General features: G+C 59.3%; 58 protein-coding genes and 3 pseudogenes (1 of these 61 only partly in view). 32 read left to right on the top strand and 29 right to left on the bottom strand.

Annotated elements, in window-relative coordinates:
• Window positions 1-591, top strand: partial view of a long-chain-fatty-acid--CoA ligase FadD2 gene (gene fadD2, locus BW33_RS13905; protein WP_047599579.1) — the final stretch only. Its footprint begins 1098 nt before the window's first position; only the last 591 of its 1689 coding nucleotides appear in the window; its start codon lies off the left edge, out of view; the stop codon is at window positions 589-591.
• Between the two features lie 350 nt (window positions 592-941).
• Window positions 942-2639 (top strand): long-chain-fatty-acid--CoA ligase FadD1, encoded by a 1698-nt coding sequence (fadD1, locus tag BW33_RS13910; protein ID WP_047599581.1) that lies wholly within the window; start codon window positions 942-944, stop codon window positions 2637-2639.
• A 171-nt stretch (window positions 2640-2810) separates the two neighbouring features.
• On the opposite strand, the gene BW33_RS13915 is transcribed toward fadD1, so the two are convergent.
• Window positions 2811-3188, bottom strand: a complete 378-nt coding sequence (locus BW33_RS13915) for a hypothetical protein (protein ID WP_007969330.1) — start codon at window positions 3186-3188, stop codon at window positions 2811-2813.
• 196 nt (window positions 3189-3384) lie between these two features.
• Between BW33_RS13915 and BW33_RS13920 the strand changes: the two genes are divergently transcribed.
• From BW33_RS13920 to def, 3 genes are all read left to right on the top strand, one after another.
• Window positions 3385-3576 (top strand): CsbD family protein, encoded by a 192-nt coding sequence (locus tag BW33_RS13920; RefSeq protein WP_027612573.1) that lies wholly within the window; start codon window positions 3385-3387, stop codon window positions 3574-3576.
• Between the two features lie 163 nt (window positions 3577-3739).
• Window positions 3740-4696 carry a YihY/virulence factor BrkB family protein gene (locus BW33_RS13925; RefSeq protein WP_047599583.1) on the top strand — a complete coding sequence of 319 codons (957 nt, stop codon included), beginning with the start codon at window positions 3740-3742 and terminating at the stop codon, window positions 4694-4696.
• Window positions 4693-5232 carry a peptide deformylase gene (gene def / locus BW33_RS13930; protein WP_047599585.1) on the top strand — a complete coding sequence of 180 codons (540 nt, stop codon included), beginning with the start codon at window positions 4693-4695 and terminating at the stop codon, window positions 5230-5232. The genes BW33_RS13925 and def overlap by 4 nt, the downstream gene beginning before the upstream one ends.
• Window positions 5233-5361: 129 nt before the next feature.
• On the opposite strand, the gene BW33_RS13935 is transcribed toward def, so the two are convergent.
• Window positions 5362-5781: a GNAT family N-acetyltransferase gene (locus tag BW33_RS13935; RefSeq protein WP_047599587.1), complete on the bottom strand. Its 420-nt coding sequence runs from the start codon at window positions 5779-5781 to the stop codon at window positions 5362-5364.
• Window positions 5782-6105: 324 nt separating this feature from the next.
• On the opposite strand from BW33_RS13935, the gene BW33_RS13940 reads away from it, so the two are divergent.
• From BW33_RS13940 to BW33_RS13955, 4 genes are all read left to right on the top strand, one after another.
• A complete protein-coding gene (locus BW33_RS13940) occupies window positions 6106-7047 on the top strand; it encodes a fatty acid desaturase (RefSeq protein WP_047599589.1) in 942 nt (313 codons plus the stop codon).
• A 140-nt stretch (window positions 7048-7187) separates the two neighbouring features.
• Entirely contained in the window at window positions 7188-7979 is a 792-nt protein-coding gene (locus BW33_RS13945) for a phosphate/phosphite/phosphonate ABC transporter substrate-binding protein (RefSeq protein ID WP_047599590.1), read from the top strand.
• A gap of 198 nt (window positions 7980-8177) precedes the next feature.
• Window positions 8178-8705, top strand: coding sequence for a sigma-70 family RNA polymerase sigma factor (locus BW33_RS13950; RefSeq protein ID WP_047599592.1), 528 nt, complete (start codon window positions 8178-8180; stop codon window positions 8703-8705).
• On the top strand, window positions 8702-9715 hold the full coding sequence (locus BW33_RS13955; protein WP_047599594.1) for an ABC transporter substrate-binding protein: 1014 nt from the start codon (window positions 8702-8704) through the stop codon (window positions 9713-9715). The genes BW33_RS13950 and BW33_RS13955 overlap by 4 nt, the downstream gene beginning before the upstream one ends.
• A 125-nt stretch (window positions 9716-9840) precedes the next feature.
• Here the strand turns inward: BW33_RS13955 and gstA are convergent, their stop codons facing one another.
• Complete coding sequence (gene gstA / locus BW33_RS13960; RefSeq protein ID WP_047599596.1) at window positions 9841-10434, bottom strand: glutathione transferase GstA; 594 nt, start codon at window positions 10432-10434, stop codon at window positions 9841-9843.
• Window positions 10435-10533: 99 nt separating this feature from the next.
• Here gstA and BW33_RS13965 point away from each other — a divergent pair, with 99 nt between their 5' ends.
• The 3 genes and pseudogenes from BW33_RS13965 to BW33_RS30475 all read left to right on the top strand — a co-directional run.
• Window positions 10534-11424 carry a LysR family transcriptional regulator gene (locus tag BW33_RS13965; RefSeq protein ID WP_047599598.1) on the top strand — a complete coding sequence of 297 codons (891 nt, stop codon included), beginning with the start codon at window positions 10534-10536 and terminating at the stop codon, window positions 11422-11424.
• 407 nt (window positions 11425-11831) lie between these two features.
• Window positions 11832-12608: pseudogene (locus tag BW33_RS30470) on the top strand (PAS domain-containing protein); the annotation flags it as partial.
• 111 nt (window positions 12609-12719) lie between these two features.
• Window positions 12720-13151 (top strand): annotated as a pseudogene (locus BW33_RS30475) (methyl-accepting chemotaxis protein); the annotation flags it as partial.
• Window positions 13152-13267: 116 nt separating this feature from the next.
• Here BW33_RS30475 and BW33_RS13975 read toward each other — a convergent pair.
• The 3 genes from BW33_RS13975 to BW33_RS13985 form a co-directional block, all read right to left on the bottom strand.
• Window positions 13268-13828 (bottom strand): hypothetical protein, encoded by a 561-nt coding sequence (locus tag BW33_RS13975; RefSeq protein WP_047599734.1) that lies wholly within the window; start codon window positions 13826-13828, stop codon window positions 13268-13270.
• 156 nt (window positions 13829-13984) lie between these two features.
• The gene (locus BW33_RS13980) at window positions 13985-15409 is read right to left on the bottom strand and encodes an MFS transporter (RefSeq protein WP_047599602.1); all 1425 of its coding nucleotides are present in this window, start codon (window positions 15407-15409) and stop codon (window positions 13985-13987) included.
• Window positions 15410-15534: 125 nt separating this feature from the next.
• Window positions 15535-15975: a PACE efflux transporter gene (locus BW33_RS13985; protein WP_034153370.1), complete on the bottom strand. Its 441-nt coding sequence runs from the start codon at window positions 15973-15975 to the stop codon at window positions 15535-15537.
• Between the two features lie 120 nt (window positions 15976-16095).
• Here BW33_RS13985 and BW33_RS13990 point away from each other — a divergent pair, with 120 nt between their 5' ends.
• Window positions 16096-16968, top strand: a complete 873-nt coding sequence (locus tag BW33_RS13990; RefSeq protein ID WP_047599605.1) for a LysR family transcriptional regulator — start codon at window positions 16096-16098, stop codon at window positions 16966-16968.
• Between the two features lie 218 nt (window positions 16969-17186).
• Here BW33_RS13990 and BW33_RS13995 read toward each other — a convergent pair whose 3' ends face one another.
• Complete coding sequence (locus BW33_RS13995) at window positions 17187-18218, bottom strand: LacI family DNA-binding transcriptional regulator (RefSeq protein ID WP_047599607.1); 1032 nt, start codon at window positions 18216-18218, stop codon at window positions 17187-17189.
• Between the two features lie 216 nt (window positions 18219-18434).
• Here BW33_RS13995 and BW33_RS14000 point away from each other — a divergent pair, with 216 nt between their 5' ends.
• Both BW33_RS14000 and BW33_RS14005 read left to right on the top strand, forming a co-directional pair.
• The gene (locus BW33_RS14000) at window positions 18435-18968 is read left to right on the top strand and encodes a gluconokinase (RefSeq protein ID WP_047599609.1); all 534 of its coding nucleotides are present in this window, start codon (window positions 18435-18437) and stop codon (window positions 18966-18968) included.
• 81 nt (window positions 18969-19049) lie between these two features.
• A complete protein-coding gene (locus BW33_RS14005; protein WP_047599611.1) occupies window positions 19050-20405 on the top strand; it encodes a GntP family permease in 1356 nt (451 codons plus the stop codon).
• A 160-nt stretch (window positions 20406-20565) separates the two neighbouring features.
• On the opposite strand, the gene alaC is transcribed toward BW33_RS14005, so the two are convergent.
• Window positions 20566-21783: an alanine transaminase gene (gene alaC / locus BW33_RS14010; protein WP_047599613.1), complete on the bottom strand. Its 1218-nt coding sequence runs from the start codon at window positions 21781-21783 to the stop codon at window positions 20566-20568.
• Window positions 21784-21920: 137 nt separating this feature from the next.
• Here alaC and BW33_RS14015 point away from each other — a divergent pair, with 137 nt between their 5' ends.
• The 3 genes from BW33_RS14015 (at window position 21921) to BW33_RS14025 (ending at window position 23959) form a co-directional block, all read left to right on the top strand.
• A complete protein-coding gene (locus BW33_RS14015; protein WP_047599614.1) occupies window positions 21921-22583 on the top strand; it encodes a LysE family translocator in 663 nt (220 codons plus the stop codon).
• Window positions 22584-22651: 68 nt separating this feature from the next.
• Window positions 22652-23146 (top strand): GyrI-like domain-containing protein, encoded by a 495-nt coding sequence (locus BW33_RS14020; protein WP_027612592.1) that lies wholly within the window; start codon window positions 22652-22654, stop codon window positions 23144-23146.
• Between the two features lie 324 nt (window positions 23147-23470).
• A complete protein-coding gene (locus BW33_RS14025) occupies window positions 23471-23959 on the top strand; it encodes a GNAT family N-acetyltransferase (RefSeq protein ID WP_047599615.1) in 489 nt (162 codons plus the stop codon).
• A gap of 123 nt (window positions 23960-24082) precedes the next feature.
• On the opposite strand, the gene BW33_RS14030 is transcribed toward BW33_RS14025, so the two are convergent.
• Window positions 24083-24688 carry a pyridoxamine 5'-phosphate oxidase family protein gene (locus BW33_RS14030; RefSeq protein ID WP_047599617.1) on the bottom strand — a complete coding sequence of 202 codons (606 nt, stop codon included), beginning with the start codon at window positions 24686-24688 and terminating at the stop codon, window positions 24083-24085.
• Window positions 24689-24706: 18 nt separating this feature from the next.
• On the bottom strand, window positions 24707-25192 hold the full coding sequence (locus tag BW33_RS14035; protein WP_047599618.1) for a GNAT family N-acetyltransferase: 486 nt from the start codon (window positions 25190-25192) through the stop codon (window positions 24707-24709).
• Window positions 25193-25333: 141 nt separating this feature from the next.
• Here BW33_RS14035 and BW33_RS14040 point away from each other — a divergent pair, with 141 nt between their 5' ends.
• From BW33_RS14040 to BW33_RS14050, 3 genes are read left to right on the top strand one after another with little or no spacing between them, the layout of a single operon-like run.
• Window positions 25334-25759, top strand: coding sequence for a YybH family protein (locus BW33_RS14040; RefSeq protein ID WP_047599620.1), 426 nt, complete (start codon window positions 25334-25336; stop codon window positions 25757-25759).
• Between the two features lie 40 nt (window positions 25760-25799).
• Complete coding sequence (locus tag BW33_RS14045) at window positions 25800-26144, top strand: YciI family protein (RefSeq protein WP_047599621.1); 345 nt, start codon at window positions 25800-25802, stop codon at window positions 26142-26144.
• Complete coding sequence (locus BW33_RS14050; protein ID WP_047599623.1) at window positions 26137-27366, top strand: RNA polymerase sigma factor; 1230 nt, start codon at window positions 26137-26139, stop codon at window positions 27364-27366. Before BW33_RS14045 ends, BW33_RS14050 begins: the two co-directional genes overlap by 8 nt.
• 106 nt (window positions 27367-27472) lie before the next feature.
• Here BW33_RS14050 and BW33_RS14055 read toward each other — a convergent pair whose 3' ends face one another.
• A complete protein-coding gene (locus BW33_RS14055; protein WP_047599624.1) occupies window positions 27473-28327 on the bottom strand; it encodes a LysR family transcriptional regulator in 855 nt (284 codons plus the stop codon).
• Window positions 28328-28416: 89 nt separating this feature from the next.
• Here BW33_RS14055 and BW33_RS14060 point away from each other — a divergent pair, with 89 nt between their 5' ends.
• On the top strand, window positions 28417-28854 hold the full coding sequence (locus BW33_RS14060; protein ID WP_047599625.1) for a multidrug/biocide efflux PACE transporter: 438 nt from the start codon (window positions 28417-28419) through the stop codon (window positions 28852-28854).
• 114 nt (window positions 28855-28968) lie between these two features.
• Here the strand turns inward: BW33_RS14060 and BW33_RS14065 are convergent, their stop codons facing one another.
• Window positions 28969-29724, bottom strand: coding sequence for an SDR family NAD(P)-dependent oxidoreductase (locus BW33_RS14065; protein ID WP_047599627.1), 756 nt, complete (start codon window positions 29722-29724; stop codon window positions 28969-28971).
• A gap of 120 nt (window positions 29725-29844) precedes the next feature.
• Here BW33_RS14065 and BW33_RS14070 point away from each other — a divergent pair, with 120 nt between their 5' ends.
• Window positions 29845-30741, top strand: a complete 897-nt coding sequence (locus BW33_RS14070; RefSeq protein WP_047599629.1) for a LysR family transcriptional regulator — start codon at window positions 29845-29847, stop codon at window positions 30739-30741.
• Between the two features lie 111 nt (window positions 30742-30852).
• On the opposite strand, the gene BW33_RS14075 is transcribed toward BW33_RS14070, so the two are convergent.
• Together BW33_RS14075 and BW33_RS14080 are read right to left on the bottom strand one after the other, a co-directional pair.
• Window positions 30853-32469 carry an inorganic phosphate transporter gene (locus BW33_RS14075; protein ID WP_047599631.1) on the bottom strand — a complete coding sequence of 539 codons (1617 nt, stop codon included), beginning with the start codon at window positions 32467-32469 and terminating at the stop codon, window positions 30853-30855.
• A gap of 249 nt (window positions 32470-32718) precedes the next feature.
• On the bottom strand, window positions 32719-33741 hold the full coding sequence (locus BW33_RS14080; RefSeq protein ID WP_047599633.1) for a transporter: 1023 nt from the start codon (window positions 33739-33741) through the stop codon (window positions 32719-32721).
• Between the two features lie 381 nt (window positions 33742-34122).
• Here BW33_RS14080 and BW33_RS14085 point away from each other — a divergent pair, with 381 nt between their 5' ends.
• Entirely contained in the window at window positions 34123-34569 is a 447-nt protein-coding gene (locus tag BW33_RS14085) for a hypothetical protein (RefSeq protein ID WP_047599635.1), read from the top strand.
• A gap of 122 nt (window positions 34570-34691) precedes the next feature.
• Here the strand turns inward: BW33_RS14085 and BW33_RS14090 are convergent, their stop codons facing one another.
• From BW33_RS14090 to BW33_RS14100, 3 genes are all read right to left on the bottom strand, one after another.
• Complete coding sequence (locus BW33_RS14090) at window positions 34692-35867, bottom strand: GAF domain-containing sensor histidine kinase (RefSeq protein WP_047599636.1); 1176 nt, start codon at window positions 35865-35867, stop codon at window positions 34692-34694.
• A 161-nt stretch (window positions 35868-36028) separates the two neighbouring features.
• Entirely contained in the window at window positions 36029-36334 is a 306-nt protein-coding gene (locus tag BW33_RS14095) for a PepSY domain-containing protein (RefSeq protein ID WP_007917758.1), read from the bottom strand.
• Window positions 36335-36472: 138 nt separating this feature from the next.
• Complete coding sequence (locus tag BW33_RS14100) at window positions 36473-37597, bottom strand: glycerophosphodiester phosphodiesterase (RefSeq protein WP_047599638.1); 1125 nt, start codon at window positions 37595-37597, stop codon at window positions 36473-36475.
• A 222-nt stretch (window positions 37598-37819) separates the two neighbouring features.
• On the opposite strand from BW33_RS14100, the gene BW33_RS14105 reads away from it, so the two are divergent.
• Window positions 37820-38146, top strand: a complete 327-nt coding sequence (locus BW33_RS14105) for a DUF2025 family protein (RefSeq protein ID WP_047599644.1) — start codon at window positions 37820-37822, stop codon at window positions 38144-38146.
• Between the two features lie 439 nt (window positions 38147-38585).
• On the opposite strand, the gene BW33_RS14110 is transcribed toward BW33_RS14105, so the two are convergent.
• Complete coding sequence (locus BW33_RS14110) at window positions 38586-38900, bottom strand: antibiotic biosynthesis monooxygenase family protein (RefSeq protein ID WP_027612609.1); 315 nt, start codon at window positions 38898-38900, stop codon at window positions 38586-38588.
• On the bottom strand, window positions 38897-39598 hold the full coding sequence (locus BW33_RS14115; RefSeq protein ID WP_047599646.1) for a CTP synthase C-terminal region-related (seleno)protein: 702 nt from the start codon (window positions 39596-39598) through the stop codon (window positions 38897-38899). The genes BW33_RS14110 and BW33_RS14115 overlap by 4 nt, the downstream gene beginning before the upstream one ends.
• A 140-nt stretch (window positions 39599-39738) precedes the next feature.
• Here BW33_RS14115 and BW33_RS14120 point away from each other — a divergent pair, with 140 nt between their 5' ends.
• Entirely contained in the window at window positions 39739-40680 is a 942-nt protein-coding gene (locus BW33_RS14120) for a LysR family transcriptional regulator (protein ID WP_047599735.1), read from the top strand.
• On the opposite strand, the gene BW33_RS14125 is transcribed toward BW33_RS14120, so the two are convergent.
• From BW33_RS14125 to BW33_RS14140, 5 genes and pseudogenes are all read right to left on the bottom strand, one after another.
• The gene (locus BW33_RS14125) at window positions 40681-41214 is read right to left on the bottom strand and encodes a DUF1003 domain-containing protein (RefSeq protein ID WP_047599648.1); all 534 of its coding nucleotides are present in this window, start codon (window positions 41212-41214) and stop codon (window positions 40681-40683) included. It lies immediately after the preceding gene.
• Between the two features lie 168 nt (window positions 41215-41382).
• Window positions 41383-41877 (bottom strand): methyl-accepting chemotaxis protein, encoded by a 495-nt coding sequence (locus tag BW33_RS30480; RefSeq protein ID WP_371260358.1) that lies wholly within the window; start codon window positions 41875-41877, stop codon window positions 41383-41385.
• A gap of 51 nt (window positions 41878-41928) precedes the next feature.
• Window positions 41929-42789, bottom strand: a pseudogene (locus BW33_RS30485) (PAS domain-containing protein); the annotation flags it as partial.
• 109 nt (window positions 42790-42898) lie between these two features.
• Entirely contained in the window at window positions 42899-43948 is a 1050-nt protein-coding gene (locus tag BW33_RS14135; protein WP_047599736.1) for a diguanylate cyclase, read from the bottom strand.
• A 157-nt stretch (window positions 43949-44105) separates the two neighbouring features.
• A complete protein-coding gene (locus tag BW33_RS14140; protein WP_047599650.1) occupies window positions 44106-44714 on the bottom strand; it encodes a TetR/AcrR family transcriptional regulator in 609 nt (202 codons plus the stop codon).
• Window positions 44715-44930: 216 nt separating this feature from the next.
• On the opposite strand from BW33_RS14140, the gene BW33_RS14145 reads away from it, so the two are divergent.
• Window positions 44931-45986 carry an MBL fold metallo-hydrolase gene (locus tag BW33_RS14145; protein WP_047599653.1) on the top strand — a complete coding sequence of 352 codons (1056 nt, stop codon included), beginning with the start codon at window positions 44931-44933 and terminating at the stop codon, window positions 45984-45986.
• Window positions 45987-46081: 95 nt separating this feature from the next.
• Here the strand turns inward: BW33_RS14145 and BW33_RS29350 are convergent, their stop codons facing one another.
• From BW33_RS29350 to BW33_RS14155, 3 genes are all read right to left on the bottom strand, one after another.
• The gene (locus BW33_RS29350; protein WP_152546122.1) at window positions 46082-46288 is read right to left on the bottom strand and encodes a hypothetical protein; all 207 of its coding nucleotides are present in this window, start codon (window positions 46286-46288) and stop codon (window positions 46082-46084) included.
• A gap of 11 nt (window positions 46289-46299) precedes the next feature.
• Window positions 46300-46614, bottom strand: a complete 315-nt coding sequence (locus BW33_RS14150) for a hypothetical protein (RefSeq protein ID WP_047599654.1) — start codon at window positions 46612-46614, stop codon at window positions 46300-46302.
• 93 nt (window positions 46615-46707) lie between these two features.
• On the bottom strand, window positions 46708-47475 hold the full coding sequence (locus tag BW33_RS14155) for an AraC family transcriptional regulator (protein WP_047599655.1): 768 nt from the start codon (window positions 47473-47475) through the stop codon (window positions 46708-46710).
• A gap of 112 nt (window positions 47476-47587) precedes the next feature.
• Between BW33_RS14155 and BW33_RS14160 the strand changes: the two genes are divergently transcribed.
• The 4 genes from BW33_RS14160 (at window position 47588) to BW33_RS14175 (ending at window position 50790) form a co-directional block, all read left to right on the top strand.
• Window positions 47588-48403 (top strand): sulfite exporter TauE/SafE family protein, encoded by an 816-nt coding sequence (locus BW33_RS14160; protein ID WP_047599656.1) that lies wholly within the window; start codon window positions 47588-47590, stop codon window positions 48401-48403.
• Window positions 48404-48445: 42 nt separating this feature from the next.
• Window positions 48446-48811: a hypothetical protein gene (locus tag BW33_RS14165; RefSeq protein WP_047599657.1), complete on the top strand. Its 366-nt coding sequence runs from the start codon at window positions 48446-48448 to the stop codon at window positions 48809-48811.
• 32 nt (window positions 48812-48843) lie between these two features.
• A complete protein-coding gene (locus tag BW33_RS14170; RefSeq protein ID WP_047599658.1) occupies window positions 48844-49530 on the top strand; it encodes a DUF6933 domain-containing protein in 687 nt (228 codons plus the stop codon).
• Window positions 49531-49644: 114 nt separating this feature from the next.
• Window positions 49645-50790: a hypothetical protein gene (locus BW33_RS14175; protein ID WP_047599659.1), complete on the top strand. Its 1146-nt coding sequence runs from the start codon at window positions 49645-49647 to the stop codon at window positions 50788-50790.
• Window positions 50791-50799: 9 nt separating this feature from the next.
• Here the strand turns inward: BW33_RS14175 and BW33_RS14180 are convergent, their stop codons facing one another.
• On the bottom strand, window positions 50800-51783 hold the full coding sequence (locus BW33_RS14180) for a hypothetical protein (protein WP_047599660.1): 984 nt from the start codon (window positions 51781-51783) through the stop codon (window positions 50800-50802).
• 297 nt (window positions 51784-52080) lie between these two features.
• On the opposite strand from BW33_RS14180, the gene BW33_RS14185 reads away from it, so the two are divergent.
• Complete coding sequence (locus BW33_RS14185; protein WP_047599661.1) at window positions 52081-52887, top strand: HNH endonuclease; 807 nt, start codon at window positions 52081-52083, stop codon at window positions 52885-52887.
• 217 nt (window positions 52888-53104) lie between these two features.
• Here BW33_RS14185 and BW33_RS14190 read toward each other — a convergent pair whose 3' ends face one another.
• A complete protein-coding gene (locus tag BW33_RS14190) occupies window positions 53105-54355 on the bottom strand; it encodes a ribonucleotide-diphosphate reductase subunit beta (RefSeq protein WP_047599662.1) in 1251 nt (416 codons plus the stop codon).
• Window positions 54356-54515: the final 160 nt, after the last annotated feature.

A 54515-nucleotide genomic window follows, 5' to 3' on the forward strand; every position in this document is an offset into this window, starting at 1 on the left:
CTCACCGAAACTTCGCCGGTGGCCTGTACCAACCCGTATGGCGACCAGTCGCGTCTGGGCACGGTCGGGCTGCCGGTGCCGGGTACGCTGCTGAAAGTCATCGATGACGAGGGTGTCGAGCAGCCGATGGGCGAGCGCGGCGAGTTGTGCATCAAGGGCCCGCAGATCATGAAAGGCTACTGGCACAAACCCGAAGCCACCGCTGAAGTGCTGGATGCCGAGGGCTGGTTCAAGTCCGGTGATATCGCGGTGATCGACCCGGACGGCTTCGTGCGCATCGTCGATCGCAAGAAGGACATGATCATCGTCTCCGGTTTCAACGTGTACCCCAACGAGATCGAAGACGTGGTGATGGCCCACCCGAAAGTCGCCAACTGCGCGGTGATCGGCGTGCCGGACGAGCGTTCGGGGGAGGCGGTGAAGCTGTTTGTGGTGGCGCGGGAAACCGGGGTCAGCCTCGAAGAACTCAAGGCGTACTGCAAAGAGAATTTCACCGCTTACAAAGTGCCGAAACACATCGTGCTGCGTGAGTCGTTGCCGATGACACCGGTCGGCAAGATTCTGCGGCGGGAGTTGCGCGATATCGCGTAGAAATACTGGAAGCGAAAAGATCGCAGCCTTCGGCAGCTCCTACATTGGAATTCATTCTCTGTAGGAGCTGCCGGAGGCTGCGATCTTTTGCTTTCAAGGCCCGGAAAACCGGGGCTTTCAGGGTGGTATAGGATTTTTGCTCTAAAATGACTGTTAGAAAGTCTTGAGTCATTAAAGTGACCATGGAGGCCGCTTTTGGCTCTAGTCGGCCCTCGGCAAAGCTGCTACTCTCGGCGCGCTTTGTGACTTCTCGGCCTGTAGAAAAGCCAGATTCACCAATACAAAACACACACCAATAATAATCGCATCAAATGCGGTGAAGAATTCGCGTTGCTGAGGAGTGGGCTTCCATGATCGAAGACTTTTGGAAGGATAAATACCCGGCTGGAATTGCTGCCGACATCAATCCAGACGAGTACCCGAATATTCAGGCAGTGTTGAAGCAATCCTGCCAACGCTTCGCCAACAAGCCGGCTTTCAGCAACCTGGGCAAGACAATCACCTACGGTGAACTGTACGAATTGTCCGGTGCGTTTGCCGCGTATCTGCAACAGCATACCGACTTGCAGCCCGGTGATCGAATCGCCGTGCAACTGCCCAACGTTCTGCAGTATCCGGTCGCCGTCTTCGGTGCAATCCGCGCCGGGCTGATCGTGGTCAACACCAACCCGCTGTACACCGCGCGGGAAATGGAACACCAATTCAACGACTCCGGCGCCAAAGCGCTTGTCTGCCTGGCCAACATGGCGCATCTGGCGGAAGCCGTGGTGCCGAAGACCGGGGTCAAGCACGTCATCGTCACCGAAGTCGCCGACCTGCTGCCGCCGGTCAAGCGCCTGCTGATCAACAGCGTGATCAAGTACGTGAAGAAGATGGTGCCGGCCTATCACCTGCCCAAAGCCGTCAAGTTCAACGACGTGCTGAGCAAGGGCCAGGGCCAGCCGGTGGCCGAAGCCAATCCGCACAGCAGCGATGTCGCGGTGTTGCAATACACCGGTGGCACCACCGGCGTGGCCAAGGGCGCGATGCTCACCCATCGCAACCTCGTCGCCAACATGCTGCAGTGCAAGGCGCTGATGGGCTCCAACCTCAACGAAGGCTGCGAGATCCTGATCACCCCGCTGCCGCTGTACCACATCTATGCGTTCACCTTTCATTGCATGGCGATGATGCTGATCGGCAACCACAACATCCTGATCAGCAACCCGCGCGACCTGCCGGCGATGGTCAAGGAACTGTCGAAGTGGAAGTTCAGCGGTTTCGTTGGCCTCAACACGCTGTTCGTCGCGCTGTGCAACAACGAAGGTTTCCGCAAGCTGGATTTCTCCAACCTGAAAGTCACCCTGTCCGGCGGCATGGCCCTGCAACTGGCCGCGGCCGAGCGTTGGAAAGCGGTGACCGGTTGCTCGATCTGCGAGGGTTACGGCATGACCGAAACCAGCCCGGTGGCCACGGTCAACCCGATCCAGAACATCCAGATCGGCACCATCGGCATTCCGGTGCCGTCGACCCTGTGCAAAATCATCGACGATGCCGGTGTCGAGCAGCCCATGGGCGAAATCGGCGAGCTGTGCGTCAAGGGCCCACAAGTGATGAAGGGCTACTGGCAGCGTCAGGAAGCGACCGACGAGATCCTCGACAGCGAAGGCTGGCTGAAGACCGGTGACATCGCGCTGATCCAGCCCGATGGCTACATGCGCATCGTCGATCGCAAGAAAGACATGATTCTGGTCTCCGGTTTCAACGTCTACCCGAACGAACTGGAAGACGTGCTGGCGACCTTGCCGGGCGTGTTGCAGTGCGCGGCCATCGGTGTGCCGGACGAGAAATCGGGCGAGGCGATCAAGATCTTCATCGTGGTCAAGCCGGGCGTGACCCTGACCAAGGAAACCGTGATGGAGCATATGCGCGCCAACGTTACCGGTTACAAGGTGCCGCGCTCGGTGGAATTCCGCGATGCGCTGCCGACCACCAACGTCGGCAAGATCCTGCGCCGCGAGTTGCGTGACGAAGAGCTGAAGAAGATCAAGGCCAAGTCCGCCGCCTAAAGCAAAAAGCCCCGCAAATGCGGGGCTTTTTGTTGGGTGACGAGATCCTGTGGTGAGGGGATTCATCCCCGATCGGCAGCGTAGCTGCCGCCAGTTGTTTGAGCGCAAGGATCTGGGGGGCGCTTCGCACCCCATCGGGGATAAATCCCCTCGCTACAAGGGCATCGCGGGTTACTGGCGGAACGGCGCGAAATTCACGTTGGTTCCCGCCGGACGCATGTCCTGCAGATACGAATCCTTGTCCGCACTCAATTCCAGGCTCAGCGCCGCCTTGCGCTTGCCTTCGTTGCGAATCACCAGGCCTTCGAGCTTTTCCCGCAGGAACACTGTCGGCACTTTCAGGTGCAGCAGTTCGTCGGTGGCCGGGGTGTGCATCAGCAGGTGAATCCACTCGTATTGCCCGACGGCCAGGCGCGTCACCGGCAGGTCGAACCACCAGATGTTGCGGTTGCGGTTCAATTCGGCGAAGTGGCAGTTGTTGGTGCCGAGCACAGCGCCGCCCAGTTCCTGGTTGCGACGGGCAATGGCCTGCTTTTTATCGAGTTTCATAACATTCCTGCGGGATCTGATCGTTGGCGCACCGCGCCCATAGCTGCGCATTCTCGGGGCTTGTTGGGCAAACATAAAGCCCAACCTGCATTGCACGACGAAATGAAGGGCAAAAATAAATGAAACTCGTGACAAACCCGCCCGGTCAATCATTACGTACTGACTTTTCCCCTTCAATGCACCAAGGAGAAACACCATGAGTAGCACTGGCGATAAAGTAAAAGGCATGGCCAACGAAGCCGTCGGCAACGTCAAGCAAGGCGTCGGCAAAGCAACCGACAACACCAAGCTGCAAGCCGAAGGCAAACTGCAAGAGAAGAAAGGCGAAGCCCAGCAAGCTGTCGGCAAAGCCAAAGACGCCATCAAGAAAGGTGTCGACAAGGCGTAATCCGGCCTTGAACGAAACACACGAACGGCCATCCAAGGATGGCCGTTTTTGTGTCAAAACCCGACAGCCATCCACGAAGGTCGCCAAGTAGGCTACCGTGATGTAAAAAACGGCCCCTGAGTCGCCACGACTTCAACCTGTAATGCGGCGAAAGGAGACGCGAATGATTTTTCCAGACATGAAAGGTCTGCCACTGCACCGGGTGATGGTGCGCACGGTCACTGAATTCGTCGACGACGAGATGTCGACCTATGCCTCGGCACTGGCCTACCAGATGCTGTTCTCGCTGTTCCCGTTCATTCTGTTCCTGATTGCGCTGATCGGTTTCCTGCACCTGCCGGACTTCTTCAGCTGGCTGCGCCTGCAGTCGGAACTGGTGCTGCCGCCACAGGCGCTGGAACAGGTCAACCCGGTGATTGATCAGTTGCAGCAGTCCAAGGGCGGCTTGCTTTCGGTCGGTATCGTCATCGCCCTGTACACCGCGTCTGCCGGTGTGCGGCTGATGATGAGTGCGATGAACGCCGCTTACGACGTGGTCGAGGGCCGGCCGATCTGGAAGCGTTTTCCGCTGTCGGTGTTCTACACCGTCGGCATTGCCGGCATGTTGCTGGTGGCGGCCGCACTGATGGTACTCGGGCCGCAAGTGATGGGCTGGATTGCCGCGCAGGTGGGGCTGGAGGACTTCATCGTCACGGTCTGGACGATTGCGCGCTGGCCGGTGATCGTGTTTCTGATGATGGTCGCCGTGGCATTGATCTATTACGTGATGCCCGACGTCAAACAGGAATTCCGTTTCATCACCCCGGGCTCGGTGCTGGCGGTGGTGGTGTGGATCATCGCCTCATTGGGGTTCGCGTTTTACGTCAAGACGTTCGCCAACTACAACGCGATGTATGGCAGCATCGGGGCGATCATCGTGCTGTTGCTGTATTTCTACATTTCGTCGGCGGTGCTGCTGCTCGGCGCGGAGATGAATGCGGTGATCGAACACATGTCCAGCGAGGGCAAGGACGAGGGCGAGAAAGTCCCCGGTGAACTCGATGAACATCCCAAACAACATGTCTCGGGCCTGGGGCGTGACCACTCGCTCAAGCCGGACACTGACGAAGCCCGACCATGATTCGTGAAATCCTCAAAATGGGCGACGAACGCCTGCTGCGCATCGCTCCGCCGGTGCCACCGGAGATGTTCGACAGCCCCGAACTGTGGCAACTGATCGATGACATGTTCCAGACCATGGAAAGTGTCGGTGGCGTTGGCCTAGCCGCGCCGCAGATCGGCGTCGACCTGCAACTGGTGATCTTCGGTTTCGAGCACAGCGAACGTTACCCGGACGCCGAGGCAGTGCCGCAGACGATCCTGATCAATCCGCTGATTACGCCGTTGAGTCCGCTGACGGAAGAGGGCTTTGAGGGCTGCCTGTCGGTGCCCGGCCTGCGCGGTGCGGTGGACCGGTTTCAGCAGATTCGCTACGAAGGCTTTGATCCCAAGGGCGAGCCGATCGTGCGCGTGGCGTCCGGCTTTCATGCGCGGGTGGTTCAGCACGAGTGTGATCATCTGATCGGCCGCTTGTATCCGTCGCGGATTACCGATTTCAGCAAGTTCGGTTTTACCGAAGTGATGTTCCCGGATCTCGATCCGACAATTGACGATTGATCCTGAGCCTACCTTCACTGTCCAGTGTGGGAGCGAGCCTGCTCGCGAATGCGCTCGATCAGCGATCAATTTGGTGACTGACACACCGTTTTCGCGAGCAGGCTCGCTCCCACAAGGGTATCTGTGATCTTAGATTGAATGCGGTGTCAGCCCCATCGCAATCATCGGCTTGCTCCGCGCATACCGGCTCAACCGTTCGGCCAGCGCGTAGGGCAGGGCAGGGTCGAAGCTGAAACCACGCCGCTCGTAAAACCCGCGCAAATCCGGATGGCAGAACAGCCACACCGGCTCCTGCAGATCCTTCACCGCTGCCGCGATCAACTGCCCGGCAATCCCTTGCTCACGGCAACCCGGATCGACAAACAACCCGGTCAACCAGTACCCGCCCGCCACCGGCCGCAAGCACAGCGCGGCGACGATGTCCTCACGCCGCGCCACCCACAACTGCGCATCGCGCACTGCCTTCATCGACGATTGGTGGCGGCGGTAAAACTTGTTCATCAACGGCCACAAAGGCTCGTCGAGCAGGACGTATCGGGTATCGGGCATGGGATCGGACTGGCGGCGGGCAAAGCGCCGATTATAAAAGAACGCGCGACGCGCGATAGGTGTATACCTGAGCCTACATCCCTGTGAGTGGAGTACGCATCATGTCCAAAGGTATGGATTCAAAGAAAGCCGCGAAGAAAAAACCGGCCAAGACGGCGATTGAAAAGCGTGCAGAGAAGAAAGCCAAGAAGGTCGATATTTTCGGTCATTGATCACGTCCTTCGGGAGCCCGTCCCCCGGGCCCCCGTTTCAGTGCAAAAATAATCTGCAAGATCGCTCGGCTTCGTTGCACAGAAGGGGAAGACTCCCGTTCCGAGCCACGCCATGCCGAATTACTTCGACGCCGACCATCGCCAGCAGATCGAAACCCTGCGCCAGCGCTTCACCGCCCGCACCGAGTGGCCGACGTGGCTGCTGCTGATCGGCGTGTATGGCGGCTGGTTCGCAATCATCCTCAACAGTCAGTGGCTCGGTCGCGGCTTGAGCACAATGCTGCTGATTCCGCTGCTGGTGCTGTGGCTGTCGGTGCAACATGAAATGCTGCATGGGCATCCGACCCGCTCGGTGCTTTTCAATAAAATCCTCGGCTACGCACCTTTTGCGGTGTGGTACCCGTACACGCTCTACCGAGACAGCCATCTGTTGCATCACCGCGATGAACACCTGACCGTGCCCGGCATCGATCCGGAAAGCCGTTATCTGACGGCGGTGCGTTGGCAGGGCAGTTCTTTGTTCGAACGCAGCCTGCACTGGCTGAACAAAACCGTGGTCGGGCGTTTTGCGATTGGTGCGCCGCTGGGACTACTGTCGTTGGCCGCGGAAGAACTGCAACGCCTGAAAAACCGCGAGCCTCAGGCCTGGTTGATGTGGTTGACCCACGGTGCGTTCACCGTGTTGATGCTGTGGTTTATCGCGCGCTTCAGCGTGCTGCCGGTCTGGCATTACCTGCTGCTGATCAGTGTGCCGGCACTGTCGATCGCGATGATCCGCTCCTACTATGAACACCGCCCGCACGCTCAACCGGAGCAGCGCACCGTGCTCAACGAGGCCGGCTGGCCGTGGCGCTGGCTGTTTCTGAACCTGAATTTTCATCTGGTGCATCATGATCTGCCGGGGCTGGCGTGGTACGACTTGCCGGTGGCCTATCGCATGCGCCGCGAGCAATGGCTGGCGCGCAGTGGCGGGTTTCTGGTGCAGGGTTATGGCCAGTTGTGGCGCCAGCACGGTTTGAAGCCGATCGACAGTCCGCAGCATCCTTTCCACTAATCTCAAAAACACCATAAACCCTGTAGGCCTTCGCCTGCTCGCGATAGCAGTGTGTCAATCAACGAAAAGCTTACTGACACACCGCTATCGCGAGCAGGTGAAGGCCTACAGTGGAAATTTGTTGTCCGGGAAGAATGTGTATGACCCAACACCTCACCGAACTGCTGATGTACACCGCCCCCGAGCCCATCCGCGCGGCCAACGAACGCTGGATTTCACGCATCCTCGAACACCTCGGCCACTCCCGCCTGAACGCCGCCAGCCTGTCGCTCCCCGAGCTTTGGTTGTCGCCGGATCTGCTGCTGACCCAGACGTGTGGCTATCCGCTGATGACCTCGCTGCGCGATCAGGTGCGGGTCGTCGGGCGTCCACGTTACGAACTGCCCGACGCCACTGCCGGCAATCACTGCAGCCTGATCCTCAGCCGCGCCGACGATGCGCGCAAAACCCTGGCGGACTTTCGCGGCAGCCGTGGGGTGATCAACAGCGAAGATTCCAACAGCGGCATGAACCTGTTGCGCCAGCGTCTGGCGCCATTGCACCGCAACGGGCAGTTCTTCGCCACGGTCGGCCTCAGTGGGGCGCACCGCGAAAGTCTGCGCTGGCTGCGTGAAGAGCGCGCCGATCTGGCGGCGATCGACAGCGTGACCTATGCCTGCCTCGCTCAGCATGCGCCTGAGGAAGTCAGTGGATTGCGGGTGGTGGCGCGCAGTGCGTTGAGCCCGACGTTGCCATTTATTACTGTCGCTACTGCCACTGATGAGCAGATCGAACAGTTGCGCCGGGTGATGAATCAGGCGTTGCGTGAACTGCCTGATGTGGCGCAGATCCTCGGCTTGCCTGAAGTGCTGCCCGCCAGCGAAAGCGATTATCAGATCTTGCTCGAATATCAGCGTGAGGCTGAAGAGTTGGACTACGGCCGCTTGCGTTGAAAGAACGCAGCCTGTGGCAGTTCCTACATTGGAATGCGGTCAACCTGTAGGAGCTGCCGCAGGCTGCGATCTTGTGCTCTTATATCTCCCAAAAGAATATAAAAATGAAATATTAATCTTATTAATGCATAAGGCGCCTTGCTACGATCGCGCCACCGGATCACCGGACATTCAGCGACCCCTTACCCAGGAGCCCTTATGTCCGGCGCCGACACCGCTCACTGCAATCATCTCGACGCACTGTTCCGCGCCCACTACCGCTGGCTGTGCACTTACCTGCGCCGACATCTGCACGACGCCGCAGGCGCGGAAGACATCGCTGCCGAAACCTTCGCGCAATTGCTCCAGGCACCCAGTATCACGGCGATACGCGAACCGCGCGCGATGCTTACCACGATTGCCCAACGCCTGCTCTATCAGCGCTGGCGCCGGGCGGATCTGGAGCGTCGGCATGCGCAGCAGGTCGACATCGATGCTGCCACTTCGCCTGAAGACCTCGCGCAACTGAGTCAGACCCTCAAACGCCTCGACCATAGCTTGCAACGCCTGCCGGGCAAAGTCCGCTCGACCTTTTTGCTGGCGCGGATCGATGGCCTGACTTACCCGCAAATCGCCGCCGAACTGGGCATCTCCCAGCGTTCGGTCAGCGTCTACATGAGCCGTTCCCAGGCGCTGTGCGACCGCCACAGCGCCAACCAAATCCTGACAGACAAGAGGTCCGCATGAGATCGATCAAAACCCTGCTCGGCCGTTCGTTGCTGGCGCTGAGCCTGAGCGTCGGCGCTGTTTCGGCGGCGGAAAAACCCGCGCCAATCCACTTCGGTGACATCACCTGGGAAAGCGGCAGTTTCATCACCGAAGTGCTGCGCCTGATCGTCGAGAAAGGCTACGGCTACCCGACCGATACGCTGCCGGGCAGCACCGTCAGCCTGGAAGCGGCGCTGGCTAAAAACGATATTCAGGTGATCGGCGAGGAATGGGCAGGGCGCAGTCCGGCGTGGGTCAAGGCGGCCAATGAAGGCAAGGTGTTCGGCCTCGGCGATACGGTCAAGGGCGCGACCGAGGGCTGGTGGGTGCCGGAATACGTGATCAAGGGTGACCCCGAACGCGGGATCAAACCGCTGGCCCCGGAGCTGAAATCGGTGGCCGACCTGCCGCGCTACAAGGACGTGTTCCGCGACCCGGAAGACCCGAGCCGTGGACGCTTCCTCAACAGCCCGACCGGCTGGACTTCGGAGATCGTCAACAGCCAGAAGCTCAAGGCCTATGCGCTGACCGACAGCTACGTGAACTTCCGCACCGGCTCCGGCGCGGCGCTGGATGCCGAGGTGGCGTCGTCGATCAAACGCGGCAAACCGGTGCTGTTCTACTACTGGTCGCCGACGCCGCTGCTCGGTCGATTCAAACTGGTGAAGCTCGAAGAACCGCCGTTCGATGCCGAGGCCTGGAAAACCCTGGCCGATGCCAACAACCCGAATCCCAAGGGCACCCGCTCAATGCCGGCCAGCCTGGCGATAGGCGTGTCGGCGCCGTTCAAGGCGCAGTACCCGGAGCTGGTGTCGTTCTTCGAGAAAGTCGATTTGCCGATTGATCTGCTGAACCAGACGCTGGCTGGAATGAGCGAAAAACGCCAGCCACCACGGCAGGTCGCCGAGGCGTTTTTGCGCGATCAGCCCCAGGTGTGGAAGGCGTGGGTGCCGGGGGAGGTGGCGAGCAAGGTGACGGCGGGACTTTGAGTTTCTGCCGGTTGATCTGCGTTGCTTGAACTGACGTCTTCGCGAGCAGACTCGCTCCCACAATGGGGGCGTGCACGCCACAAATCCAGTGTGGGAGCGAGCCTGCTCGCGAATGATCTAAAAACTTACGCCGCTTCCGCCGCCAACGCCGCCATCACGGTCGGCCGCTGCTCAATCCGCGCCTGAAACCGCGCCAGCGCCGGCCACTGCGCCAACTCGATCCCGAACAACCCGGCCCAGCGCAGCACCACAAACAACAACGCATCCGCCACGCTGAAGCCACTCGACAGCAGATACTCCTGCTGCTCCAGCACCGCGACCAACACCGCAAAACGCTTGAACAACTTCTCCTTGATCACCTCGGCCGGCAACCGCTCATCGAACAGCGCACCAAGCCCGCCGTGGATCTCGCTCGAAATGAAATTCAGCCACTCCTGCAAACGCAACCGTTCGAAACTGCCGGGTGCCGGCGCCAACCCTGACTGCGGTTGCAGATCCGCCAGATACTGCAGGATCACCGGGCCTTCGGTCAGCACCGCGCCGTTGTCCAGTTGCAATGCCGCGACGTAGCCCTTGGGGTTGATTGCGAGAAAGTCTTCGCCGCTGGCCGTGCGCTTGCTGCGGTTGTCGACGCGGATCAGCACGAAGGGCAGCTTCAGTTCGCGCAACACAATGTGTGGCGCCAGCGAACAGGCTTGCGGGGCGTAATACAGCTTCATCGGCAGCTCTCTGGTGAGGATTGGGCGCCAGTGTCATAGTGCGCCGCACCCTCGGTAAAATTAATCTTTCAGAAAGCAGCCATAAGGACAGCTACTGCCATGATGAACCTGATGCATTGGCGGCTGGTGGTCGCCGTGGCCGATCACGGCAACATTACTCGCGCTGCCGAGCGGGTCGGCATGACCCAGTCCGGCGCGAGCCAGGCCCTGGCGCTGATGGAAGAAACCCTTGGCGTGCAACTGTTCAGCCGCGAGAGCCGGCAGACCCTGCCCACCGCCATCGGCCTGCCGGTGATCGAACAGGCGCGGCTGATGCTCGGCGCGCTGCAAACCATTCGCCAGACCGTCGACAGCGTGCGCCCGATGCTGCGCGGGACGATCCGCCTGGCGAGTTTCCCCATGGTGCTGGCCAGTTTTCTGCCGCCGCTGCTGCGCCAGTTCAATCGGCTGTATCCGGGGATCGAAGTGGTGGCGCTGGAGGTCAGCGACGATGAGGTGGAAACCCTGCTCGCGGCCGGTCTGGTGGATGTCGGTGTGGTGCTCAACCCGGCACCCGAGCGCAACCCCGGGCCATTGGGGCGCGACGCATGGGTGGCGGTCGTGCCGGCAGGGCATCCGTTGGCGCTGCGAGGAACCGAGCAGGGCGTCAGCCTGCAAGAACTGATGGCGCTGCCTTTTGTGCTGGCCACCGGCGGTTGCTCGACCCACGCCCGCAGCCTCGCCGCCGAGGCCGGTTTGCAGCTGCAGGATGTACGGGTCGAGGTGCGCGAGTGGAGCAGTGCCTTCACTTTGGTGCGGGAAAACCTCGGCGTGACGCTGGTGCCGGAAATGACCTTGCCGGCCGAGCGTCAGGGCTTGCGCGTGATTGCTCTGCAGCCACGTATCGAACGAGTGTTTTCGCTGGTGCTGCCTGCGGGGCAGACGCCGTCAGCGGCGGTGCAGGCGTTGCTGGATCTGGTGGCGGCGACGGCAGTCGCGACGGCTCGCTGAACCGTTTCTTGTGCAAAAAGTGCCAGATACTGGCCGACTAGTGGCCTTGCGCACGGCATGGCGCTGGCTATGCTGTGCTGTAACTAACTATGTCGACCGTCATCTGTTAGCCGTGATTTCAACGCTGCCAGAGTGCGCAACCAAAGGCACCGGACACTGAACCAACAAGGAGCAAGTTGTACATGGAAGTTTTCTGCACGTTAGGGCTGGCCCGCTGCTGGGCTATCAAGAGAAGGATGTCTTGATTAGAGCGTCGCTGCATGGACCCTCGGATTAAACATCATTTATCACCTGACAACTTCCTCCCGTGGAGGAATGCGTGTGCCTGTTCTGTGGAACGTAGTGGTGGATGCTGAAAGACCTGAACTTTCATCAAATCAAAAGACCGCGCCGAAGGTGATACAACCATGTTCAACCTACATCACAAGGCTGACCTGCAGGAAATCGAGCGTTTCAGCTGCGCCTTGACCGAAGCCAACGCCAAGCTCGAAGCGATCAGCCGCTCGATGGCGATGATCGAATTTACCCCCCAGGGCATTGTTCTGGATGCCAACGAAAACTTCTGCAGGACCATGGGTTACAGCGCCGAGGAAGTGCGTGGCAAACATCACCGGGTGTTTTGCGAAGAGGCGTTTTACCGCAGCGAGGAGTACGCCAGGTTGTGGCGCGACCTGGCCCGGGGTGAGCCGATCAGCGGCACGTTTCTACGCTTGAACAAGTCCGGCAAGGAGATCTGGCTTGAAGCCAGTTACATGCCGGTGTACGGCGCGGACAAACAAGTCAAAAGTGTCATCAAAGTGGCGTCGGACATCACCGTCCGGGTCAACAAAGAGCACGAAGAAGAAAGCATGCTGGCGGCGATCAGCCGTTCGATGGCGGTGATCGAGTTCACCCCGGACGGCAACGTGATTACCGCCAACGACAACTTTCTGAAAACGATGCAGTACTCGCTCAACGAAATCGTCGGCCACCATCACAGCATGTTCTGTCACCGTTCCGAATCCGAATCGGCGCAGTACAAGGCGTTCTGGGCGTCGCTCAATCGCGGCGAATATCACTCGCACCGTTTCGAGCGCAAGAACAAGTCGGGGCAGATGGTTTATCTCGAAGCTTCGTACAACCCGCTGTTCGACACCAAGGGCCGTTTGTACAAGGTGGTGAAGTTCGCCAGTGATATCACCAACCAGATGACCACGCTGCAGAACGCGGCGGAATCGGCTCACAGCACCTCGGTACAGAACGATGCCTGCGCGCAAAAAGGCTCGCAGGTCGTGCAGCAGACGGTGCAGATCATTCAGGACATTTCCCGCGACCTCAACGAAGCGGCGCTGAGCATCGATGCGGTGAGCAAACAGTCGGACATCATCGGCACCATCGTCCAGACCATCCGCGGCATCGCCGATCAGACCAACCTGCTGGCGCTCAACGCCGCCATCGAAGCGGCCCGGGCCGGTGAGCACGGGCGCGGGTTTGCGGTGGTCGCGGATGAGGTGCGCAGTCTTGCGGCGCGTACCAGTCAGGCGACCCTGGAGATTGTCGAAGTGGTGCGCAAAAACCATGACCTGTCGCTGAGCGCGGTGTCGAGCATGCAGTCGAGCCTGAGCCGCACCGGGCTGGGTGTGGAACTGGCGAACGAGGCGGGGGAGGTGATTCTGGAGATTCAGCAGGGATCACGGCATGTGGTGGATGCGATCGGGCAGTTCAATGCGACATTGCAGTTGAACTAGCAACTACACCAACCTCTGTAGGAACTGCGGCACGCTGCGATCTTTTGATCTTGAGTTCAGGATCAAAAGATCGCAGCGTGCCGCAGCTCCTACAGGGGTACTACGCAACTTTCAGTTCACAGCGCCGCGAGAAACTTGTCCGCCAGTTTGTCGCTGTCCTTGACGTCATTGACGTTGTCTTTCTCCGACTGCGCCAGTTGCATCTTGTCCTGCAAGCGCTGGGCAATCTCTTTGCCGATGGCCAGTTGTTTCTCCGGCGGCATGGCCTGGATGTCTTCCTCGGTAATCCCCAGATCCTTGAGGATACTGTCGCGCAGGCGCTGTTCCGGCGACTTGCTCATGTAGTCCTTGAACGCGTCGGTGGCCGAGGTGCCGGTGGTGCTGCCGGCCGCCGTGGCATCGGTGGTTTGCAGGCCGACACGGGTCTTGGCGAAGGCTTCGTCGACGTTATCGCTGATGCGCGCGGCGGCGGCCACTTGCTGGGTGGCGATCTGCGTGGCCGAATCCTCGACCCTGGAGGTCGCATCGGTGGCTTGCGACTGGGCCTGGTTCTGCAGCGATTGCAGCATGGCGCCGTGCAGGCCGCTTTGCAGACCGGCAGCGGCGGTCGTGGTCGCGTCTTCCGCCAGCCGCTTGGGCAGATGGATGAGCTGCTGCTGTTTGGCACTGACCAACATCATGATGGAGACCTTTGAATTATTGCTGACAGGCCTGTCGCAGCAATTACCGTGCCTTTGATGAAAGTGCTTATATTTCAACGCGTTACTGATCAGGCGTGCACAACAATGCGGTCATCCCTTGCCGTCAGGCGGCAGAGGATGACCGTGTGGCGCTCAGCGATGGGCAATGTTTTCCAACGCCAGATTGCGCGTGCGCGGGCCGAACCAGCCGATGGTCAGCATCACGATCAGCATGCTGCTGACAATGAAAGCGAGTACCCCGGGCGTGCCGAAGTTGTCGAGAAACAGCCCGATCAGCAGGCTGCTGAACACTGTCGACAAACGGCTGAACGAATAGCAGAAACCCACCGCCCGGGCGCGGATGTTGGTCGGGAACAGTTCGCTCTGGTACGAGTGATAACTGAAGCTCAGCCACGCATTGCAGAAGGTGATCATCACTCCGCAAAAGATCAGGCCGAAGGCGCTGGTCTGCAACGCGAACAAAGTGCCGAAGGTCATGGCGCCGAGAGCCGAACCGACGATCTGCCATTTGTTCTCGAAACGGTTGGCGAACTTCACGAACAGCAACGGCCCGAGCGGGTAGGCGAGGGTGATGATGAACGCGTACATCAGGCTGTGGGTGACGCTCACGCCCTGGCCGGAAAGCAACGCCGGCAGCCAGTTGCCGAAACCGAAGAAACCGATCGCCTGGAACACGTGAAACACGATCAGCATCAGCGCGCGACGGCGATACGGTGGCTGCCAGATGTCGGCGAAGCGGCCCTTGCCTTCGACATCGACGGGCACCGCTTCCGGAGCGTCCAGCGGTTGGCGATGATCCTTCTCGCAACGGGCTTCGATGTCGTCGAGAATCCTGTTCGCTTCATCGAATCGGCCATGCTGCGCCAGCCAGCGCGGCGACTCCGGCAGGCGCTTGCGCAGCCACCAGATGAACAGTGCAAATACCGCACTCGCCAGCACCACCCAACGCCAGCCGGACACACCGAACGGCGCCTGCGGTACCAGCCACCACGACATCAACGCCACCGCCGGCACCGAGAGAAACTGCACGAAAAAGGCGAAGGCAAACGCCGAACTGCGCATGCGTTTGGGCACCAGTTCCGAGAGGTAGGCGTCGATGGTCACGAGTTCGATACCGAGGCCGATGCCCACCAGAAAGCGCATGCAGATGATCCCCAGCGCCGAGCTTTGAATCCCCATCAACACTGTGGCCACGGTGTACCAGACCAGCGCAAAGGTGAAGATCGCGCGCCGGCCGAAACGATCGGCCAACGGACTGAGCAGGCTGGCGCCGAGGAATAAACCAAGGAAGGTCGCCGATGCGAACGCTGCCTGATCGGAGAAGCCGAACACGCCCTGATTGCCGGTAGCGAAGATCCCGTCACGGATCAGCCCCGGACTGATGTAGGCGGTCTGGAACAAATCGTAGAGTTCGAAGAAGCCGCCGATCGACAACAGCGCCACCAGCCGCCAGATGGTGGCGACGGCGGGGAGGCGGTCGATGCGGGCGGAAATCTCGGCGGCGCGTATCGGGTCGATGCCGTCGCTTTGCGCGGCGGCGGGGGCGTGAGCAGTCATCGGCGGATCCATTTTTTATTGATGGAAAAGCTTAGCCTGCTATCGGAGTTGATGGATTGTGAATATCGGCGGTTTGCCCGGGAATACCGCCGATTTCTTGCAATAACTGCTTACCAATTAACGATTTATGCCGCAGCGGCCGAATCAGGCAGCGCCGACGCCGGCAAGCCGAAGATCCGATCGAACAGCCAGTTGAAGGCAAACGTGTAGCACGGAATGAAGATGATCAACGCCAGATCCAACAGGAATGCCTGCACCAGACTGATGTTCATCCACCAGGCGATCAGTGGAATCAGGAACACGATCAGCGTCAGTTGGAAACCCACGGCGTGGGCGATGCGCCGTTTGACCGTGCGGGTGCGCGACTGCTGGCGGCTTTCCCAGTGCTCGAACAGCGAGGTGTAGATGAAATTCCAGGTCACGGCGATGGTGGTGATGATCACCGCCAGCGGGCCGGTGCTGCCCGGCGAGGTGCCGGACAACAGCGCCAGGCCGAGGGCGGAGAAGGTCATGCCGATCACTTCGTAGAGCGACACGTAGACCAGTTTGCGTTTGACGCCTTGCATGGGGATTTGCCTCTTTCTTGCAACATGTGGCCAGCGGGACTGGCGAAGGCGGCGAAAGATAGCTTCAATAGGCGTGACAGAAAAAGTCAGTAGCTTTCAGTTTTGATGACAGGTGGTGGTTTGAATTTCAACAGCGACAGCATCGAACTGTTTCTTGCGGTGATTGATCGTGGCTCGTTCTCCGCAGCCGCCCGCGTTTTGGGTCGGGTGCCTTCGGCGGTCAGCATGGGTATCGGCAACCTTGAGGCGGAGCTTGGCTATGCCTTGTTCGACCGCAGCCATCGTGAACCGCAACCGACGGCCATGGCGCTGTCACTGGTGCCCCACGCGCGGCTGATTGCCGAGCAACTCAAGCAACTGCAGGTGCACGCGGTGGAGTTGTCGCTGGGGCTGGAGAGCAAGCTGTCGATTGGCGTGGTGGCGGACATCGACCGGCGCCGTTTGCTCGCTGCGATCAAGGTGATTGCCGAGCGTCATCCGCTGCTCGACATCGAAGTGTTGACCGCGCCGCAGGACGATGTGCTGGCGATGCTGCACAGTGGCCGTGTCAGCGTGTGTCTGGCGTTCGCCGGGTTGAGCATGAACGTGCATGAGCGCTTTCAGTTCGTCGGCAGCGAACGGATGATCGCCACGCTCGCGGCGGACAGTCCATTGTTGCAGGGGCAGGATCTGTTTCTCGAAGACCTCGTCCATGTGCGGCAGATCGTCGTCGCCAGTCGCGACTTGCCGATCAGTGAAACCCGGCCGCTGGTGGCCGAATCGCATTGGCGCACCGATACGCTGGAAGCCGCGCTGGAGATGGTCGAGGCGGGCTTGGGCTGGGGCAATTTTCCGCTATCGGTGGTGCAGCCTTGGCTGGACAGTGGACGCTTGAAACGCCTGAGTTTCCGCAATATCGAAAACGGCCTGGTGCTGCCGGTGCATGCGGTGTGGCTCAAGAGCCAGCCGTTGCAGAAGGGCGCATTGGCCCTCGTCGAACTGCTCAGCCACTGAGCCCGACAAGGATCCCCTGTGGGAGTGAGCCTGCTCGCGATAGCGGTGTGTCAGTCGATTAATCTGTCACTGCAAAAACGCAATCGCGAGCAGGCTCACTCCCACAGGAATTTGCAGCGTACAGACGACCCCTGCAGGAGCTGCCGAAGGCTGCGATCTTTTGATCTTGTTTCTAAAATCAAAAGATCGCAGCCTTCGGCAGCTCCTGCAGGGAGGAATCAGGTGCTCTCGCGAATCTTCAGTTCGAAGCCCATATCCTCAACCGGCCGCGCCACGCTGTTGCCGGCCATCAACGTCAACATCTGCTCCGCCGCGCGCCGGCCGATCGCCTCGCGCGGGGTGTTGATGCTGCTCAGGCGCGGCACCATGTGCTCGGACATCGGCAGATCGTTGAAGCCGAGAATCGCCACCTGTTCGGGAATTCTGATGCCATTGCGCAACGCCTCCAGCAGCGCACCCTGCGCCAGGTCGTCGTTGCCGAAGAAGATCGCATCGACATCCGGGTGTGCCGCCAGCAGTTGCAGGAACAGTTCACCGCCCAGGCCCACGGACGAGGAGCGCGGGGTCAGCACTTCCAGATCGGGGTCGTAGCGCCCGGCCTTCTGCAGGGCTTTGCGGAAACCTTCGCCGCGCAACAAGGTGCGCTGATCGAGTTGCGCACCGATGTAGGCCAGACGCTTGCGTCCACGGGAGAGCAAATGTTCGGCCGCGGTTTCGCCGGCGCTGAGCTGCGAGAAACCCACACAATTCACCCCGGCAGCGCTGTCGAGTTCCATCATGTACACGCAGGGAATGTTGCTGGCCTCGATCATCCGTCGCGAACTTTCCGTGCGATCAAACCCGGTCAGCAGAAAACCACGCGGCTGATAAGCCATGTAGTTGCGCAGCAGGTTTTCTTCTTCATCGCGCGAGTAGTGGAAGTTGCCGATCAGCACTTCGAAGCCCTTGGGTGTCAGCACCCGATGAATGGCTTCCAGCGTATCGATGAACAACAGGTTGGACAGCGATGGCACCAGCACCACCACCGAATGGCTCTGCGCCGAGGCCAGGGCGCGGGCGGCAGGGTTGACCACGTAGTTGAGTTCACTGGCTGCTTTCTGCACTTTTTCCACCAGTTCCGTGGCCACGGTGCTGACGCCGCGCAGGGCGCGGGAGGCGGTAATCGGGCTCACGCCGGCGAGGCGGGCAACTTCATTAAGGGTGGGACGGCCGGTGGTGCGAGTGTTTTTATCGTTTTTAGGGGTGGTCATCGGGCGGCTTGCCAAACAAAAATCAAGGCACTAAGGTAGCGCTGTCCTGATGCAGCTGCAAATGCGTAAGTGAGGTCCTGCCTGATCCTCGCTTTTTGGCGTTGGGAACAAACCTGCTGCAACCCAAAAAAACGACAAGAAGGCGTCGGCAACTTCTGCCTGTGCACTAGAGTCATAGCTAGCAAAGGTAGCGCTGTCTGCGCGCTGAGGTGTTATATGAGTCATCCCATCACCGCCCTGGTCATCATGGGCGTTGCCGGTTGCGGCAAGACGTGCGTCAGCGAGGCCCTGTGCCAATTGAGCGGCGCCACTGCCATTGAAGGCGATACTTTTCATCCGGCCGCCAACATCGAAAAGATGAGCGCGGGGATCCCCCTGAACGACGACGACCGTGCTGGCTGGCTCGACAGCCTGTGCGCCGAGTTGCGTCGTGTCGATGCGCTCGGCGAGCGTCCGGTGCTGACCTGCTCGGCCCTTAAACACAGTTATCGCGAAGTGTTGCGCAGTGCCTTGCCGGGCCTGGGCTTCGTGTTCCTTGAGCTGACCCCTGAAGTGGCTGCCGATCGCGTGTCCCATCGCCCGGGCCACTTCATGCCGGCGACGTTGATCGAAAGCCAGTTCGCCACCCTTGAATCGCCCAAGGGTGAGCCGTTGACTCTGGCCCTGAATGCATCGATTCACAGCGTTGAAGAACTGGCCGAGCAGGCTCACGTCTGGTGGCAGGCCAACGGCCTGAAACAGGCGGTATGAGTGTGTTCAAACAGATAGCGCTGTCCTTACGACTTCTGATTAACCCGTTTTAATAACAACAACAAGCCAGGAGACACCCCCATGTTTGGCATGTCCCACGACGCCTACCTGCTGCTCGATGCAGTGGTCACGGTGATCGGACTTATCATCCTGATCACCAAATTCAAGATTCACCCGTTCATTTCCCTGACCATCGCGGCCGCGTTCCTCGGCCTGACGTCCGGCATGCCGATCGGCACCATCATCAAGGCGTTCCAGGACGGCTTCGGTGGTGTGCTCGGTTTCGTCGGCATCATCCTCGCGCTGGGCACCATGCTCGGCAAAATGATGGCTGAATCCGGTGGTGCCGATCAGATCGCGCAGACCCTGATCCGCGCCTTCGGCAAGGACAAAGTCCAGTGGGCGATGATGTTCGCCGCGTTCCTGGTGGGTATTCCGCTGTTCTTCGAAATCGGCTTCGTGCTGCTGATTCCGCTGGTGTTCATCGTGGCCCGGCGCACCGGCGTGTCGATCATCAAGATCGGTATCCCGCTGCTCGCCGGTCTGTCCGCGGTACACGGTCTGGTGCCACCGCACCCGGGCCCGCTGCTGGCCATCGGCGTGTTCGGCGCTGACATCGGCAAGACCATTCTCTACGGTCTGATCGTTGCACTGCCGACCGCCATCATTGCCGGCCCGATCTTCGGGACGTTCATCGCCAAGCACATTCCGGGTCATCCGAATCAGGAACTGGTTGATCAACTGGCCCGTGAAAGCGACGACTCAACCAAGCTGCCGAGTTTCACCATCACCCTGATTACCGTGCTGTTGCCGGTGCTCCTGATGCTGCTGAAAACCTTCGCTGACGTCGCGCTGCCGGACGGTCACTTCTTCCGCACCTGGATGGACATGATCGGTCACCCGATCTCGGCCCTGCTGCTGGCGTTGCTGCTGTCGCTGTACACCTTCGGTCACAAGCAGGGTATCGGTTCGCAGCAGATGCTCAAGTGGCTGGACGCGAGCCTGGCGCCAACCGCCGCGATCATCCTGATCATCGGTGCCGGTGGTGGCTTCAAGCAGATGCTGGTGACCAGCGGCGTGGGCGACGTGATCGGCCACATGGCGGTCAGCGCGCAGATCTCGCCGATCCTGCTGGCGTGGCTGGTGGCGGCGGTGATTCGTATCGCCACCGGTTCGGCCACCGTGGCGACCATCACGGGCGCGGGCATCGTGGTGCCGGTGGTGGGGATGATCCCGGGCGTCAACCGTGAGCTGCTGGTGCTGGCCACCGGTGCCGGTTCGTTGATCCTGTCGCATGTGAACGACGCCGGTTTCTGGCTGGTGAAGCAGTACTTCAACATGACCGTGGCTGAAACCTTCAAGACCTGGACCGCGATGGAAACCATCCTGTCGGTGGTTGCGTTGGGCTTTATCCTGCTGCTGTCGCTGTTCGTTTAAGCGATCGCACAGGCACAAAAAAACCGCAGCGATGCGGTTTTTTTGTGGGTGATGCGAAGGTGCTAACCCCTGCAGGAGCTGCCGCAGGCTGCGATCTCTTGATCTTGATTTTTTAAGATCAAAAGATCGCAGCCTGCGGCAGCTCCTACAGGGGCAGGTGTTAGCCGGCGGTTTTCGGGGCCAGGCCATCCGCCCGGAACATCCCGCGAATCCCGCGCACGGCCTGACGAATCCGGTCCTGGTTTTCGATCAGCGCAAAGCGCACATGGTCATCACCATACTCACCAAATCCAACCCCCGGCGAGACGCAGACCTTGGCCTCGGCCAGCAGCTTCTTGGCGAACTCCAGCGAACCCAGATGCGCGTAAGCCTCGGGAATCTTCGCCCAGACGTACATCGACGCCTTCGGATTCTCGACCATCCAGCCCAGCTCATGCAGGCCTTTGACCAGCACGTTACGACGCTGGCGATACTGCTCGGCGATGTCGCGCACGCATTGCTGATCGCCTTCGAGCGCGGCAATCGCCGCCACTTGCAGAGGAGTGAAGGTGCCGTAGTCGTGGTAGCTCTTGATCCGCGCCAGAGCGTTGACCAGCTCCGGGTTGCCAACCATGAAACCGATGCGCCAGCCGGCCATGTTGTAGCTCTTGGACAGGGTGAAAAACTCCACCGCGATGTCCTTGGCGCCCGGCACCTGCATGATCGACGGGGCCTTCCAGCCGTCGTAGACGATGTCGGCATAGGCCAGGTCGTGAATCACCAGTACGTCGTACTGTTTGGCGAGGGCGATCACCCGTTCGAAGAAATCCAGCTCGACGCACTGCGCGGTGGGGTTGGACGGGAAGCCGAGGATCATCATTTTCGGCTTTGGGATCGAACCACGGATGGCCCGTTCCAGCTCGGCGAAGAAGTCCACGCCGGGCACCAGCGGCACCGAGCGCACCTGGGCGCCGGCAATCACCGCGCCGTAGATGTGAATCGGGTAACTCGGGTTCGGCACCAGCACCGTGTCGCCCTGATCCAGGGTCGCCAGCATCAAGTGCGCCAGGCCTTCCTTGGAACCGATGGTGACGATGGCTTCACTTTCCGGATCGATATCGACCGCGTAGCGTTCCTTGTACCAGTTGGAAATCGCCCGACGCAGGCGCGGAATGCCCTTGGACGTGGAGTAACCGTGGGTGTCTTCGCGCTGTGCAACCTGCACCAGTTTTTCGACAATGTGCGGCGGCGTGGCCCCGTCGGGGTTGCCCATGCTCAGGTCGATGATGTCTTCACCACGACGCCGCGCGGCCATCTTCAGCTCGGCGGTGATGTTGAAAACGTAAGGGGGGAGTCGATCAATGCGCGCAAAGCGGCGCGGCGAACCTTGTTCAGCCATTGTTGCCTCGGATAACGTAAGCGCCCGGAACCGTCCGAGCGACGCTGGTCACTGCGGTGACCTGTGGCGGAAGATAAGGGCAGCGATGGCGGACTGTCCAGCGTGCACGACAATAATTTTTTCCAAGGAAATGCTTAATGGAATTCACCAGCGGCTTCTTGCTGAGCCTCTCGCTGTGCCTGGACATCGGCGTAGCCAACATCGCAATGATCACCCTGGCGATGCAGCGCGGATACTTTCAGGGCTTCGCGCTGGGCCTCGGCACCTGCGTCGGCGACTTGATCTACGCAGTGTTGGCGCTGGCCGGGATGACCGTGTTGCTGCAGTACGAAAGCGTGCGCTGGGTGCTGTGGATTGGCGGGTCGGCGCTGCTGATCTACTTTGCGGCGAAGATGATCTATTCGGCGATTCATCACGAAGCGCAACTGGCGGCGACAGCGGAGGTGGGGCAGAACTCGCATCGCAAGGAGTTTTTGCGCGGGATCTTTCTCGCCATGTCCTCGCCGAGCGCGATCCTCTGGTTCGCCGCAGTTGGCGGCACTCTGATCGCCCGCTCCGGCGGCGGTGGCCCGGTGAGTTCGGCGCTGTTTCTCGGTGGTTTCCTCTGCGCCGGGCTGCTGTGGTCGGCCGGTCTGTGCTTTGCCGCGAGCCACGGCGGCAAGTTGCTCGGCGACAAGCTTTTGCGCTACTCGTACATGGCATCTGCAGCGATCTTCTGCTATTTCGCGGTCTACGTGATCGTATCCGGTTATAACGAGTTCGTTGGCTCGGGGGCCGCCGACCAGTTGCACGCCTTGTGACATTGCGAATCGGGTTTGGCTTCTATACTCAGCAGCCGAACCCCTACTTTTGTTCCAGGAGTCGAGTCATGGATGAGCAAAAACGCGTCGAAGTGGCGGAACCTCGCTTCGAACATGGACACTTTCTGCTGATTGCAGGATTTCGTGGTCGATTTACCCAGGACACTGCCAAGGACATTCCCGCACTGTGGGAAAAATTCTTGCCGCATCTGGGCAAGATTCAGGGACAAAAGAACGAAGTGACCTACGGCGTCTGCAGCAACTTCGACGGCAAGGGGGGCTTCGATTACATCGCCGGGGTGGAAATCAGCAAGCTCGATGACCTCGACCAGAAGGTCTACCAGTGGGTTGAAGTGTTGCCCCGGCAGTACGCGGTGTTCGAGCACAAGGGCCCGCTCGATCAGTTGCCACAAACCCTGCAATACATCTACAAGACCTGGCTGCCGACCTCCCATTACGTGGAACTGAATGCCCCGGAACTGGAACGCTACAGCGCCGATTTCAATCCGCGACTGCATACCGGCAAACTGGAAATCTGCGTTCCGGTCGACAGCAAAGCCTGAGCCCATGACGATGAGGCGGATCACTGATCCGCCTCATGCTGTTCAACTGCGTTTACCCTTGCCCACCCGTCGCGCCCGCAACAGGTCGATACCCAGGGTGATAAAGCCGAACGTACTGATGCCCAACACCATCAACAGGCCGATTTCAACGCTGCTCATAAGCGGTTTCCCCCAAGGGTGATCAGAGACACACCGCAGAAATAGCCCGTCACCCGCACGAAGAAAAGCGCTTATACGCAGGCTTTACGCCCCCCGCGCAGATCGATATGAGCACCTTATTCCTTTATGCTTTGCAGACTTTTTTCCGCTGATTTTCGAGCTGCCATGAACACCGTCATCCGCAACGTCACTGCCGCCGACCTGGATCGCTGCTACGCCATCGAAACTGTTGCCTACGAAGGCGATGAAGCCGCCACTCGCGAGAAGATCGCCACGCGCATTGCCACCTGGCCCGAGGGTTTCATCGTTGCCGAGGTGGACGGTGTGGTCGCCGGGTTCATCAACTCGGGTGCGGCGTTTGATGTGCAGATGTCCGACGAAGCGTTCAAGGAGCTGATCGGTCACGATCCCGCGGGGCCGAACGTGGTGATCATGTCAGTGGTGGTGCACCCGGACTATCAGGGCCAGGGCCTGGCCAAGCGCTTGATGGCCGAGTTCATCGAGCGCATGCGCGGGATGGACAAGGCGACGATTCATCTGATGTGCAAGGAGAAGCACATTGCGCTGTATGCCGGGTTTGGCTTTGCCTACATCAAACCGTCGGAGTCAGACCATGGCGGGATGGCGTGGCACGAGATGACCCTGACTCTCTAAGTCATCACCAATCAAAACCTGTAGGAGCTGCCGCAGGCTGCGATCTTTTGATCTTGATCTTCTCAACAGCAAGATCAAAAGATCGCAGCCTGCGGCAGCTCCTGCAAAGGGGTCGGTGGTGGGTCAGTAGAGGGTGTCGCGCACTCGCTTGGGTGCTTCGCGATCGTAGGTCTCGGCGTCGAACCGGCCGTCATTCAGGCGTTTGTGGAAAGCGCCTGCAGAGGGCAGGGCCGAGCGCGGCAGGTGGGTTTCCGGGTTCCAGGCGTCAGAGCGTACAAAGGCTTTCGAACAGTGGAAAAACGCCGCCTCCACCGTCACCAGCAACACGGTTTTCGCCGGTTTTCCGTTCACCGCAAAGCTCTCCAGCAGCCCCGGTTCAGCGCTGATGGTGGCGGTGCCATTGACCCGCAATGTCTCACCAATGCCCGGAATGATGAACAGCAGCGACACCCGTGGATCGTGCAGCACATTGCGCAGGGTATCGATGCGGTTGTTGCCTGGGCGATCCGGCAGGGCCAAGGTGTTCTGATCGATGATCCGCACGAACCCCGGCGTGTCGCCACGCGGTGAATTGTCCAGACCGTCGGCGCCCACCGAGCTGACGATCACCAGCGGCGACAGGCGCACCATCGCCTGATAATCCTCGTTGAGAAAACTGATCTGCTTGCGCACCGCGCGCTCGTGGGGCAGGCCGTAAATAGCTTCCAGTGCCTCGATTGAATCGATCATCGTGCATCCCTCGATGACTTAGAAAAACAGCCCCATGCGCCGCTCGTAACCGATCCGGCCCTTGTACGCCTCGCCGCTGTCGACGAAACCGTATCTGGCGTACAGCGCGATCGCCGCGTCGTTATCCGCATCCACCGACAGCTCCAGGCCCTTGATCTCCGGCCACGCCTGACGAGCGACGTCGGGCAACGCTTGCAGGCAGGCCTTGCCGTAACCCTTGCCCTGTGCGCGGTGATCGACCTGCAGGGCATGCAGGGTGGCGCTGTGTTCATCGGCCCAGTCCGGTAAAACGGGCGGGCGCTTGAGCAACAGGAACGCCACCGGCACCTGATCGGCCAGCAGGGCAAAGCCTTTGACGCCGGGACCTGGTTTGGACAGCAGCGTATGCAGCGCGCCATGGATGTCGCCGGAGAACTTGATCTGCTCGGGATGGATTTCAATCGCCTCGACCTGCTGACGCTGCAAGGCGTTCAGGCTGTCGTACGGCACGAGTTGGGCTGACACGGGAATTTCCTTTTTCCTACAAAGATGAGCCTCGGATTCTAGCGATTTTGTGTTCGGTGGAAATTTTTTGTTTCGACTGTCGATCTGCCCGATGGCCGAACGACTAAGGGGGTCTTCACCACAAAAACCACGGAGAACACCATGAGCGCACAGACTGAAATCCAGTCCCTGATCAACACTTACCGCGAAGCGGTGATGACCAAGGACGTCGACAAAGTCATGGCGTTGTATGCCGATGACATTCTTTCCTTCGACGCGATCAAGGCCCTGCAATTCAAGGGCAAACCCGCTTACCGCGCGCACTGGCAAGCCTGCATGGAGATGTGCCCCGGCCCGCACGTTTTCGAATTCCACGAGATCGCCATCGAAACCGCCGACAACCTCGCTTTCGCCCATTGGGTCGCCAACTGCGGCGGCACCAACGACAAGGGCGAAACCCAGAGCTGCTGGATGCGCGCCACCGCGTGCTATCGGCGGGTGGGCGGGACGTGGAAGATTGTCCACGAGCACTGGTCGGCGCCGTTCGATCCGATGAGCGGCAGCACGCTGTTCGATGTGCAGCCCTGATCTTCAGCCATAGTTGATCCGTTCGATTCAGGAGAACGCCATGAAGTATTTATGCCTGGTCTACAGCGATGAGCGCTTGCTGCATTCGTCGCCCGACAGCCCGGAAGACGCCGAGTGCTGGGCCTACGCCGAGTCGATCCAGGGCAGCGGGCGGATGCTCGCGGCCGAAGCCCTGGAGTCGGTGCAGACTGCGACCACCGTGCGTATGCGCAACGGCAAGCTGTCGATCACCGATGGCCCGTTTGCTGAAACCAAGGAGCAACTGGCCGGTTTCTACCTGATCGATGCCAAGGATCTCAACGAAGCGATTCAGGTCGCCGGCAATATTCCGGCGGCCCGGGTCGGCAGCGTTGAAGTGCGTCCGGTGCGGCAGTTGAATGTCTGAAGTCCGGGCGCGGGTCGAGCAGGTCTATCGCGAAGACTCGCGGCGGATTCTGGCGACGCTGATTCGCCTGCTCGGCGATTTCGACCTCGCCGAAGAAGCCTTGCACGAGGCGTTCTTCGTCGCGGTCGAGCGCTGGCAGCGCGACGGCGTGCCGGACAATCCGCGCACCTGGCTGGTGTCCACCGGGCGCTTCAAGGCCATCGATGTATTGCGCCGCCGCGCCCGCTTCAAGGCCTCGCAGCCGCTGTTGCTGGCGCAGCTTGAAGAGTTGGAACAAGCCGACTGGAGTGGCGAAGATGTGGAAGACGACCGCCTGCGGCTGATCTTCACCTGCTGTCACCCGGCGCTGGCGGCGGATGCGCAAGTGCCGCTGACCCTGCGTGAAGTCTGCGACCTGACCACCGAGGAAATCGCCCGTGCGTTTCTCTCGGCGCCGGCAGCGATTGCCCAGCGCATCGTGCGGGCGAAAGCCAAGATCCGTGACGCGAAAATCCCGTACCAAGTGCCGAGCCTGAGCGAACTGCCCGAACGCCTCGACAGCGTGTTGCGGGTGATTTATCTGGTGTTCAACGAAGGCTATTCGGCGTCGGGCGGGGTTGAATTGACGCGTGAAGATCTGACCCGTGAGGCGATCAGGTTGGGGCGACTGTTGATGGAGTTGCTGCCAGAGCCGGAGGTGATGGGGCTGTTGGCGATGATGCTGTTGCACGAATCGCGACGCTCGGCGCGCACTTCGCCGAGGGGTGAACTGGTGCTGCTGGATGATCAGGATCGCTCATTGTGGGATAGCGAGTTGATCGCCGAAGGCTGTGCGCTGGTTGAGCGTGCGCTGATTACCCGGCGATTTGGGCCGTATTGTTTGCAAGCGGCGATTGCCGCAGTGCATGCCGAGGCACCGTCGGCGACGGAGACGGATTGGGAGCAGATCGTCGGCTTGTATGACGTGCTGTTGCGCGCGATGCCTTCGCCGGTGATTGAGTTGAATCGAGCGGTCGCGGTGGCCAAGCGTGATGGCGCGTTGGCAGGGTTGAATCTGATTGAAGGGATTTCGGCGCGAGGGGAGTTGCAGGATTACCACTTGGCGCATTCGGCGCGGGCGGAGTTTTGTCGGCAGTTGGGCAGGGTGGAAGAGGCGAGAGCGGCGTATTTGCGGGCGTTGGAGCTGACCCGGCAAGAGCCGGAGCGGCGGTTTATCGAGGGGCGGCTGAGCGAACTGGATTGAGCTGAACTCTTCGCGGGCACTGCCGACCTCTTCGCGAGCAGGCTCGCTCCCACCTTTGGAATGCATTTCTCTGTGGGAGCGAGCCTGCTCGCGAATGGGGGCGTCGCTATTCCAGCATCTTGCTCAACAACCAACTCCCCGCCGGCCCCGGCGGATACAGCCGCGACCACAAGGCATCGACAAACACCGGTTTCGGCCAGCCGCGCACGTTCAGCTCCACCAGCGAATCATTGCCATAACGCTGCGCCAGCCAACGCGGCAGCGGCGCCCAGCCAAAACCCTTTTCGGCCATCTCCAACAACATCAGATAACTCGGCGCCGACCACACGCGACCTTTGCCACGACTGTCATACGGATTGACGATGGTTGCCAGACGCAATTCACGGTGCTGTTCCAGGATGTGTTGATCGATGTGATCGAGCCTGGCCAGCGCATGGTCGCGATTGACGAACAAGGCGATTTCCGTGCGCTCGGCCACTGTTGACGTCACCAGATCCGGCGGATAGTTCTCTTGCATCTCAGCGAAGGCCAAGTGCGCGCGACCACGCTGGACCAATTCGATCAAGTCATCGCATTCGGCAATCAGACATTCCAGTTCCAGATCCGGATAACGCTGCTCAAACCCGACCAACGCCGCTTCAAAACGGTACGACTGATAAGTGTCGGAAATCGCCACCGTCAGCTTCGGTTCGACGCCTTGGGACAACTGTCGTGCAGTCATTTCCAGGCGACTGTTGGCCGCCAGAATCGCCTCGGCCCGTTGCAGCATCACGTGGCCAGCCGGGGTCAGGGTCGGTTTGCGGCTGCTGCGATCAAACAGGATCAGATCCAGATCAATCTCCAGGCTGGCCACCGCCGCGCTGATGGTCGACTGACTGCGCCCGAGTTTGCGCGCCGCTGCCGAAAACGAACCCTGAGTGGCTGCTTGAACAAACGCCAACAGCACTTCCTGCGAAGCCATGAACTATCGCCTTGATCGATGGTTATTGGTTATGAAGTATCGGTTTGAGGAAGGATCATGGCAACCATCTTCACTCAAGGAGTCAGGCCATGACTGCCAACAAATCCATCACTGAACGTATCTTCCAGGCCATCGGTTTCGAGTGTCTGGCGATCCTGATCTGCACCCCGTTGCTGGCGTGGATCATGAACAAACCGCTGTTGGACATGGGCGCGGTGACCGTGCTGATCGCTCTGCTGGCGCTGGCGTGGAACGTGCTGTTCAACGGCTTCTTCGACCGCATGCTCAAGCGCCTGAACGTCGAGCACAACGGCAGGACACGGGTGATCCACGCGCTGCTGTTCGAAGGCGGGTTGATCGTGATGGGCGTACCGCTGATTGCCTGGTGGCTGTCGGTCAGCCTGTGGCAGGCGTTCTTGCTGGATATCGGTGTGCTGCTGTTTTTCCTGCCGTACACCTATGTGTATCACTGGGGGTATGACGTGGTGCGCGAGCGGTTTGTGCAGCGCAGCGCCTGTCAGGGCTAACCCAATCCCACTGTAGGAGCTGCCGCAGGCTGCGATCTTTTGACTTTGATTTGTTAAAAACAAGATCAAAAGATCGCAGCCTTCGGCAGCTCCTACAGGCATGTATGTTGCCCGTTAGAGGAACATGCCGCCGGATGCTTCAACCCGCTGCCCATTGATCCACTGCCCACCCTCCGACAGCAGCAACGCCAACGCCCCACCAATATCATCCGGCTGGCCGGCGCGCCCCAGGGCCGTATTGCTGGCGACCATCGCATTCACCGCCGCGTTGTCGCGCACAGTGCCGCCGCCAAAGTCGGTTTCAATCGCACCCGGCGCCAGCGTGTTTACGGTGATCTGTCGCGAGCCCAACTCTTTGGCCTGATAGCGAGTCAGCACTTCAATCGCCCCTTTCATCGCCGCATAAGCACTGGCGCCCGGGATGGTGAAACGCGCGAGGCCGCTGGAGATGTTGATGATCCGCCCGCCATCGTTAATCAGTGGCAGCAGTTGCTGAGTCAGGAAGAACGGCCCTTTGAAATGCACGTTCATCAGCATGTCGAATTGCTCGACGGTTGTTTCGGCAAAACTGACGTGCAAACCGACCCCGGCGTTGTTGACCAGAAAATCGAAGCGCTGACGATCAAAGTGCTTGAGCGCCTGCTCGATCTGCGCGGCGAAGTCGGCAAAGCCTTCGCTGCGACTGACGTCCAGTTGCAGCATCACGGCTTTGCCGCCTAGCGCTTCGATTTCGCTTACCAGCGCCTGAGCTTCATCGGCGCGGCTGTTGTAGGTGCCGATGATGTCGATGCCCTGAGCGACAAGGTGCAGTGCGGCGTTTTTGCCCAGGCCACGACTGGCGCCGGTGATGAGTGCGATTTTGCGGTTCATGGGACTTCCTCGATTGCGGTGACTGGTGATGGATCAAAGTTTATTTATCCGCCGGCAGGTGATAAACAGTGTGAAATCGGAATCACTGATCGGTTAAACCGAACAATAGGCTGGTGCCCCATGAACAAACTGGAACTGCTGCGCACCTTCGTCCGGGTCAGCGAGTTATCAAGTTTCACCCTCGCCGGAGAAAACCTCGGCTTGCCACGTTCGACGGTGTCCGAGCATGTGCAAGCACTGGAAGCCCTGCTCGGCACGCGTCTGTTGCAACGCACCACACGCAAGGTGCAGGCGACGCAGGACGGCCTGGTTTTGTATGAGCGCAGCAAGGATCTGCTCTCGCACATGGATGAGATCGAAGGCTTGTTCCGTCAGGACGAAGCCTCGCTGACCGGGCGAATTCGCGTCGACATGCCGAACATTCTCGCCCGGCGCGTGGTGATGCCACGGCTGCCGCAATTCATGGATCGCCATCCCAATCTTGAGCTGGAAATCAGCAGCACCGACCGCCGCGTCGATCTGCTCAGCGAAGGTTTCGATTGCGTGCTGCGGGTCGGCGCGCAACCGGATCAATCAGTGGTGGCGCGGCATCTGTGCGACTTGCCGATGATCAACTGCGCCAGCCCTGCTTACCTTGAACGCCATGGCGTGCCACAGACCCTGGAAGATCTGGTGCAGCATCGGCTGGTGCATTACGTCGGCGTGCTCGGTTCGCGTTCGGAAGGGTTTGTCTATGAGGAGGCGGGGCAGATACGGCGCGTGCCAATGGCCGGCAGTGTCACGGTCAACAGCACCGATGCTTACGAGTCGGCGTGTCTGGGCGGCTTCGGGATTGTGCAGGTGCCCAATACTGGCCTGCGCTCGTATCTGCAAACCGGTGAACTGGTGACGGTGCTGCCGCAATACAACGCACCGGCGATGGCAGTTTCGTTGTTGTATGCGCGGCAACGGCATTTGCCGCTGCGGGTGCGGGTGTTCATGGAGTGGTTGGGCGATGTCATCCGTTCGACGCTCTGACCGATATCACTACCCCCTGTAGGAGCTGCGGCACGCTGCGATCTTTTGCTTGTAAAAAACAAGATCAAAAGATCGCAGCGTGCCGCAGCTCCTACAGAGGATTTTTGGTGATCAGAAGATTTGGGTGAACAACCAGTACAGGCTGCCCGACAGCAGAATCGCCGCCGGCAAGGTCAGCACCCACGCCATCAGCAGATTGCGGATGGTCTTCATCTGCAAACCACCGCCATTGGCGACCATGGTCCCCGCCACACCCGATGACAGCACATGGGTGGTCGATACCGGCAACCCGAACATGTCCGCTGCACCGATGGTCAGCATCGCCACGGTTTCCGCCGAGGCGCCCTGGGCGTAGGTCAGGTGGGTCTTGCCGATCTTCTCGCCGACCGTCACCACAATCCGCTTCCAGCCGACCATGGTGCCGAGGCCCAGAGCGATGGCCACGGCGATCTTCACCCACAACGGAATAAAGCGCGTGGCGTTGTCGATCTGCTGTTTGAACAGTTGCAGTTTGTCAGTGGTGTCGGCGTCGAAATTGCCGACCTTGTTCTTGTCCATCAAGCGAATGCTTTCGCTGGCCAGGTACATGTCGTTACGTACGTTGCCCATGGCTTCGGCCGGGACTTTCGACAGCGAGCCATAGCCTTTCACCTCCGCGCCAATGTGTCCGGTAAGGGCGGCGAGGGCAGGGATCAGTTGCGGCGTGGCTTGCTTGCTGCGCACGTAATCCGACAGCACCGGGCGCGGATCGACCGGGGCTGGCAGCGGGGTATTTTTCATCAGCGCTTGCTGGGTGACTTCGGCGACAGCGGCGAACTGCAACGCCTGATCGGCCGGCATGGTGCGGTTCAACGCGTAAGCCATCGGCAAGGTGCCGACCAGAATCAGCATGATCAGGCCCATGCCTTTCTGCCCGTCGTTGGAGCCGTGGGCGAAAGACACGCCGGTGCAGGTGGCGATCAGCAAACCGCGAATCCACCACGGTGGCGGATTGTTGCCTTCCGGCGCCTTGTACAGCGCGCGATTCTTGATGAAGGCGCGCATGGCCAGCAGCAACAGCGCCGCGCAGCCGAAGCCCACCAGCGGCGACAGCAGCAAGGCGTAACCGATCTTGGTCGCCTGCGCCCAGTCCACGCCGCTGGTGCCGTCGCGCCCGTGCATCAAGGCATTGGCCACGCCGACACCGATGATCGAGCCGATCAAGGTGTGGGAAGAGGAGGCCGGAAGGCCCAGCCACCAGGTGCCGAGGTTCCACAGGATCGCCGCGATCAGCAGGGCGAAGATCATCGCGAAACCGGCGGACGAACCGACCTGCAGAATCAGCTCAACCGGCAGCAGGGCGATGATGCCGAACGCCACCGCGCCGCTGGACAGCAGCACCCCGAGGAAGTTGAAGAAACCCGACCAGACCACCGCCACATTCGGCGGCAGCGAATGGGTGTAGATCACTGTTGCGACCGCGTTGGCGGTGTCGTGGAAACCGTTGACGAACTCGAAGCCCAGCGCAATCAGCAGCGCCACGCCGAGCAGCAGGAACGGGGTCCAGGTGGTGACGGTGGTGCCCAGCTCATGCATGTCGTGCATCAGGCTGTAAGCGGTGAACAACATCCCCATCGCGAGCACCGCGAAGAACACCACGTAAGTGAAAGGGCCGGGTTTTTTATCAAGTGCCGGCCGGCCGCCGTGGGCGGACGTGGGGCGGGCGGCGGTCAGGGAGGGAGTAGCCATGAGCGGACAATCCTGAGCGAGGGAAGGAGTGTCGGTCATGATCGTTGCTAAATATTACAGAGAGACTGCGGCAGGTCAGTGTTTGGCTGAATAACCGGACCACCGATCTGAAGTTCAATGAGGTCCCCTGTGGGAGCGAGCCTGCTCGCGAAGACGGCGTGTCAGTCATCGTCATTGTTGAATGACAGATCGCTTTCGCGAGCAGGCTCGCTCCCACAGGGGAACTGTGCTGGACATCAAGTTTGGTGGTTAGTAATCCCCGCGCTTGCGAAACGCCCAGCGCCCGGCAATCACGGTAAACGTCGCGACCAGCGCCACCAGAATCCAGAACCCCTCCGGATCTGTCGCCAGCGGCACACCCCCCACGTTCATGCCGAAGAAACCGGCGATGATGTTGATCGGCAGCGCCAGCACCGTGACCACGGTCAGGGTGAACAGTGTGCGGTTGCTCTGTTCGTTGAGGTTGGCGGCGATTTCTTCCTGAAGCAGTTTGATCCGCTCGCCGAGGGCGGTCAGGTCGTTGATGATCAGTGCGAACTCCTCGGTGGATTTGCGCAGCTCCTTGACGTCCTCCTTCTGCAGCCACGGCGGCGGCCGGTTGAGCAGGCGCAGCAGTGAACCCGGCTCCAGCGCCAACAGGCGTTGCAGGCGCACCAGCACCCGGCGATTGGCGCCGAGTTCGGCGCGGTTGGTCGACAGCCGCGAGGAGAGCAATTCGTCCTCGACCTGATCGACGCTCATGCTGGTCTTGCGCACGATCTGCGTCAGCACTTCACCCTGATCGCGCAGCAAGTGCACCAACAGTTCCGATGGCGAGCGAAAGCATTCACCGGCCTTCACCGATGAACGCAATTTGTCCACCGAGTGCAGCGGTTGCAGACGTGCGCTGACGATCAGTTTGCTGCGCACGCAGACCCACAGCGTCGACACGTCCGAGGAAACCATGCTGCTGAGGTTGAACACCACGTCGTTGACCACCGCCAGCAAGGCCGAGTCAACGTGTTCGATGCGCGTCGAGCGCGAACCTTCGTGCAGCGCCTCGAAAAACTCTTCGGGCAATTGCAGATGACTTTTCATCCAGCGCTCGCACGCGGCGTGCGCCAGGTTCAAGTGCAGCCAGAGGAATTCATCACTGTCGCTGTCGTCTTGCAGACAACGCAGGGCGGTCGCCGAATCGACTTCACGGCCACGTTCACCGGGACGAAAACGGAAGCCGTAAAGCAAACCGAACAAATCAGGATCGCGATGACTGATATCGAGGCTGTGGTTCATGGAAGCTCGCTGCGAGGAGGGCGTCTGGCGCGGGGTTTTCAGATTCACCTGAGCCGCATCATCGCAATCGCATGTGACGCTTGCGTGACTGCAAAATGACAGCGACCCGGATCATCCACTGGTAACCCGGTGGGGGGGCTTGCTCGCGAATGCGGATGATCATTGAGTGACATGTGGATGACACGCCGCTTTCGCGAGCAAGCTCGCTTCCACCCAGATGCGTGGTGAGATTGCCAATTCCGCCACGGTGATCCGTCGCCTGAGCGCCTGACGTCCGCCGACGTGTACCGGTTCGGATACCGAGTCGGTACACAGTCGATCTCAAATCCGTGCGAGCGCCGCCGATGGCCGGTCATCTAAAACCGGCATTGGAGCCTTCCCATGGTCAGCATCACCTCCGTTTCAATCAATCAGACCGTCACCACCGCCACCAGCAAAACCAGGATCAGCGACGCGAGTGACGACACCTCGACCACTGCAACCAGCAGCACCGGGGTCAGCGCCGATACCAGCAAAGTGGCAGCCGGCGGGGGCGCGGCTCCGGCAGGCGACAGCAGTTCCGACAGCAGCGCTGAATCGGATTCGGTGAAAGCACTGCGCAAGCAGATCGCCGAGCTGCAAAAGCAATTGCAGGAGCAGCAACAGGCGCTGCAAGCGGCTCAGGCCAAGCAGGAAGACGCTGATGCCAAGGCGGCTGACGTGGCCTCTGCCGAGTCGCAAATCTCCAGCACCTCGGCTTCGTTGCAGACCGCGACAGCGGCGTTGTTGCAGGCGTTGCAGGATTCCGGTTCGAGCAGCTCGGGGGCGTTGGTCAGCACTTCGGCTTAAGCATCACGCGATTCCCCTGTAGGAGTGAGCCTGCTCGCGATAGCGGTATATCTGCCATATTCATGGTGACTGACATACCGCTATCGCGAGCAGGCTCACTCCTACAGGGAACTGGGTGTGTTTCAGGCAGTTTGCAGGCTGAAGGTGAACAGCGTGCCGCTCTGGGCGGTGGACGCTACATGCAAATGCCCGCCATGGGACTGGGCGATCTGGCTGGCGATGTACAGCCCCAGACCGAGCCCGGCCTGGGGCGCGCTGCCGGTCGGGCGCGAGTAAGGCTGGAACAGATGCGGCAGAATCGCCTCGGGGATATGCCCCTGGTTTTTCACTGCCAGCATCAACGCACCGTGCTCAACCTGGGCGATCACTTCGATATCCCCATCCGGGTCGCCATGGGCCACGGCATTGGCCAGCAGGTTCGACAGCAGTTGAGCGATCCGCGCCCGGTCGCAGGGCACACCCTGCAAGTCACCGATGGACGCATGAATCATGCGCTGCGGATGCACGTTGCGAATCTCCGTCACCACTTGCTGCACGGCTTCGGTCAAATCCGCGCAGGGCTGGATATCCACTGGAATGCCCTTGCCCAAGCGTCCGCGAGCGAAGTCGAGAACATCATCCACCAACCGCGTCGCCCGTTGCGCACTGCCAAGGATATTGCGTACCCGTATTTCGATGGCGGGATCGGGGTGCTTGCGCAAGAGCATTTCGGCGCCGGCGCTGATCGCGAACAACGGGTTGCGCAAATCGTGGCCGAGCACGGCAATGAACTGTTCGCGCAACTCGGCGGTTTCGCGTTCCTGCAACAACGCGGTTTCGGTGCGCTGCGCGTTTTCCTCGGCTTCGATCTGCAGCGCGAGCATCCGCGCGAACGACTCCATGGTGCTCTGAATGCTGCTGGACTTGAGTTGCGCGGGGTTCGGATCGAGCGCGCAGATCGTGCCGAAAAAGCGTCCGTCGGTGCGGAACACCGGCACCGAAATATAGCTCTCGAATTTGTACAGGCGCGGGGTGTGATGATCGCGGTAGAGCGGGTCTTCACTGGCCTTGTCGATCACCACCGAGAGGTGCGACTGGCGGATTTCATGGCACAGCGTGGTGACCACATCCAGCTCGCCGCCGACCTCCAGGCCAAAGTTCAGTTGATCGAGCACCGCACAGGTGACCCAGGAGTCCTCGGTAACCCGCGCCACGGCGGCAAATCGCAGGCCGGTCAGTTCGCGGATCACTTGAAGGATCGCCGGAACCGCGCTGATCCGTCCGATTGTCGCGATGTCTGCTGCCGCTGTCTGCCCCATGCCCATCGTTCTCGGCTGCAATCGTTTATCTGATGGTCGCCATACTAGCGGTCTGATGGCGGTTTTGGCATCCCTTCAGGCTGCATTCGCGTGATTCGCCGGGCAACGGACGCAAAAAAGCCGCACGATCGCTGATCGTGCGGCTTTGCTTTGGCGGTGTATCAGGTGTCTTGCTTGTTGCTCAGCACTTTGCCGGTGGTGGCATCGAAGTCGACGTCGAACTCTTTGCCATCGGCGGTTTTCAGCTCGACTTCGTACTCGTAACCGTTGAAGTGGTTATCCAGATCGGTGTCGGTGATGGTCGCACCCGGGTGCAGTTTCAGTGCCTCGGCGTTCATCGATTCCAGCGACTTGATCTTGCCGGATTTGACCAGCTCAGGGATCTGGTCGACGCGGACATCAGCCTGGGCCAGGCCAGCAGTCAGGGTCAGGGCAGCGGCGGTAAACAGGGCAGTCAAAGTTTTCATCGGGTCATTCCTTGGGTTGTTCGTTGAAGTGGGCTCAGGTTAACCACTGCAACTTAACTCACCCTTAAAACCCCAGATCGCGGGCAGGGCTCTTGTAGGAGTGAGCCTGCTCGCGATGCGGACAACCCGGTTTACCGATCAGAACCCGTTGTTCTTCAACACCTGATCAACACTGGCCGCCGCCGGACGCTTGTAAAACTTCAACAGTTCGCTGGCGCGGTTGGTGAAGATGCCGTCAACGCCGGCCGCCATGACTTTCTCGAAGTCCACCGGCTCATCGACGGTGTAGACGTGCACCAGCATGCCCTGATCATGGGTGTACTGGTTCATCCACGGTTGCACCAGATCCGAGTAGCTCTGGTCGCCACCCTTGGTCAGCTTGGCCGAAGGACCGGTGCCGATGGCACCCTGCGCCTTGGCGAAATCCACCCATTGCTTGAATTCGGCTTCGGACTTCGGCTCCTGCTTGCCGTAGAACACGTTCTTGTCCTTCTCGCCGGATTCGGAAAAGGTCACCTTCGATTTCGGCTCGATGCTGCCTTCGCCGACCCATAGCAACAGGATCTTCGGCACTTGCGGCATTTCCTTCTGCAGCAGTTCGAGGCTGTTCTTCTCGAAGGTCTGCAGGATCACCTTGCCTTTGCCCTGGCCGACGCCCAGCTCGCTCTTGGCCAGTTTCGAACCGGCCGGACTCAGCCAGCCGCGATCATGCAGCTTCTCTTTGAGGTCATGCTCGATCCCCGGAAACAGTTGCGGCTCCTTGGTTTCGATGTACAGGCCCGGCTTGTGTTTCGGGTTGGCCTGGGCGATGTCGATGATTTCATCGAGGGTGAGGATTTTCAGCCCGGCGTAGGTCGGACGCGCGCGATCCGGGTAAGCCTTGTTGTACCAGCTGCCGGCGTCGAGGGTTTTCAGTTCGGCCATGGTGAAGGCGGTGGCCGGGCTGTCCTTGCGCTCCGGGAACTTGGTCGCGACGTCGGTGGTGCGTTGCAGGTTGTTGTCGTGCAGGGCGAACAGCACGCCGTCCTTGCTGCGCTGCAAATCCATTTCCAGGTAGTCGGCGCCGAGGTCGCGGGCCAGTTTGTAGGAGGCGGCGGTGGATTCCGGAGCATCGAAAGACGCGCCACGGTGCGCGATCACGGCTGGATGCGGGATGCCATGGGCGGCGGCCAGTGCGTTGACGTCAGTCTGGGCGGCGTGGGCCTGGCCGAGGCCGAGCATCAGGCTCAGCATGAGGGCGCTTTTGGTGAAAGTGGCGGGCATGTTCGAGTTCCTTTCGCAGGGCATTTTCAAAGACGTACCTTTTAACAACTGAATGGATTGCGTGCTATCGCCAGACCGACATAAACGTATTAAAAGCGATTTTTCCTGCACTTTTGTGGCGCTGTTTGCAGTACGCTTGCCCTCGGCAGACGCTCCGGCAGAGAGCGCGCCGATCCTGTTGCCCTGCGTGTAAACCATCGATGATTTTTCGTGAGGTTTACCATGCGCATCACTTCCCAACTCATCTGTCAGGCCGCCGATGACCTCAAGGGTTTTGTCGGCCTCAACCGCAAGACCGGCCAGTACATCGTGCGTTTCAGCGAAGATTCGTTCGGCATGGACGTGGCGGATGACGGCATCATTCCTGTGAATGAATTCGTCTGGGCGCCGGCGACGCCGCAGACCATGACGCTTAAACGCGAGCTGATTCAGTTGCTGCTGGATCAGAACATCGATGACCGGATCAACATCACCGAGCCGTTGCGGGTGTACATGAGCAAGGTTGAGGTGCCGGAGATTGTGGCGGTACGCAGTCTGGTGCAGGGCTGAAGTTTTGCGGTGGTAATTCTGCCGCCATCGCCAGCAGGCTGGCTCCCACATTGGATCTGTGGCGTTCAAAAAATCCCTGTGTGAGCCAGCCTGCTGGCTCACACACTGGATCTGTGGCGTTCACAAATCCCTGCGGGAGCCAGCCTGCTGGCTCACACATTGGATCTGTGGCATTCAAAAAATCCCTGCGGGAGCCAGCCTGCTGGCTCCCGCACTGGATCTGTAGCATTCACAAAACCCTGCAGGAGCCAGCCTGCTGGCTCACACACTGGATCTGTGGCATTCAAAAAATCTCTGTGGGAGCCAGCCTGCTGGTTCACACACTGGATCTGTGGCGTTCACAAATCCCTGCTGGCTCACACATCGGATCTGTGGCATTCAAAAAATCCCTGCGGGAGCCAGCCTGCTGGCGATGAGGCCAATAAGTGCGCCGCTGCACTCACTGCCCAAACCGGTATTCGCGCTCCACCCGACACACCCGCGTCTGAAACTTCGAATACCACTGCGCCCGCCCGCGCGCCTGAATCACCCGGTGTTCGGGATGCTCGCGCCAGGCCAGAATCGCCGCCTCGCTCTGCCAGTACGAAATGGTGATCCCGACCCCGTCTTCCCCACGAATCGAATCAATGCCGAGAAACCCCGGTTGCTGGCTGACCAGCTCCATCATGCGCTCGGAGGCCGCCGCATAACCGTTGTCACCCTCGGTGCGGGTCGAGGTGAAAATCACCGCAAAGCAAGGTTCGTTCGGCTTCATGGGCGTCGCACCCCACACGCTTCGACAAACGCCCGCACCAGTGGCGGAACCTGCCCCTTGAGCGCTGCACGTTCCGGCTGGAACAGCGTGGCGACAAAAAACACATGGTCGGTCAATTCGATTGCGCGCAAGTCACCCGCCGAATCGTGCCCTACGGCGCGTAGCTGATGGGTCAGCAATTCTTTTTCAAACTGTGGATTCACCCCGAACCGGCAGCGATAGCCTTCACGGATCTCGGACGTTTCGTACGCCTTGGCGATCAACGAGCCGGCGACCAGGTGAATGCTGTCCACCGCCTCCACCAACGAACAGGTCAACGGCGTGAGCACGGCTCGCGGCGAATCCGGTGATGTTTCGCCATGCTCGGCATCGGCCCAGCCCAGCACGTTGCGGGAAAATTCCAGTACCGCATGCTGAAAACCGCCGCAGGTACCAAGGAAGGGGCGCTGTTGTTCGCGGGCAAAACGGATGGCCCTGAGTGCACCGGCCTCGTTTTTGTAGGGGCTGCCCGGGACGCACCAGAAGCCGTCGAACTGATCCAGCGCCGTGTCGGCGTGAATCTGCTCGGTGGGCAGCCATTCGAATTGCACATTGTGGCCGGACTGCTCGGCGATCATGCCGAGGGCAACGGGGATCGCCTGGTGGGCGGTGACTTGAGGGTCGTAATCGCCGATCAGGGCAATGGAATTGGCGTCCATGGGATTTCCTTGATTTGAGTGAGTGATGACGCTCTGGGGTGAGGGGATTTATCCCCGACGGCGCGCGAAGCGGCCCTCAAACAAGGCCTGCTGCGCGGTCCATCGGGGATCAATCCCCTCACTACAGTGAGGGTGTGCAGTTGTCGATCACCGGGGCTCACTATAGATTGGCGTTCACGCACTCAATATTGGCGTTTCCCCAAGTGATCAATGCAGCCACGCACTATCGACTCGACTACGCGGATCTGGCGCTGATCCTCGCTCTGGTGCGCGGCGGTTCTCTGGCCCGGGCGTCGCAGCTGCTCAGGGTAGACGTGTCGACGGTGTTTCGCGCGGTGCGGCGGCTGGAGTCAGCGCTCGGTCAGCAATTGTTCGAAAAGAGTCGCGCCGGTTACCTGCCAACCACCCTCGCGCAGACTCTGGCCGAGCAAGCCGAACGCGCCGAGCAGGCACTGGAAGCGGCGCGGATTGGTGTCGAGCAGGGCGGTGAAGTGGTCAGCGGCACGGTGCGCCTGACCTGTACCGATTCGGTGCTGCAAGGGCTGCTGTTGCCGGCGCTGACGCAGTTCATGCCGAACTACCCGGCGCTGACCCTCGAACTGAGCACCTCCAACGATTTCGCCAACCTCAGCCGCCGCGATGCTGACATCGCCCTGCGCCTCACGCGTACACCGCCGGAGCATCTGGTCGGACGGCAACTGGCGAAGATTTCCTACCGGGTCTGCGCCAGTGCGCGATATCTGCAGAATGTTGATGCGACGGATCTGGCGGCGCTGACCTGGATCGCCCCGGACGAGTTTCTGCCGGATCACCCGACCGTCGCCTGGCGCCGCCAGCAGTTGCCCGGCGTGACCCCGACTTATCGCTGCAACAGCATGCTCTCGGTGACTGAACTGGTACGCGGCGGACTCGGTGTGGCGGCGTTGCCGGACTTTCTGATCACTGAAGGTTTGCAGGCCCTCAGCGAACCGCTGCACGGCTACGACACCGCGCTGTGGCTGCTGACCCGCCCGGACTGCCGTGCGTTGCGCTCGGTGGTCACGCTGTTCGAAGAGTTGGGGCGGGCGCTGCGGTTGCCGTGATCAGCGTTGCGGGTTCTGGCAGATGTGCGCATGCAGTTCGCGGGTCAGGCCTTCGATGCGCTCGGTCAGGCTTTTGGTCATTTCGGTGAGGCGGGTGTTCTGCTCCAGCAGTTCGAGCAGTTGCGCGGTGGTCTGCGCGGCCTGCGCCTGGCGCTCGCTGTTGGCCACCGCCAGCGCTTCACGGTGTTGCGCGTCGGCGTCCGATTGCGCCTTGTCCCGCGCAGCTTGGCGGGTTTGTGCCAGCAGGATCAACGGCGCGGCATAAGCCGATTGCAGGCTGAACGCGAGGTTCAGCAGAATGAACGGATAAACGTCGAAAGTGGTGATACCCGTCGCATTGAGGCACACCCACAACAGCACGATCAGAGTTTGTGCGCCAAGAAAGGTCGGCGTGCCAAAGAACCGCGCGAAGGCCTCGGCGCGCAGGGCAAACGCGTCGTTGCCGAAGGTGGTGTTGAGGTGGGCGTGCGGGCGGTGGAAGCGCAGGTGGTCGACGGGGGCGGTGGCGGGGGCGTCGGTTTTTTCGGTGGTCATGATGGGCTCGGCAGGGCTTGGGACTGAAGGTCACTATAGTCCTGCATCGCGGCTTATGGCCCTTTCGCGAGCAGGCTCGCTCCCACAGGTTCTGGGTTGATCACAAGTCAGTGATCGACTCAATTCCTGTGGGAGCGAGCCTGCTCGCGAAGGCCGCGACGCGGTCTCTCAGCCCGGCGCGCGCTCATTGGCAAACATGCTCACCGCCTGCACCGCTTCACTGGCGCCATCGCGGATCTGCAGAATCACGCTGCCGGCCTGATCCGCCAGTTCAACGCCTTGCGCCGCCCGCCCGCGGGTGCCTTCCATGCTCTTGATCGCCTGGCGGGTTTCGCTCTGGATCAGGCCGATCATGTTGGAAATCTCCGCCGTCGAGCCGCTGGTGCGCGCCGCCAGTTGCCGCACTTCGTCCGCTACTACCGCGAATCCGCGACCCTGATCACCAGCACGCGCCGCTTCAATCGCCGCGTTGAGGGCCAGCAGATTGGTCTGGTCGGCAATCGCGCGGATGGTGTTGACGATCGCGGTGATCTGCTCCGAGCGTTCGCCGAGTTGCGCGATCAACGTTGATGACTGCGCGATATCGTCAGCGATTTCGCGCATCTCACTGGCCGCCTGCTGGATCACCTGAGTGCCTTGCTCGGCGACTTTCCGGGTTTCCACGGAGATGTGATAAGCGGCGCTGGCGCTGCGCGCATCGTGCTCGTGCTGCTCGACACGGGCGGTGACGTCCGTGGCGAATTTCACCACTTTGCACAAACGCCCGGCAGCGTCGTACACCGGGTTGTAGTTGGCCTCCAGCCACACACTCTGGCCGCGTTTGTCGACGCGTTCAAACTGGCCCTGAAACAGCTCACCTTGATTCAGCCGACGCCAGAAATCCTCGTAAGCGCTGCTGTTGACCAGCTCTGCGCGGCAGAACAAACGGTGATGTTTACCCTTGAGGTCAGCGAGCGTGTAACCCATGCGCGTCAGAAAATTCTGGTTGGCGGTGAGAATGCCGCCGTTGAGGTCGAATTCGATCACCGCCATCGCCCGGTCGATCGCCTGCAGCTTGGCGTTGGCCTCGCTTTCCTGTTGGACCTTGGTTGTCACGTCCATGGCGAACTTGACCACTTTGACCACGCGTCCCGATGCATCCTTGATCGGGTTGTAGTTGGCTCCCAGCCAGACCGGCTGGCCCTGGCTGTTAATCCGCTCGAAGGTGCCGGACTGGAACTGACCGTTTTTCAGGCGCGACCACAGTTCGGTGTATTGCGCGCTGCGGCCGAACTCCGGAGTGCAGAACACGCGATGAGGCTGGCCGATCACTTGTTCGCTGCGGTAGCCCATGGTTTTGAGGAAGTTGTCATTGGCCTTTAACACCACGCCTTCTAGATCGAACTCGATCACCGCCATGGAGCGGTTGATGGCTTCGAGCAGGCCATTCTGTTCGGTGATGGTGTGTTGAAGGTCGTTGAGTTCGGACTGGTGGCGTTTGAAAAACATAGGGGCAGTACCTGGAAGTAGGGAAAGACGAGGTTTGTGTCCCTGTTTCCGCGCTGGCAGAGCAAATGCTGGATGAGCATTTGCCATTGACTGCAAAGTGCCAGCATCCAGGCTGACGAGGCGATCTTATACAAACTGCTTTGAGTTGTACAAGAAATTGCGAATCAGTCTTTTCAAGACTGGGGGGGGCGTGTTCTTAGCTCGGATTGCTCAGCGCCACGCTGATGGTGTTGCGTCCCGTGTGTTTGGCGGTGTACAGCGCTTTGTCGGCGTCATCCAGCCAGGCAACAGCGTCGCTGTAAGGCGGCTGAAACCGGGCCAGACCAATACTCAGGCTGACGCGCAGCTCTGGCACATCCGGGTGCCGATATTGGTCCAGTGCCTGACGTAATCGTTCCATTTGCGCCTCGGCTTTATTGAGTGGCTGGTCGGGCAGGATCAGGCAAAACTCGTCGCCGCCATAACGGCCGACCCGTTCACCTTCGGCCAGCAGTCCTTTGAGTGCCTGGCTCAGCTCACGCAGCACGGCGTCGCCAACGATGTGCCCATAGTTATCGTTGATGGTCTTGAAGTGATCGATGTCGATCAGCGCCAGAATGTCCCGGGTGTGGTTTTGCTGGCACAGCATGAAATGCGTGTGCAGCAGATCCTTCCAGGCGCCGTGATTGAGCAGCCCGGTGAGGCTGTCGGTGCGGCTCAGGTCTCTGAGTGCACGTTTGTGTTGTGCAAGTTTGATCGCCAGTTGGTAACTGACCATGCCCAGGGCCAGTGGATACAAGGTGAGCATCGGCAGACAGGCCCAGACCTGGATCTGCGTCATCGTCGGACTGAACTTGAAGCCGAACAGTAACCAGCCCAGCAGCACGCCGGCGACTTGGGCCAGGGCTCCGAGCAGGAACAGACGTCGTCCACCGGCGGCGACATTGTTCATGGTCATCATCGACAGGATGGTCACGGTGGTCAGCGGATTGAACTGAAAGCACGCGGTCCAGAAGCCCCCGCACAACGAGTCGTACAACAGGTTGCGGCGTTCGGCGTGGTAGGGGAAGGTCGAGCGGGTCGAAACCTGGTAGGCCAGATGCGGCCAGATAAAACCGTTGAACACCAGCAGCGCCCAGAGCCAGGTCGGCATGTGCAACGGGTACAGCGCGGCCGCGACGCTGAAAAAGCCGACGCCCAGACCGATGATCCTGGGCAAATAAATGCGTCTGGCGAATGACAAGCCTTTGCCGCGTTGATTTTCCATGATGTCCTGCGCCAGATTCATCCTGAAATACTTTGCAGTATCTTTTTCAGGTCGACCGCTCGTCGGTCAAATGTCGGACATTGTCATTTATTCCAACGGGAATAATCAGTGTCCTTCCGAGCCATTTAATCGTGGCGGGGCGCAGGAGAGGGCCGGTTTAGAGCTGGTATCGGGCCAGAAACATCTCCATTGCCGAATCGGCCACGGCGTTTTGCGTGTCCGCATCCAGTGGTGGCAGGCCCATGGAAATCTGCGGCCAGAAACCGAACGACTTCAACAGACCCTGCATCTGTTGCGCGGCGAAACCGGCATCCACAGCTTTCAGTCGACCATCCGCCTGAGCGGCGCGAATCCACACCGTCAGGCCTTCTTCGCGCTCGCCCATGCGCGCCACCATGTCTTGCGCGCGCTCCGGGGAATGGATGGTGGCGGCAATCGCCACCCGCGCCAGTCCGAGAAAGTTGTCATCGGCCATCATCTGCAGTTTAGCCAGCAACATGGGCAGCAGTTGCTCGCGCAGCGGCTGATCCGCGCGATAGGTCACGGCTTGCTCGTCGGTAATCCGTGCCCAGAGTTGGTTGAGAATTTCGGCGAACAGCTCTTCTTTGCTGGGAAAGTGGTTGTACACCGTGCGCTTCGACACCCCGGCGGTCGCCGCGATCTTGTCCATGCTGGTGATCTCGAACCCGTTGGCACGGAATTCGGCAATCGCTGCCTGGATGATGGCTTCGCGTTTGCGGTCGGTGAGGCGCTTTGGAGCTGTCATAAGTACGCTTCGGCAGAGAAGGGGTGGAATTACACTTGGCAGTTTACTTGTCATCCGGTTTGATGCAACCTAGAAATTACACCGATCAGTGTAATGTTGCGTTAATCCGCGCAACCTAAAAAACAGACAGTTCGGCTGATGCGTGCGTGCCTTGGCCATTTATCGTCCCACCGTGAAAAACCGCGAATTGCGCGGTTTTTCTGGAGTCTCTCAGTCATGGCCAATCCAGATTTGTCTGCGAATCAAACTTCCACGCCTGAAGCCTCTCGCCAGGATCAAGGGCTATTCCGTAACCATGCGCCGGTACAACGCGAAGGTGGGCGCAAGATGCTGCGGATCATGTGGAACATGATTTTCAACAAGCCGCGCAATACCCGTCCCGCCGCTGCGATCCCGGTGCAGTCGCTGACGCTTGAAGACCTGCTGGTCGCGCCTGATCACAGCGTCTATCGCCTCGGTCACTCGACCTTGCTGCTGAAAATGCGCGGCAAATTCTGGATCACCGACCCGGTCTTCGCCGAGCGCGCTTCGCCGGTGCAATGGGCCGGCCCGAAACGCTTTCACCAGCCGCCGATCAGCATCGACCAGTTGCCACCGATTGAAGCGGTGATCCTGTCGCACAACCACTACGACCACCTCGATTACCAGGCAGTGCTGAAACTGGCGGCCAAGACCAACTACTTCCTGACCCCGCTGGGCGTCGGCGACACCCTGATCAAATGGGGCATCGACGCCAGCAAAGTCCGACAGTACGACTGGTGGCAGGGCGCCGAAATCGCCGGCATCCGCTTCGTCGCCACGCCGTCGCAGCACTTCTCCGGCCGCGGTCTGTTCGACAGCAACAGTACGCTGTGGGCCTCGTGGGTGATGATCGACGGTGACACGCGGATCTTCTTCAGCGGTGACAGCGGCTACTTCGACGGCTTTAAACGCATCGGCGAACAGTACGGCCCGTTCGACCTGACCCTGATGGAAACCGGCGCCTACAACGTCGAATGGCCACACGTGCACATGCAACCCGAAGAAACCCTGCAAGCGCACATAGACCTCAAGGGTCGCTGGCTGTTTCCGATCCACAACGGCACCTTCGACCTGGCGATGCACGCCTGGCATGAGCCGTTTGATCGCATCCTGTCGCTGGCCTGGGAGCGCAGTGTTGCGATTACCACGCCGCAGATGGGCGAGGCGTTCAACCTGATGCAACCGCAGCGCGGGAGTGCGTGGTGGTTGGGGGTTGAAGGGGAGAGTGAGGGCTTGGTGCAGAGCGCCTGATGAGTTAAAACCGGTTCGCCTCTATAGAGGCGAACCTTATTTTTCGAGATTGTTTTCCGACATCAAGTCCCCATAGCTCACCAACGTGGAAACGTTTATATCGCGGAATTCCCCCGGAGAATCTCTTCCAGACTTTCCGGATTCAAACCAAGTCTTCGAGCTACGTCGGCTTTGCTCATGGGAGCTGTTTCGATGAGTGCAGCTAATCGTGTGACATGCCGGGCCTTATTTTGCATGTCACCCGCATCCACGCCTTCCAGATCCTTATAACCGCAACCTTTGCTTTCTTCGATTTCACTCAATTTCCACGTCCTTATTCAGCCATCGCATAATCCCCACGCCCCACTGCTTCCGATGTCGCGCCCATACTCGCACTGCGCCCCGGCGCAAACCCGGGAAAAAACACCAACCCCTGCGCCTCAAATCGATACGCCAACGCCAGCCGCGCGGCGTCCGCCACGTCCTGCTGCGCTTCAAACCGCTGAATGTCGTCCACCGCAACCTCCGCTTCGCGCGACAGCTGTTCCACGCTCCAGCCCAGCATCGCTCGGGCCTGGACGCAGTGCGTCGGGGTGAACTGGAAAAGGGCAATGCGTTCGAGGATGTGGTTCATCGCAAGAGAGGCCATGGTGTGCTCCGGGCTCAAGAGTGCTGATTGAAAATGTACTGTGTTTTTGTACAGTTGTTTTCGGCCGGGATCAAACGCATTTTTTGATTTGCCCTAGTTCGCCGCCTCCAACCAGACGGACGGTGCCTGGCCGAGAATGCGCCGGAACATCGTCGAGAACGCCGCCGGGCTCTCATAACCGAAGTCCAGGGCGATCCGCGTCACCGCTTCACCGGCCGCCAGCCGTGCCAGCGCCAGCACCACGCAAGCCTGTTGCCGCCATTGGCTGAAGCTCAACCCGGTCTGCTGCCGAAACAGTCTGTTGAAGGTGCGCAAGCTTATGTGTAACTGCTCGGCCCAATATTGCGGCGACTGATGAGCGTTCGGCTGAAGCAGAAAGGTCTGACACAAAACCAGGAGCTTTCCGTCAGTCGGCAGCGGAATGTGCAAGGGCAGCGGCGCACTGCGCACCAGTTCATGCAGCAGCAGATCGATCAGTACGCCGTCGCGTCCGTCGAGGTCATAGGTCAGCGGCGCTTCCACCGCTTCCATCAACAAGTGCCGCATCAACGGTGAAACGCTGATCACCTGGCAGCACTCGCCCAAATTCACCGCACCCGGCTCGATGTACAAACTGCGCGTACTCACGCCGAGCATCAGCACCTCGTGCGCCACCCCCGGCGGAATCCACACCGCCCGTTGCGGCGGCACTACCCAATTGCCGTCATGAGTACGAACCTGCATCACCCCAGTCGCGCCGTACAACAACTGCGCCCGCCGATGCGTATGAAATGGCAACAGATGGCCGTGGGAATAATCCGTACCGATCGCCACCACCCGGCGCGGCGTGTCATCCAGCAGATTGATCGAAACATTGCGCATCGAGCGTTTCCCGGTAGTTGGCGTAAACGCAAACATTATTGGCTGAGTTGCTGAAGCAGGCCAAGCCGCGTCGCTCTATCGTCGACCGCTCCCCACCACCGGAAGACGCGCCATGTTCTACCTCCTGCTGACCCTCTTCGGCTGTATGACCGGCATCACCGCCGTGCTCTTCGGCTTCGGCGGCGGCTTCGTCGTCGTGCCATTGCTCTATCGCATGCTCAGCGCCAGCCACGGCGCCGACGACCCCATTGGCCAATCGGCGATGCACATCGCCGTCGCCACCTCGACCTGCGTGATGATCGTCAACGCCCTGATCGCCACCGATAAACACCGCCGCGCCGGCAACCTGATCCGCCATTACCTTTGGCCGCTCGGCGGCTTCATCGCCCTCGGCGCAATCATCGGCGCGATCGCCGCGGTGTGGGTCAGCGGGGAGGTCATTCGCTACGCCTTCATCGCCTACCTCGGCCTGACCATCATCGACTGCCTGCTCAGACGCGGCTTCCTCACCCGCAGCGAAGGCGTCATCCCACGCCGATTGGATCGCAAGGAAATATCCGCCGGCGGTGTAGGCATTGGCGCCATCGCTACGTTCTTAGGCGTAGGAGGAAGCGTCATGACCGTGCCGCTCCTGCGCCGCTGCGGGTTGAGCATGTCTCAATCAACGTCCATGGCGAACCCGTTGAGTGCGCCAGTGGCGCTGGCCGGGACGCTGACCTACATGGCACTGGCCGGTTTCAGTGAGACGGATCTGGGCGCGTGGTTTGTCGGGTATGTGGATTTGCTGGCGTTTGCGGTGCTGACACTGGGGTCGTTGCTCGGGATTCGGTTGGCCACGCCGTGGATCGGGCGGATACCGGATCGGGTGCATGCTTGGGTCTATATTGGTTTGCTGATTCTTGTTTTGCTGGGCATGTCTATAAGATGAGGCCTTCCCCGGCTCAACTCAAAATTACTTCGCGGAGGCAATATGGCGATCTTGGAAAGTGACTGGAAAACATTCAAAGAACTGCGCAAGTTAGCGCTGGATCGATTTTGCCAAGGCGTATTGGCCGAGACCCAGATCGTCACTCAAAACAGTAAGCTGTCAGCGCATGCTCGCTACCTGACGCTTTATCGCATGATGCGAAGTCGAGACAAAGATATGGCGGCGGTTTTCGATGTGCGGATGAATCGCTCAAACGTAGTGCTGCCTTTGATGTTGATGATCGCGCACGACTTGCTGACCGACGAGGAATTGTCAGCACTCAGTGAAGATATGCGAGAGAGAATCTCAGATGCCGTTCGCCAGCCTTATGAGATTGAGTGGGCCGAAGAAAGCAAATATGACGACTGAGCGTCATTGACCCGTATTAGCAGAGAAAACAGATGTTGATCTTCAATTGTACCGAGGCCGCCAGTAAGTTCTTTAGCCGTGTGCATAAGGGCAAAAAACTCACGCCGGTAGACCCAAAACTGCCGTCGTCGGTTATTGAGGACGATGAGTGTGCCCCTTTCGTCGAGCAGTGGCAGGTGCACGCCATCACCGTGCAGCGTAAGCATGTACTGTTCGTCATTCATGTGGAAACTCGTTATTGCATGATCTTCGCCGATGCCAAGAAGGCTGAGATGGAAGGCTTTATTGCCTGGTTTGCGGATCGTTGGCGTGAAGGGTTAATGCGCGATGCGATCAACCACGACCTCATGAACTGGGTCGATGCCGGCATCATGCCGCAGCGAATGGAAGAGGCCTGTCTGGAGTACAAGTTTTATCGGCGCAGCCATCGCAGTGCGCAAAAGCACATCGATGAAATTGCTTGGTTTTTTCAAGATTGCGCGGCGGAGTGGGAGTGTTTACCGCAGGGCGAACGGGCTGCTATTGGCTTCGATGCACAGATGAACGACACGCCCAGAAGCAAAGGCCAAAAGGAGTGTTTCTGGCCGGATGAAGAAATGATCGCTCACTGGTTACGTCAATACTGCGCAGCGGATGAAACCAATATTCACGACGCTCTGAAACGGCGCAGGAAGGCGCAACAAGAGATTCGTGCTTTTGAAGCAACACTGGAGAGCTGAAACCTGCGGGCGCACTCGATTTCTGTGACAGACCTCGTCATGATTCGCCGCTAAATTTACTCGCGTCGATCTGAACATTACGGCGCAACCTCAGACTAAATCAGGGATCGATCCATGCTCAAGGGACTGCTGCGTCTGGCGCCATATGCTGCGGCGCTGTTTACACTCATCTCCACCGCCCATGCCGAGGATGGCCGGCGCGTGTTCACCGGTACGCTGGGCAAGATGCCGATGGTGGTGGAGCTCAACACCACGCAGCAGGACGAAGTCACCGGCCGCTACTTCTATGAGAAGTATCACCGCGACCTGGAACTCAGCGGCTCGCTGCAAGACAGCACGTTGAACCTGGTTGAAGGCAACAACCGCTATGGCGACGACAAACCGTTGCCAACCCTGAAGTTGAAATCCACTGACAATGGTTGGCAGGGCGAATGGCAAAACCCCAAGGGTAAGAAGCTACCGGTACAGCTAACCGAAGCCAAACTTCCCGCGCCAACTGCAACGACGTTGCCCTTTATTGCCACATTGCCGAAAGACGATCCCTACGAGTATTTGCGCTTGCAGGGGCTCAAGCTCAAACCGGAGAAGAAAGAAAACTTCATGGGCTACGACTTGCAATGGTGGACGGAGCCTGAGTCGAAGATATCTTTGTTTAGTGTCGAGTCTGGCTATACGAAAGAAGAGCAGCAGCGGATTAATAACCACTTGCTCGGACGGCTCTGGACTGAAGTCATCAGTTATCACGCCTGCATGCTGCAAGGTGGAGAAAACGCCGAGCAATGGCAGAGCGTCGCGCCCACGTTCTTGTCGCCCGACGTGGTCAGCTTGAATATCAACACCGGTTACGACTGCGGCGGCGCGCACCCTGATGTGGGCAACTCACCAATCAACCTCAATGCTCATACTGGCGAAGCAATAAAGCTGGAAGACGTGCTTGGAGTCGGACGCGAAGGCTCTTCGACCGGAGATGGCAAAGACAGTCAGAGTGACGTGTTTGTGCAATGGTTGATAAAGCAATTCACCTCGCTGTATCCCAACGAAATGAAGAAACCGGCCGAAGGTGATGAGGACAGTTGCGATTACACCGATGAAAACGTCTGGGTCGTTTCCGATTGGTACTTCACCGCGAAGGGCATTTATCTCGGGCCGTATTTCCCTCGTGTACAACGCGGTTGCGATGAGCCCGAATGGACGATCCTGCCGTACTCAGTGGTCAAACAGCATCCCGGTGCAGTCAAACTGCAACTGCCCCAGGGCTGATCCCGAGCATCACACCAACCCCGGCGCTTCCCGCACAATAAAGTGATCCAGGTTCTCGATGTTGGCACTGAACACCCCGAACGTCTGTTCGGGGTTCTTCTTGCTCGGCACCTGCTTCAACTCCGGCGTCACGCCATAGAAGAAACAGAACAACTCCTTGTCGCTGTCGATCGCGTGCTTGATCTCCTCCAGAAACGCCTTGCGCTTGCGGTAGTTGTCGATCAACTTTTTGCTCAAGTACACGTTCACCGAATACGGCTTCTTCTTCGCCTCATCCGCCTGCTTGAACCAGACCTTCTGCTCGAAATCGATGCGAAAACTCTGGGTGTAATCCTTGATCTCCTTGATCTTGCCCCAGTAAATCAACCCCTTGTTGTCCGTCAGATACTCGATCTTCTTGAAGAACGAGCCATAAGGCGCCGTGTGCTCGCCAACTTTCAACGGCATGCGCTTGAGCAACTCCTTATCTGCGAAGTTCGACACAAAACACTCCACCGGATGCGCAAACACACTGGTCTTGTCCGGCGCCGTCTCACGCCCCTGCGACTCCCTGGAACTCACCTGCGCCGCCCGCACCGGATCATCCCGCAACACATCCGCCGCCCCCGCCGGCGCAGCAGGCTTGCGCACATACTCACGCCGCGTCAGCAACAACTCCGACGGAAAATGCTCCTCCCTTCCGTCATCCACCTCACCCTCCGCCGCCTCAACCCCCGACGCCGACGCCTTCAAACTCACATACGGACAACCCGCTACATGCTGCGTACCGGGCAAGTTCTTGAAGTGCGGCGTGCGCACGTAATTCACGTTCTTGGCGTTGAACGTGCCCAACTCGTTGGCTGCATCGAATGCGGCGCGACAAGCATCGTTGGGGCACAGGAAATGCTCCTTTGCCGAATCGAACGCCACCGTCTCATCGAAATTGAGATCGCGAACGTCATAGATCGACAACTTGTCGTCGAGGCTGAGGCAGTAGGCGAGATCGAATTTCATGGCAGGGCTCGGATCCTTGAGTGGGGGAGGGGTATTAATAGCGGGTGGTGCTTGATAGTGCACCTTTTAATACGTCATTGCTTTCTTCCTTCGGTTCTGCACGTAACGCGTTCGGTTACGCTGAAGATGAGGAGAATTTTCGACCGCCATAGCAGGGCGGAGATTTCTACGGTCTCTGATCGCCCGGGCAAAGCAAAAAAATCCCTCTGACGGCCTTGATGTAGGGTGGTTTCGATAATGATGTAGGAATTTTCTTATTGTTTGGTAGGCTTCATTCATCGTTACGAGGATGAATTGATGCCCGCGGTCATTACCGAAAATGATGAGTCGAAATGGTCTGATCTGACAGGCGTTCGATACCACTACCCGAAGCAGTATAAATCGGTGCTTTCAGAAGGGATGGAGGTGCTGTACTACAAAGGGAAGATGAAAGATAAGGCTTTTTTGGACCAGCGTTTGAGCGCGGCACCCCATTATTTCGGAGTTGCAAGAGTCGTAAGGGTGTATCCCGACAAAGACAGTACAACAGGCGATCTCTTTGTTGATCTTGAGCATTTCAGAGCTTTTGAGTCCGCGGTTCCGAACAAAATTGATGGGCAATACCTTGAGCCAATTCCTTCAACGCAAAAAAGTAATTACTGGCTCAGAAGTGCTCGGAAAATTGATCAATCCGTATTTGATAGGATTTGCGCTCTCGCGAAGCTAAAGGTTGAACCTGATGACAGCCTTAGCTCAAGTGATACTGCGCAAGAGTTTGAGACTAGAGTGATCGGCATAGAGGGCAAAAAGCTCGGATATTACGGTGTCAAATATGAGCGCAGTCCAAAGCTTAGGCAGCAAGCAATCCAAATTCATGGTCTCCAATGTAATGCCTGCGATTTTGATTTTGAGAAGGCATACGGCGAGCATGCTAAGGGCTTTATCCATGTACACCACGTGAAGCCAATTTCTGAGTACGAAGAAGATCAGGTCGTGGACCCAGCTACTGACATGATTACGCTCTGCGCCAATTGCCACGCGACCGTACATAAAAAACCTCAGCAGCTGCTGAGTGTTGAACAACTGAAAGGCATTCTCAGTGGCCGTTGGGTTTTCGACGACTGAACTTTAGATATTTGGATGGTCCTGAAGCAACTACGAAGGAGCTTAGGGTCTTTTGTAACAGGCTTCATTTTGAAGCGGTCAAAGGAGATTAAGTGCTGCAGCGTAGAGTGGACAGGACAACCTGCCGCGATAAAAAAGCCCCGATCAAATCGGGGCTTTTTGCTTTCTCAATTCGACGACTCAAGCAGCAATCGTCAAATCGTGGCGAGCGAGACCATTAGTCCCAGCTAAGCGCACCACCAGTTTGGTATTCGATCACACGAGTCTCAAAGAAATTCTTCTCTTTCTTCAAGTCCATGATCTCGCTCATCCAAGGGAACGGGTTCGTAGTCCCTGGATATTCCTCTTTCAAACCAATCTGCGACAAACGACGGTTAGCGATGAACTTCAGGTAGTCCTCCATCATCGCCGCGTTCATGCCCAGTACGCCGCGAGGCATGGTGTCGCGGGCGTATTCGATTTCCAGCTGCGTACCCTGCAGGATCATCTGGGTCGCTTCTTCCTTCATTTCGGCATCCCACAGGTGTGGGTTTTCGATTTTGATCTGGTTGATCACGTCGATGCCGAAGTTCAGGTGCATGGATTCGTCGCGCAGGATGTACTGGAACTGCTCGGCGACGCCGGTCATTTTGTTGCGGCGGCCCATGGAGAGGATCTGGGTGAAGCCGCAGTAGAAGAAGATGCCTTCCAGAACGCAGTAGTAGGCGATCAGGTTGCGCAGCAGCTCTTTGTCGGTGTCCGGGGTGCCGGTTTCGAACTTCGGATCGGAGATCGAACGAGTGTATTTCAGGCCCCAGGCTGCCTTTTTGGCGACCGATGGGATCTCGTGGTACATGTTGAAGATCTCGCCTTCATCCATGGCCAGCGATTCGATGCAGTACTGGTAGGCGTGGGTGTGGATCGCCTCTTCGAAGGCCTGGCGCAGGATGTACTGGCGGCATTCCGGGTTGGTGATCAGGCGGTACACGGCCAGGACCAGGTTGTTGGCAACCAGGGAGTCGGCGGTGGAGAAGAAGCCGAGGTTGCGCATCACGATGCGGCGCTCGTCGTCGGTCAGGCCTTCCGGGTTTTTCCAGAGGGCGATGTCGGCGGTCATGTTGACTTCTTGCGGCATCCAGTGGTTTGCGCAACCGTCCAGGTACTTCTGCCAGGCCCAGTCGTACTTGAATGGTACGAGTTGGTTGAGGTCGGCGCGGCAGTTGATCATGCGCTTTTCGTCAACGGCGACACGGGCGGAGGCGCCTTCGAGTTCGGCGAGGCCTTCGGCGACGTCGAGGGAGTTCAGTGCAGCCTTGGCGCGGGCCACGGCGGCCGAGTCGTCGGCGGTCACGGCGCGGGCTTCGAGCGCGGCGGCGCCGCCGGCGTTGTCGAGGCGGTCCATGTTGGCTTCAGTAGCGTGGCCGGCGTTGGCGCCTTTCACTGCTGCTACTTCACTGTCTTCTTTGTCGAATTCGTCCCAGCTCAGCATGACGTGTCGTCTCCTGCGTGAGGGCCTGTCGCCCCGTGTGAAACCTGATTGGTTGGTTGTTCACACGGTCGTACAGACCGCGTTGGATCTTAAGGAATCGTTTTTTGCGGCAGCCAAGGCAGGCAATAAAACAGAATTTTGTACGGGTTTCCGAGAGCCT

Source organism: Pseudomonas sp. RIT288 (assembly GCF_000631985.1).
GTDB lineage: Bacteria > Pseudomonadota > Gammaproteobacteria > Pseudomonadales > Pseudomonadaceae > Aquipseudomonas.

What these genes read in the sequence shown, in the direction of transcription:
- fadD1 (WP_047599581.1), top strand. Translation starts at nt 942, where the DNA reads ATGATCGAAGACTTTTGGAAGGATAAATACCCGGCTGGAATTGCTGCC.
- BW33_RS13915 (WP_007969330.1), bottom strand. Translation starts at nt 3,188, where the DNA reads ATGAAACTCGATAAAAAGCAGGCCATTGCCCGTCGCAACCAGGAACTG.
- BW33_RS13920 (WP_027612573.1), top strand. Translation starts at nt 3,385, where the DNA reads ATGAGTAGCACTGGCGATAAAGTAAAAGGCATGGCCAACGAAGCCGTC.
- BW33_RS13925 (WP_047599583.1), top strand. Translation starts at nt 3,740, where the DNA reads ATGATTTTTCCAGACATGAAAGGTCTGCCACTGCACCGGGTGATGGTG.
- def (WP_047599585.1), top strand. Translation starts at nt 4,693, where the DNA reads ATGATTCGTGAAATCCTCAAAATGGGCGACGAACGCCTGCTGCGCATC.
- BW33_RS13935 (WP_047599587.1), bottom strand. Translation starts at nt 5,781, where the DNA reads ATGCCCGATACCCGATACGTCCTGCTCGACGAGCCTTTGTGGCCGTTG.
- BW33_RS13940 (WP_047599589.1), top strand. Translation starts at nt 6,106, where the DNA reads ATGCCGAATTACTTCGACGCCGACCATCGCCAGCAGATCGAAACCCTG.
- BW33_RS13945 (WP_047599590.1), top strand. Translation starts at nt 7,188, where the DNA reads ATGACCCAACACCTCACCGAACTGCTGATGTACACCGCCCCCGAGCCC.
- BW33_RS13950 (WP_047599592.1), top strand. Translation starts at nt 8,178, where the DNA reads ATGTCCGGCGCCGACACCGCTCACTGCAATCATCTCGACGCACTGTTC.
- BW33_RS13955 (WP_047599594.1), top strand. Translation starts at nt 8,702, where the DNA reads ATGAGATCGATCAAAACCCTGCTCGGCCGTTCGTTGCTGGCGCTGAGC.
- gstA (WP_047599596.1), bottom strand. Translation starts at nt 10,434, where the DNA reads ATGAAGCTGTATTACGCCCCGCAAGCCTGTTCGCTGGCGCCACACATT.
- BW33_RS13965 (WP_047599598.1), top strand. Translation starts at nt 10,534, where the DNA reads ATGATGAACCTGATGCATTGGCGGCTGGTGGTCGCCGTGGCCGATCAC.
- BW33_RS13975 (WP_047599734.1), bottom strand. Translation starts at nt 13,828, where the DNA reads ATGTTGGTCAGTGCCAAACAGCAGCAGCTCATCCATCTGCCCAAGCGG.
- BW33_RS13980 (WP_047599602.1), bottom strand. Translation starts at nt 15,409, where the DNA reads ATGACTGCTCACGCCCCCGCCGCCGCGCAAAGCGACGGCATCGACCCG.
- BW33_RS13985 (WP_034153370.1), bottom strand. Translation starts at nt 15,975, where the DNA reads ATGCAAGGCGTCAAACGCAAACTGGTCTACGTGTCGCTCTACGAAGTG.
- BW33_RS13995 (WP_047599607.1), bottom strand. Translation starts at nt 18,218, where the DNA reads ATGACCACCCCTAAAAACGATAAAAACACTCGCACCACCGGCCGTCCC.
- BW33_RS14000 (WP_047599609.1), top strand. Translation starts at nt 18,435, where the DNA reads ATGAGTCATCCCATCACCGCCCTGGTCATCATGGGCGTTGCCGGTTGC.
- BW33_RS14005 (WP_047599611.1), top strand. Translation starts at nt 19,050, where the DNA reads ATGTTTGGCATGTCCCACGACGCCTACCTGCTGCTCGATGCAGTGGTC.
- alaC (WP_047599613.1), bottom strand. Translation starts at nt 21,783, where the DNA reads ATGGCTGAACAAGGTTCGCCGCGCCGCTTTGCGCGCATTGATCGACTC.
- BW33_RS14015 (WP_047599614.1), top strand. Translation starts at nt 21,921, where the DNA reads ATGGAATTCACCAGCGGCTTCTTGCTGAGCCTCTCGCTGTGCCTGGAC.
- BW33_RS14020 (WP_027612592.1), top strand. Translation starts at nt 22,652, where the DNA reads ATGGATGAGCAAAAACGCGTCGAAGTGGCGGAACCTCGCTTCGAACAT.
- BW33_RS14025 (WP_047599615.1), top strand. Translation starts at nt 23,471, where the DNA reads ATGAACACCGTCATCCGCAACGTCACTGCCGCCGACCTGGATCGCTGC.
- BW33_RS14030 (WP_047599617.1), bottom strand. Translation starts at nt 24,688, where the DNA reads ATGATCGATTCAATCGAGGCACTGGAAGCTATTTACGGCCTGCCCCAC.
- BW33_RS14040 (WP_047599620.1), top strand. Translation starts at nt 25,334, where the DNA reads ATGAGCGCACAGACTGAAATCCAGTCCCTGATCAACACTTACCGCGAA.
- BW33_RS14045 (WP_047599621.1), top strand. Translation starts at nt 25,800, where the DNA reads ATGAAGTATTTATGCCTGGTCTACAGCGATGAGCGCTTGCTGCATTCG.
- BW33_RS14050 (WP_047599623.1), top strand. Translation starts at nt 26,137, where the DNA reads ATGTCTGAAGTCCGGGCGCGGGTCGAGCAGGTCTATCGCGAAGACTCG.
- BW33_RS14055 (WP_047599624.1), bottom strand. Translation starts at nt 28,327, where the DNA reads ATGGCTTCGCAGGAAGTGCTGTTGGCGTTTGTTCAAGCAGCCACTCAG.
- BW33_RS14060 (WP_047599625.1), top strand. Translation starts at nt 28,417, where the DNA reads ATGACTGCCAACAAATCCATCACTGAACGTATCTTCCAGGCCATCGGT.
- BW33_RS14065 (WP_047599627.1), bottom strand. Translation starts at nt 29,724, where the DNA reads ATGAACCGCAAAATCGCACTCATCACCGGCGCCAGTCGTGGCCTGGGC.
- BW33_RS14070 (WP_047599629.1), top strand. Translation starts at nt 29,845, where the DNA reads ATGAACAAACTGGAACTGCTGCGCACCTTCGTCCGGGTCAGCGAGTTA.
- BW33_RS14075 (WP_047599631.1), bottom strand. Translation starts at nt 32,469, where the DNA reads ATGGCTACTCCCTCCCTGACCGCCGCCCGCCCCACGTCCGCCCACGGC.
- BW33_RS14080 (WP_047599633.1), bottom strand. Translation starts at nt 33,741, where the DNA reads ATGAACCACAGCCTCGATATCAGTCATCGCGATCCTGATTTGTTCGGT.
- BW33_RS14085 (WP_047599635.1), top strand. Translation starts at nt 34,123, where the DNA reads ATGGTCAGCATCACCTCCGTTTCAATCAATCAGACCGTCACCACCGCC.
- BW33_RS14090 (WP_047599636.1), bottom strand. Translation starts at nt 35,867, where the DNA reads ATGGGGCAGACAGCGGCAGCAGACATCGCGACAATCGGACGGATCAGC.
- BW33_RS14095 (WP_007917758.1), bottom strand. Translation starts at nt 36,334, where the DNA reads ATGAAAACTTTGACTGCCCTGTTTACCGCCGCTGCCCTGACCCTGACT.
- BW33_RS14100 (WP_047599638.1), bottom strand. Translation starts at nt 37,597, where the DNA reads ATGCCCGCCACTTTCACCAAAAGCGCCCTCATGCTGAGCCTGATGCTC.
- BW33_RS14105 (WP_047599644.1), top strand. Translation starts at nt 37,820, where the DNA reads ATGCGCATCACTTCCCAACTCATCTGTCAGGCCGCCGATGACCTCAAG.
- BW33_RS14110 (WP_027612609.1), bottom strand. Translation starts at nt 38,900, where the DNA reads ATGAAGCCGAACGAACCTTGCTTTGCGGTGATTTTCACCTCGACCCGC.
- BW33_RS14115 (WP_047599646.1), bottom strand. Translation starts at nt 39,598, where the DNA reads ATGGACGCCAATTCCATTGCCCTGATCGGCGATTACGACCCTCAAGTC.
- BW33_RS14125 (WP_047599648.1), bottom strand. Translation starts at nt 41,214, where the DNA reads ATGACCACCGAAAAAACCGACGCCCCCGCCACCGCCCCCGTCGACCAC.
- BW33_RS14135 (WP_047599736.1), bottom strand. Translation starts at nt 43,948, where the DNA reads ATGGAAAATCAACGCGGCAAAGGCTTGTCATTCGCCAGACGCATTTAT.
- BW33_RS14140 (WP_047599650.1), bottom strand. Translation starts at nt 44,714, where the DNA reads ATGACAGCTCCAAAGCGCCTCACCGACCGCAAACGCGAAGCCATCATC.
- BW33_RS14145 (WP_047599653.1), top strand. Translation starts at nt 44,931, where the DNA reads ATGGCCAATCCAGATTTGTCTGCGAATCAAACTTCCACGCCTGAAGCC.
- BW33_RS14150 (WP_047599654.1), bottom strand. Translation starts at nt 46,614, where the DNA reads ATGGCCTCTCTTGCGATGAACCACATCCTCGAACGCATTGCCCTTTTC.
- BW33_RS14155 (WP_047599655.1), bottom strand. Translation starts at nt 47,475, where the DNA reads ATGCGCAATGTTTCGATCAATCTGCTGGATGACACGCCGCGCCGGGTG.
- BW33_RS14160 (WP_047599656.1), top strand. Translation starts at nt 47,588, where the DNA reads ATGTTCTACCTCCTGCTGACCCTCTTCGGCTGTATGACCGGCATCACC.
- BW33_RS14165 (WP_047599657.1), top strand. Translation starts at nt 48,446, where the DNA reads ATGGCGATCTTGGAAAGTGACTGGAAAACATTCAAAGAACTGCGCAAG.
- BW33_RS14170 (WP_047599658.1), top strand. Translation starts at nt 48,844, where the DNA reads ATGTTGATCTTCAATTGTACCGAGGCCGCCAGTAAGTTCTTTAGCCGT.
- BW33_RS14175 (WP_047599659.1), top strand. Translation starts at nt 49,645, where the DNA reads ATGCTCAAGGGACTGCTGCGTCTGGCGCCATATGCTGCGGCGCTGTTT.
- BW33_RS14180 (WP_047599660.1), bottom strand. Translation starts at nt 51,783, where the DNA reads ATGAAATTCGATCTCGCCTACTGCCTCAGCCTCGACGACAAGTTGTCG.
- BW33_RS14185 (WP_047599661.1), top strand. Translation starts at nt 52,081, where the DNA reads ATGCCCGCGGTCATTACCGAAAATGATGAGTCGAAATGGTCTGATCTG.
- BW33_RS14190 (WP_047599662.1), bottom strand. Translation starts at nt 54,355, where the DNA reads ATGCTGAGCTGGGACGAATTCGACAAAGAAGACAGTGAAGTAGCAGCA.